At 71.0% G+C, this 55,582-nt stretch carries 50 protein-coding genes and 2 pseudogenes (2 of these 52 cut by a window edge); 31 read left to right on the top strand and 21 right to left on the bottom strand.

Going from position 1 to position 55,582, the window contains the following annotated elements; translation table 11 throughout:
- A protein-coding gene (locus ACP4J3_RS35495; RefSeq protein ID WP_426540425.1) for an acyl-CoA dehydrogenase family protein crosses the window boundary here: on the bottom strand, positions 1–205 show its start. The gene continues 929 nt to the left of window position 1, outside the view; 205 of the gene's 1,134 nt are visible here — the first part of the coding sequence; its start codon is at positions 203–205; its stop codon lies off the left edge, out of view.
- Positions 206–451: 246 nt separating this feature from the next.
- Between ACP4J3_RS35495 and ACP4J3_RS35490 the strand changes: the two genes are divergently transcribed.
- Genes ACP4J3_RS35490 through ACP4J3_RS35480 form a run of 3 tightly spaced genes read left to right on the top strand, consistent with a single transcriptional unit; the run spans position 452 to position 3,248 of the window.
- Positions 452–1,267 (top strand): DUF5819 family protein, encoded by an 816-nt coding sequence (locus ACP4J3_RS35490; RefSeq protein WP_426540424.1) that lies wholly within the window; start codon positions 452–454, stop codon positions 1,265–1,267.
- Positions 1,264–2,490, top strand: coding sequence for an HTTM domain-containing protein (locus ACP4J3_RS35485; protein WP_426540423.1), 1,227 nt, complete (start codon positions 1,264–1,266; stop codon positions 2,488–2,490). The genes ACP4J3_RS35490 and ACP4J3_RS35485 overlap by 4 nt, the downstream gene beginning before the upstream one ends.
- Positions 2,487–3,248, top strand: coding sequence for a TrmH family RNA methyltransferase (locus tag ACP4J3_RS35480; protein ID WP_426540422.1), 762 nt, complete (start codon positions 2,487–2,489; stop codon positions 3,246–3,248). The genes ACP4J3_RS35485 and ACP4J3_RS35480 overlap by 4 nt, the downstream gene beginning before the upstream one ends.
- Here the strand turns inward: ACP4J3_RS35480 and paaN are convergent.
- Positions 3,245–4,939, bottom strand: a complete 1,695-nt coding sequence (gene paaN / locus ACP4J3_RS35475) for a phenylacetic acid degradation protein PaaN (protein ID WP_426540421.1) — start codon at positions 4,937–4,939, stop codon at positions 3,245–3,247. The genes ACP4J3_RS35480 and paaN overlap by 4 nt on opposite strands.
- A 159-nt stretch (positions 4,940–5,098) precedes the next feature.
- On the opposite strand from paaN, the gene ACP4J3_RS35470 reads away from it, so the two are divergent.
- On the top strand, positions 5,099–6,616 hold the full coding sequence (locus tag ACP4J3_RS35470; protein WP_426540420.1) for a 3-hydroxyacyl-CoA dehydrogenase: 1,518 nt from the start codon (positions 5,099–5,101) through the stop codon (positions 6,614–6,616).
- The gene (locus ACP4J3_RS35465) at positions 6,613–7,203 is read left to right on the top strand and encodes a TetR/AcrR family transcriptional regulator (protein ID WP_426540419.1); all 591 of its coding nucleotides are present in this window, start codon (positions 6,613–6,615) and stop codon (positions 7,201–7,203) included. The genes ACP4J3_RS35470 and ACP4J3_RS35465 overlap by 4 nt, the downstream gene beginning before the upstream one ends.
- Positions 7,204–7,210: 7 nt before the next feature.
- Here the strand turns inward: ACP4J3_RS35465 and ACP4J3_RS35460 are convergent, their stop codons facing one another.
- Positions 7,211–7,696 carry an Lrp/AsnC family transcriptional regulator gene (locus ACP4J3_RS35460; protein WP_426540443.1) on the bottom strand — a complete coding sequence of 162 codons (486 nt, stop codon included), beginning with the start codon at positions 7,694–7,696 and terminating at the stop codon, positions 7,211–7,213.
- 190 nt (positions 7,697–7,886) lie between these two features.
- Between ACP4J3_RS35460 and pdhA (ACP4J3_RS35455) the strand changes: the two genes are divergently transcribed.
- The 6 genes from pdhA (ACP4J3_RS35455) (at position 7,887) to ACP4J3_RS35430 (ending at position 14,920) form a co-directional block, all read left to right on the top strand.
- The gene (gene pdhA / locus ACP4J3_RS35455) at positions 7,887–9,032 is read left to right on the top strand and encodes a pyruvate dehydrogenase (acetyl-transferring) E1 component subunit alpha (protein WP_426540418.1); all 1,146 of its coding nucleotides are present in this window, start codon (positions 7,887–7,889) and stop codon (positions 9,030–9,032) included.
- Positions 9,029–10,033: an alpha-ketoacid dehydrogenase subunit beta gene (locus tag ACP4J3_RS35450; protein WP_426540417.1), complete on the top strand. Its 1,005-nt coding sequence runs from the start codon at positions 9,029–9,031 to the stop codon at positions 10,031–10,033. The genes pdhA (ACP4J3_RS35455) and ACP4J3_RS35450 overlap by 4 nt, the downstream gene beginning before the upstream one ends.
- Positions 10,033–11,391 (top strand): dihydrolipoamide acetyltransferase family protein, encoded by a 1,359-nt coding sequence (locus ACP4J3_RS35445; protein ID WP_426540416.1) that lies wholly within the window; start codon positions 10,033–10,035, stop codon positions 11,389–11,391. Before ACP4J3_RS35450 ends, ACP4J3_RS35445 begins: the two co-directional genes overlap by 1 nt.
- Positions 11,392–11,457: 66 nt before the next feature.
- Positions 11,458–12,417 carry an NTP transferase domain-containing protein gene (locus tag ACP4J3_RS35440; protein WP_426540415.1) on the top strand — a complete coding sequence of 320 codons (960 nt, stop codon included), beginning with the start codon at positions 11,458–11,460 and terminating at the stop codon, positions 12,415–12,417.
- Positions 12,414–13,814, top strand: a complete 1,401-nt coding sequence (locus tag ACP4J3_RS35435) for a molybdopterin molybdotransferase MoeA (protein WP_426540414.1) — start codon at positions 12,414–12,416, stop codon at positions 13,812–13,814. Before ACP4J3_RS35440 ends, ACP4J3_RS35435 begins: the two co-directional genes overlap by 4 nt.
- Complete coding sequence (locus tag ACP4J3_RS35430) at positions 13,811–14,920, top strand: potassium channel family protein (RefSeq protein ID WP_426540413.1); 1,110 nt, start codon at positions 13,811–13,813, stop codon at positions 14,918–14,920. The genes ACP4J3_RS35435 and ACP4J3_RS35430 overlap by 4 nt, the downstream gene beginning before the upstream one ends.
- Before the next feature lie 57 nt (positions 14,921–14,977).
- Here ACP4J3_RS35430 and ACP4J3_RS35425 read toward each other — a convergent pair whose 3' ends face one another.
- Together ACP4J3_RS35425 and ACP4J3_RS35420 are read right to left on the bottom strand one after the other, a co-directional pair.
- Positions 14,978–15,826 (bottom strand): ABC transporter permease, encoded by an 849-nt coding sequence (locus tag ACP4J3_RS35425; protein ID WP_426540412.1) that lies wholly within the window; start codon positions 15,824–15,826, stop codon positions 14,978–14,980.
- Positions 15,823–16,845, bottom strand: a complete 1,023-nt coding sequence (locus ACP4J3_RS35420) for an ATP-binding cassette domain-containing protein (RefSeq protein WP_426540411.1) — start codon at positions 16,843–16,845, stop codon at positions 15,823–15,825. The genes ACP4J3_RS35425 and ACP4J3_RS35420 overlap by 4 nt, the downstream gene beginning before the upstream one ends.
- A 270-nt stretch (positions 16,846–17,115) precedes the next feature.
- On the opposite strand from ACP4J3_RS35420, the gene ACP4J3_RS35415 reads away from it, so the two are divergent.
- Entirely contained in the window at positions 17,116–18,096 is a 981-nt protein-coding gene (locus ACP4J3_RS35415; protein ID WP_426540410.1) for an NAD(P)H-quinone oxidoreductase, read from the top strand.
- 327 nt (positions 18,097–18,423) lie between these two features.
- Here ACP4J3_RS35415 and ACP4J3_RS35410 read toward each other — a convergent pair whose 3' ends face one another.
- Positions 18,424–19,326, bottom strand: a complete 903-nt coding sequence (locus tag ACP4J3_RS35410; protein WP_426540409.1) for a hypothetical protein — start codon at positions 19,324–19,326, stop codon at positions 18,424–18,426.
- Between the two features lie 797 nt (positions 19,327–20,123).
- On the opposite strand from ACP4J3_RS35410, the gene ACP4J3_RS35405 reads away from it, so the two are divergent.
- Positions 20,124–20,666, top strand: a complete 543-nt coding sequence (locus ACP4J3_RS35405) for a bacterial proteasome activator family protein (protein WP_426540408.1) — start codon at positions 20,124–20,126, stop codon at positions 20,664–20,666.
- 92 nt (positions 20,667–20,758) lie between these two features.
- Here ACP4J3_RS35405 and ACP4J3_RS35400 read toward each other — a convergent pair whose 3' ends face one another.
- Positions 20,759–22,411, bottom strand: a complete 1,653-nt coding sequence (locus ACP4J3_RS35400; protein ID WP_426540407.1) for a protein kinase domain-containing protein — start codon at positions 22,409–22,411, stop codon at positions 20,759–20,761.
- A gap of 351 nt (positions 22,412–22,762) precedes the next feature.
- Between ACP4J3_RS35400 and ACP4J3_RS35395 the strand changes: the two genes are divergently transcribed.
- From ACP4J3_RS35395 to ACP4J3_RS35380, 4 genes are all read left to right on the top strand, one after another.
- Positions 22,763–24,331, top strand: coding sequence for a protein kinase domain-containing protein (locus ACP4J3_RS35395; RefSeq protein ID WP_426540406.1), 1,569 nt, complete (start codon positions 22,763–22,765; stop codon positions 24,329–24,331).
- Positions 24,332–24,754: 423 nt separating this feature from the next.
- A complete protein-coding gene (pdhA, locus tag ACP4J3_RS35390; RefSeq protein WP_426540405.1) occupies positions 24,755–25,936 on the top strand; it encodes a pyruvate dehydrogenase (acetyl-transferring) E1 component subunit alpha in 1,182 nt (393 codons plus the stop codon).
- A gap of 1 nt (position 25,937) precedes the next feature.
- Positions 25,938–26,915, top strand: coding sequence for an alpha-ketoacid dehydrogenase subunit beta (locus ACP4J3_RS35385; protein WP_426540404.1), 978 nt, complete (start codon positions 25,938–25,940; stop codon positions 26,913–26,915).
- A 10-nt stretch (positions 26,916–26,925) separates the two neighbouring features.
- Entirely contained in the window at positions 26,926–28,320 is a 1,395-nt protein-coding gene (locus tag ACP4J3_RS35380; protein ID WP_426540403.1) for a dihydrolipoamide acetyltransferase family protein, read from the top strand.
- 69 nt (positions 28,321–28,389) lie between these two features.
- On the opposite strand, the gene ACP4J3_RS35375 is transcribed toward ACP4J3_RS35380, so the two are convergent.
- A complete protein-coding gene (locus ACP4J3_RS35375) occupies positions 28,390–29,238 on the bottom strand; it encodes a D-alanyl-D-alanine carboxypeptidase family protein (RefSeq protein WP_426540442.1) in 849 nt (282 codons plus the stop codon).
- Positions 29,239–29,508: 270 nt separating this feature from the next.
- Here ACP4J3_RS35375 and ACP4J3_RS35370 point away from each other — a divergent pair, with 270 nt between their 5' ends.
- Both ACP4J3_RS35370 and ACP4J3_RS35365 read left to right on the top strand, forming a co-directional pair.
- On the top strand, positions 29,509–30,171 hold the full coding sequence (locus ACP4J3_RS35370) for a GntR family transcriptional regulator (RefSeq protein ID WP_426540402.1): 663 nt from the start codon (positions 29,509–29,511) through the stop codon (positions 30,169–30,171).
- A complete protein-coding gene (locus ACP4J3_RS35365; protein WP_426540401.1) occupies positions 30,168–31,463 on the top strand; it encodes an MFS transporter in 1,296 nt (431 codons plus the stop codon). The genes ACP4J3_RS35370 and ACP4J3_RS35365 overlap by 4 nt, the downstream gene beginning before the upstream one ends.
- Before the next feature lie 21 nt (positions 31,464–31,484).
- On the opposite strand, the gene ACP4J3_RS35360 is transcribed toward ACP4J3_RS35365, so the two are convergent.
- The 4 genes from ACP4J3_RS35360 to ACP4J3_RS35345 all read right to left on the bottom strand — a co-directional run bounded on the left by ACP4J3_RS35360 (position 31,485) and on the right by ACP4J3_RS35345 (position 33,941).
- The gene (locus ACP4J3_RS35360) at positions 31,485–32,270 is read right to left on the bottom strand and encodes an SAM-dependent methyltransferase (RefSeq protein ID WP_426540400.1); all 786 of its coding nucleotides are present in this window, start codon (positions 32,268–32,270) and stop codon (positions 31,485–31,487) included.
- Positions 32,271–32,571: 301 nt separating this feature from the next.
- A complete protein-coding gene (locus ACP4J3_RS35355; RefSeq protein ID WP_426540399.1) occupies positions 32,572–33,006 on the bottom strand; it encodes a DUF2267 domain-containing protein in 435 nt (144 codons plus the stop codon).
- 63 nt (positions 33,007–33,069) lie between these two features.
- Positions 33,070–33,465: a DUF2267 domain-containing protein gene (locus ACP4J3_RS35350; RefSeq protein ID WP_426540398.1), complete on the bottom strand. Its 396-nt coding sequence runs from the start codon at positions 33,463–33,465 to the stop codon at positions 33,070–33,072.
- A 41-nt stretch (positions 33,466–33,506) separates the two neighbouring features.
- The gene (locus ACP4J3_RS35345) at positions 33,507–33,941 is read right to left on the bottom strand and encodes an Hsp20/alpha crystallin family protein (protein ID WP_426540397.1); all 435 of its coding nucleotides are present in this window, start codon (positions 33,939–33,941) and stop codon (positions 33,507–33,509) included.
- Between the two features lie 130 nt (positions 33,942–34,071).
- Here ACP4J3_RS35345 and ACP4J3_RS35340 point away from each other — a divergent pair, with 130 nt between their 5' ends.
- Positions 34,072–34,755 carry a type III effector protein gene (locus tag ACP4J3_RS35340; protein WP_426540396.1) on the top strand — a complete coding sequence of 228 codons (684 nt, stop codon included), beginning with the start codon at positions 34,072–34,074 and terminating at the stop codon, positions 34,753–34,755.
- 137 nt (positions 34,756–34,892) lie between these two features.
- Here ACP4J3_RS35340 and ACP4J3_RS35335 read toward each other — a convergent pair whose 3' ends face one another.
- Complete coding sequence (locus tag ACP4J3_RS35335) at positions 34,893–35,717, bottom strand: maleylpyruvate isomerase family mycothiol-dependent enzyme (protein ID WP_426540395.1); 825 nt, start codon at positions 35,715–35,717, stop codon at positions 34,893–34,895.
- A gap of 179 nt (positions 35,718–35,896) precedes the next feature.
- On the opposite strand from ACP4J3_RS35335, the gene ACP4J3_RS35330 reads away from it, so the two are divergent.
- Entirely contained in the window at positions 35,897–36,694 is a 798-nt protein-coding gene (locus tag ACP4J3_RS35330; protein WP_426540394.1) for a carbon-nitrogen family hydrolase, read from the top strand.
- Positions 36,695–36,717: 23 nt separating this feature from the next.
- On the opposite strand, the gene ACP4J3_RS35325 is transcribed toward ACP4J3_RS35330, so the two are convergent.
- The gene (locus tag ACP4J3_RS35325; RefSeq protein WP_426540393.1) at positions 36,718–37,215 is read right to left on the bottom strand and encodes an LURP-one-related/scramblase family protein; all 498 of its coding nucleotides are present in this window, start codon (positions 37,213–37,215) and stop codon (positions 36,718–36,720) included.
- Positions 37,175–38,215 carry a helix-turn-helix domain-containing protein gene (locus ACP4J3_RS35320; RefSeq protein ID WP_426540392.1) on the bottom strand — a complete coding sequence of 347 codons (1,041 nt, stop codon included), beginning with the start codon at positions 38,213–38,215 and terminating at the stop codon, positions 37,175–37,177. Before ACP4J3_RS35320 ends, ACP4J3_RS35325 begins: the two co-directional genes overlap by 41 nt.
- A gap of 52 nt (positions 38,216–38,267) precedes the next feature.
- Between ACP4J3_RS35320 and ACP4J3_RS35315 the strand changes: the two genes are divergently transcribed.
- Both ACP4J3_RS35315 and ACP4J3_RS35310 read left to right on the top strand, forming a co-directional pair.
- Positions 38,268–38,654 carry a cupin domain-containing protein gene (locus ACP4J3_RS35315; protein ID WP_426540391.1) on the top strand — a complete coding sequence of 129 codons (387 nt, stop codon included), beginning with the start codon at positions 38,268–38,270 and terminating at the stop codon, positions 38,652–38,654.
- Between the two features lie 76 nt (positions 38,655–38,730).
- Positions 38,731–39,039, top strand: coding sequence for a hypothetical protein (locus ACP4J3_RS35310; protein ID WP_426540390.1), 309 nt, complete (start codon positions 38,731–38,733; stop codon positions 39,037–39,039).
- 9 nt (positions 39,040–39,048) lie between these two features.
- Here ACP4J3_RS35310 and ACP4J3_RS35305 read toward each other — a convergent pair whose 3' ends face one another.
- From ACP4J3_RS35305 to ACP4J3_RS35295, 3 genes are all read right to left on the bottom strand, one after another.
- Entirely contained in the window at positions 39,049–40,347 is a 1,299-nt protein-coding gene (locus tag ACP4J3_RS35305) for a M18 family aminopeptidase (RefSeq protein WP_426540389.1), read from the bottom strand.
- A gap of 113 nt (positions 40,348–40,460) precedes the next feature.
- Entirely contained in the window at positions 40,461–42,287 is a 1,827-nt protein-coding gene (locus ACP4J3_RS35300; protein ID WP_426540388.1) for an acyl-CoA dehydrogenase, read from the bottom strand.
- Positions 42,288–42,416: 129 nt separating this feature from the next.
- A complete protein-coding gene (locus ACP4J3_RS35295) occupies positions 42,417–43,247 on the bottom strand; it encodes an intradiol ring-cleavage dioxygenase (protein ID WP_426540387.1) in 831 nt (276 codons plus the stop codon).
- Between the two features lie 133 nt (positions 43,248–43,380).
- Between ACP4J3_RS35295 and ACP4J3_RS35290 the strand changes: the two genes are divergently transcribed.
- Both ACP4J3_RS35290 and ACP4J3_RS35285 read left to right on the top strand, forming a co-directional pair.
- Positions 43,381–43,848: an SseB family protein gene (locus ACP4J3_RS35290; RefSeq protein ID WP_426540386.1), complete on the top strand. Its 468-nt coding sequence runs from the start codon at positions 43,381–43,383 to the stop codon at positions 43,846–43,848.
- Between the two features lie 112 nt (positions 43,849–43,960).
- Complete coding sequence (locus tag ACP4J3_RS35285) at positions 43,961–44,932, top strand: pirin family protein (RefSeq protein WP_426540385.1); 972 nt, start codon at positions 43,961–43,963, stop codon at positions 44,930–44,932.
- 504 nt (positions 44,933–45,436) lie between these two features.
- Here the strand turns inward: ACP4J3_RS35285 and ACP4J3_RS35280 are convergent.
- Positions 45,437–46,724, bottom strand: a pseudogene (locus ACP4J3_RS35280) (tetratricopeptide repeat protein); the annotation flags it as partial.
- Positions 46,725–46,949: 225 nt separating this feature from the next.
- Between ACP4J3_RS35280 and ACP4J3_RS35275 the strand changes: the two are divergent.
- The 4 genes and pseudogenes from ACP4J3_RS35275 to ACP4J3_RS35260 form a co-directional block, all read left to right on the top strand.
- On the top strand, positions 46,950–47,624 hold the full coding sequence (locus ACP4J3_RS35275) for a hypothetical protein (protein WP_426540384.1): 675 nt from the start codon (positions 46,950–46,952) through the stop codon (positions 47,622–47,624).
- A gap of 77 nt (positions 47,625–47,701) precedes the next feature.
- On the top strand, positions 47,702–48,613 hold the full coding sequence (locus ACP4J3_RS35270; RefSeq protein ID WP_426540383.1) for a phosphotransferase family protein: 912 nt from the start codon (positions 47,702–47,704) through the stop codon (positions 48,611–48,613).
- Between the two features lie 87 nt (positions 48,614–48,700).
- Positions 48,701–49,309 carry a class I SAM-dependent methyltransferase gene (locus ACP4J3_RS35265; RefSeq protein ID WP_426540382.1) on the top strand — a complete coding sequence of 203 codons (609 nt, stop codon included), beginning with the start codon at positions 48,701–48,703 and terminating at the stop codon, positions 49,307–49,309.
- Positions 49,310–49,339: 30 nt separating this feature from the next.
- Positions 49,340–49,751 (top strand): annotated as a pseudogene (locus ACP4J3_RS35260) (hypothetical protein); the annotation flags it as partial.
- Positions 49,752–49,864: 113 nt separating this feature from the next.
- On the opposite strand, the gene ACP4J3_RS35255 reads toward ACP4J3_RS35260, so the two are convergent.
- Positions 49,865–51,319 (bottom strand): FAD-binding oxidoreductase, encoded by a 1,455-nt coding sequence (locus ACP4J3_RS35255; RefSeq protein ID WP_426540381.1) that lies wholly within the window; start codon positions 51,317–51,319, stop codon positions 49,865–49,867.
- A 149-nt stretch (positions 51,320–51,468) separates the two neighbouring features.
- Here ACP4J3_RS35255 and ACP4J3_RS35250 point away from each other — a divergent pair, with 149 nt between their 5' ends.
- The gene (locus ACP4J3_RS35250; protein WP_426540380.1) at positions 51,469–52,554 is read left to right on the top strand and encodes an AI-2E family transporter; all 1,086 of its coding nucleotides are present in this window, start codon (positions 51,469–51,471) and stop codon (positions 52,552–52,554) included.
- On the opposite strand, the gene ACP4J3_RS35245 is transcribed toward ACP4J3_RS35250, so the two are convergent.
- Positions 52,497–54,656: an ATP-binding SpoIIE family protein phosphatase gene (locus tag ACP4J3_RS35245; protein ID WP_426540379.1), complete on the bottom strand. Its 2,160-nt coding sequence runs from the start codon at positions 54,654–54,656 to the stop codon at positions 52,497–52,499. The genes ACP4J3_RS35250 and ACP4J3_RS35245 overlap by 58 nt on opposite strands.
- A gap of 172 nt (positions 54,657–54,828) precedes the next feature.
- Between ACP4J3_RS35245 and aspS the strand changes: the two genes are divergently transcribed.
- A protein-coding gene (gene aspS, locus ACP4J3_RS35240; RefSeq protein WP_426540378.1) for an aspartate--tRNA ligase crosses the window boundary here: on the top strand, positions 54,829–55,582 show its start. Its footprint extends 1,010 nt past the window's final position; 754 of the gene's 1,764 nt are visible here — the first part of the coding sequence; its start codon is at positions 54,829–54,831; its stop codon lies off the right edge, out of view.

Raw genomic sequence — 55,582 nt, 5'->3', positions numbered from 1 at the left:
GGCCCGCGCCGCCGTACTCCTGGGCGAGCAGCAGGCTCAGCAGGTCCGCGTCCGCGAGGCGGTGCCACAGCGGGCGGTCGAACGTGTCGGCGACGGCGCCCGGGGTGAGCGCGGGAGAGGGCACGGCGTCCGGCGCGACCCCGGCGAACACCCCGCGCGCCGCCTCGGCCGCCGCCTGCTGCTCCTCGGTGAAGGTGAAGTCCACGGTCCTGCCCTTCCACACGCACGGCGATCTGACGGTGCGTCAAGATAGAACAGGTTCTAGAAGAAGGGAATGCCGCGTGTGCGGGTCCCGTGAGGGCCCGCCGCGCGCCGGCCAGGGGTCGGTGGGGCCCCCGTAGGGTGTGGGCAACGGCGGCCCGACAAGGGGCTGTGCCCGGCGGGTGGGCCTGAGTACCGTTCCCGTGCGAGCGACGAGACAGGACGAACCGGAATCGGGGAACGGGACAGGATGGACGCGTACGACGCAGGCTCGGCCGCCCGGCAGGGGGCGCGCGAGGAGTCGCAGCCCGCGCCGCCCGCCGAGCCGCCTCTGCCCGTCGATGCGCCTCTGCCCGCCGACGCGCCCCTGCCCTTCGGCGAGTCTCCCGCCGCCCCGCCGCCGCCCGAACCGGAACCTCGCACGGGCGTCGCCGCCCTCTCCCTGCGCTACCAGATCGGCGCCGCGCTGGCCCTCGCGGTCGTGGCCATCGGCGTCTGTGTCCACATCGGCATGGTCTTTCTGCATGTCGCCCCGCCGAACACGGTCACCAAGCAGCACGGCAAGGCGATCGACGACTGGATATATCCGGAGTTCGAGCAGAACTGGAAGCTGTTCGCCCCCAACCCGCTCCAGCAGAACATCGCGGTGCAGGTGCGCGCCGAGGTCGACACGGCCGGCGGCGGCACCCGCATCACCGGCTGGTACGACCTGTCCGCCCAGGACGGCCGGGCCATCGACGGCAATCTGCTGCCCAGCCACACCCAGCAGAACGAGCTGCGCCGGGCCTGGGACTTCTTCGTCGCCACGCATGACGCCGAGAACCGTCCCGTGGGACTGCGCGGCGCCCTGTCCGAGACCTACCTGCGGCACATAGTGCACTCGCGCCTCGACCGCGCGAACGCGGCCGGGGACGGTGGCGTCGTCGAACGCGTCCAGGTCCGCTCCCGCACCACCAATGTGCCCCCGCCGAAGTGGAGCGACGAGCAGATCTCCGGCAAGGCGACCTACCGGGTGCTGCCCTGGTGGTCGATCCCGGACGACGAGACAGCGGGAGCCGCCCGGTGACCCGCTTCGCCCTCGCGGTCTCCTCCGCCATCGCCCGCGTCACCGAGTCCGCCCTGGGCCCGTACCAGGCGGCCGTGATCCGCATCGGCTTCACCGCGACCTGGCTGCTGTTCCTGCTGCGCGAGCTCCCCCACCGCCATGAGCTGTACGGCCCCGACGGCCCCTGGGACTTCGACCTCGCCCAGCAGCTCATCGGGACGAACGGCTCCTTCACCGCCCTGATCTGGTCGAGCGACGGGCTGTGGTTCGAAGGCGTCTACGTCTTCGCCGTGCTGACCAGCGTCCTGCTGCTGCTCGGCTGGCGCACCCGCACGATGTCCGTGCTGTTCATGGTCGGGGTGCTCTCGCTGCAGAACCGCTCCGTCTTCATGGGCGACGGCGGCGACAACGTGCTGCACCTGATGTGCGTCTACCTCGTCTTCACGCGCTGCGGCCAGGTCTGGTCGCTGGACGAGCGCAGGGCGCGGCGCGGGCGCGAGGCACGCGCGCGTGGCGAGCGGATCGCGCCGGACCGGGTGGGCCCGGCCCTGTGGGGCGTGTTGGGGCTCGCGCTGGTCGCGGTGACCGCGACGGGCCGCCTGGACGGCGATCCGACGGTGCCGGTGATCCTGTGGCTGGTCTGGACGGCACTGGGCGTGTGGTGGATCGTCGGCCGCCGCGCGCGCACCGCGCAGCCGCGCATCCTGCTCGACGTCATCGGCAACATCGTGCACAACGGCGCCCTGCTGGTGATCATGGCTGAGGCGTGCCTGATCTACGCCACCGCCGGCTGGTACAAGATCCAGGGCACGCGCTGGCAGGACGGCACCGCCGTCTACTACCCGCTGCACCTCGACTACTTCTCGCCTTGGCCCGCCCTCGCCGACCTGCTGTCCTCCAGCGGTGCCATGGTGATGCTCATCACCTACGGCACGGTCATCGTGCAGGTCGCCTTCCCGTTCACGCTGTTCAACCGGCGGGTCAAGAACGTCCTCCTCGGCGCGATGATCATCGAGCACGCCGTGATCGCGATAGTCCTCGGCCTGCCGTTCTTCTCCCTGGCCATGATCGCGGCGGACGCGGTCTTCCTGCCGACGACGTTCCTGCGCCGTCTGGGAAGCTGGACGGCACGCGCGCGTGGACGGCTCTCGCGTCTGGTGCGGCGCGGTGAGGACCGTACGGGGCCGCCCGAGCCGCGCACCCCGGAGAACCCCGAGCACGCGCACGTAGGCTTCACGGCATGACCGTGACCACCTGGAACCGGCTCGCCCAGGCGGCCGTACTGCTCGACGGCTTCCACGCCCTCAAGCACGCCGTGCGCTTCGGAGCCGAGGTCCCGGTCGCGGTCACCGTCGACCGGGAGGCCGCGCTCGCCCTCGCCGACGAGCTGGCACCGGACGTACGGGACGCCCTGGACGCGCTGCTGACCGAGGTCCCGGAGGCGACGTATGCCTCCCTCGTCCCGCGCCCGCACCCCACCGCGGTGGCCGCGTTGGCGGTACGTCCGTCCCGCGCGGCCAACCTCGACAAGCTGGCGCGCACCCCGCGCACCGCCCCGGTCGTGGTCCTCGACAACCCCCGCAACCTCGGCAACGCGGGCGCGGTGATCCGCCTGGCCGCCGGTTTCGGCGCGACCGGCGTGGTCACCACCGGCACGCTGGACCCCTGGCATCCGACGGTCGTGCGCGGTGGGGCGGGCCTGCACTTCGCGACCGCGGTGGAGCGGCTGGCGGTGGCCGAGCTGCCGCCCGGCCCGCTCTTCGCGCTCGACCCGGAGGGCGACGACATCCGGGGCACCAAGCTCCCGGACGACGCCGTCCTCGCTTTCGGGTCGGAGCGCAGCGGCCTGTCGGCCGAACTACGCGCGCGTGCCGACCATTTGGTGGCGCTGCCGATGCGCCCCCAGGTCTCCAGCTACAACCTGGCGACGAGCGTGGCGATGACGCTGTACCACTGGAGCCTCGGCAGCGATCAGGGCGGTCAGAGCGGTCAGAGCGTTTAGGCCTCCCGACGCACCTCGATGACCCGGAACCGGTTCGCCACGAACGCGCCGTCACACAGCGCCGAGTTCGCCGCCGGGTTGCCGCCCGACCCGTGGAAGTCGGAGAACGCGGCCGTCTGGTTGACGTACACCCCGCCCGTGAGGTTCAGCGACAACTGGGCCGCCTCCTCCAGGCACGCCTCCTGTACGGCCTGCTCGACCTCGTCGTCGGTGGTGTACGCCCCGACGGTCATCGCGCCCTTCTCCCGCACGGTCCGCCGCAGCAACTCCACCGCGTCCGCCGCCGAGTCGACCGCCACGGCGAACGACACCGGCCCGAAGCACTCGCTCATGTACGCGGCCTCGTCGTCCGGCTTGGCCCCGTCCAGCTTCACGATCACCGGGGTGCGCACCACCGCGTCCGGGAACTCCGGATTGGCGATCTCCCGCGAGGCGAGGGCGACTTCGCCCAGCCCGGCCGCGGCCTCCAGGCGTGCCTTCACATCCGGGTTGACGATCGCGCCGAGCAGCGCGTTCGCGCGGGCGTCGTCGCCGAGGAGGCCGTCGACCGCGCGCGAGAGGTCGGCGACGACCTCGTCGTAGGTCTTGGGGCCCTCGTCGGTGCGGATGCCGTCGCGGGGGACGAGCAGGTTCTGCGGGGTGGTGCACATCTGGCCGCTGTACAGGGAGAGGGAGAAGGCCAGGTTGGACAGCATTCCCTTGTAGTTGTCCGTCGACTCGACGATCACCGTGTTGACGCCGGCCTTCTCCGTGTAGACCTGCGCCTGGCGGGCGTTGGCCTCCAGCCAGTCGCCGAACACGGTCGAGCCGGTGTAGTCGATGATCCGGATCTCCGGGCGGAGGGCCAGGGTCTTCGCGATGCCCTCGCCGGGGCGCTCGGCGGCCAGCGCGACCAGGTTCGGGTCGAAGCCCGCCTCGCCGAGCACCTGCCGGGCGACCTGCACGGTGAGCGCGAGCGGCAGCACCGCGCGCGGGTGGGGCTTGACCAGGACCGCGTTGCCGGTGGCGAGGGAGGCGAACAGGCCCGGGTAGCCGTTCCAGGTCGGGAAGGTGTTGCAGCCGACGAGCAGGGCGATGCCGCGCGGGACCGGCGTGAACTGCTTGTTCAGCGCCAGCGGGTCGCGCTTGCCCTGCGGCTTGGTCCACTCCGCGGTGTCGGGGGTGCGGACCTGCTCGACGTACGCGTACGCCACCGCCTCCAGGCCGCGGTCCTGCGCGTGCGGGCCGCCCGCCTGGAACGCCATCATGAACGCCTGGCCGGAGGTGTGCATGACCGCGTGCGCGAACTCGTGCGTCCGGTCGCTGATCCGCTTGAGGATCTCCAGGCACACCACCGCGCGCATCTCCGCGCCCGCGTCCCGCCACTCGCGCTGTCCGGCCTTCATGGCGGGCAGCAGCAGGTCGATGTCCGGGTGCGGGTACTCGACGCCCAGCTCGATGCCGTAGGGGGAGACCTCGCCGCCCACCCAGTCGTCGGTGCCGGCCTGGCCGAGGTCGAGCCGGTTGCCCAGGAGGGCGTCGAAGGCGGCCTTGCCCGCCGCCGCGTCCAGGCTGCCGTTCTCGCCGTAGGCCTTGGGGTGCTCGGGGTGCGGCGACCAGTACGCGCGCGTGCGGATCGCTTCCAGCGCCTGGTCGAGGGTGGGCCGGTGCTGGGCGATCAGCTCGTGGGCGGTCAGTTCGACGGTGGCCATGCGGGACCAACTCCTCGTTTCCTGAGCTCTCCGTCGAGCTCATGACCTGGGCGGAACATGGGCAGAAACAGCCAGTCAGAGTTAGAGTAACCGAACGATCGGTCGGTTCAAGGGGGTCCGCCGCATCTGTGGAAAACCCCGTGCGGGAGGATCGCGCACATGACAGCACTCGACCTCAGCAGCCCCGTGGCCGTCGTCGGCACGGGCACCATGGGCCAGGGCATCGCCCAGGTCGCGCTGGTGGCGGGCCATCCCGTACGGCTGTACGACGCCGTTCCCGGGCGCGCCAGGGACGCGGCCGACAGGATCGGCGCCCGCCTCGACCGGCTCGTCGAGAAGGACCGGCTCACCGGCGCCGACCGCGACGCGGCCCGCGCCCGGCTGCTGCCGACCGAGGCCCTCACCGACCTCGCGGACTGCGCCCTGGTCGTCGAGGCCGTCGTGGAGCGCCTCGCCGTCAAGCAGAAGCTGCTGCGCGAGCTGGAGGGCATCGTCGGCGAGGACTGCCTGCTCGCCACCAACACCTCATCCCTGTCCGTCACGGCGATCGGCGGTGCCCTGGCCAACCCCGGCCGCTTCGCCGGCCTGCACTTCTTCAACCCGGCGCCGCTCATGCCGCTGGTCGAGGTCGTCTCCGGGTTCGCCACCGACGTCACGTACGCCACGCGCGCGTACGAGACGGCACGCGCCTGGGGCAAGACGCCGGTCGCCTGCGCCGACACCCCCGGCTTCATCGTCAACCGCATCGCGCGGCCCTTCTACGCCGAGGCCTTTGCGGTCTACGAGGCGCAAGGGGCCGACCCCGCCACCATCGACGCGGTGCTGCGCGAGTGCGGCGGGTTCAAGATGGGCGCGTTCGAGCTGACCGACCTCATCGGGCAGGACGTCAACGAGTCCGTCACCCGCTCGGTGTGGGAGTCCTTCTTCCAGGACATGCGCTTCACGCCGTCCCTCGCCCAGCGTCGCCTGGTCGAGTCCGGCCGGCTCGGCCGCAAGAGCGGGCACGGCTGGTACGACTACGGCGAGGCCGCCGAACGGGGCGAGCCGCACACCGCCGAGCAGCAGCCGCAGCCCGCCTACGTCGTCGCCGAGGGCACCCTGGGCCCCGCCGCCGAGCTGCTCGCGCTGATCCGCGAGGCGGGCATCCCGGTGCGCGAGGAGGACGAGGACCACGGCACCCGCCTGGTGCTGCCCAGCGGCGGCCAGCTCGCGCTCGCCGACGGCCAGACGTCGGTGGAGTTCCGGGACGTCGTCTACTTCGACCTCGCCCTCGACTACCGCCGGGCCACCCGCATCGCCCTGTCCGCCTCCCAGGACACCTCGCCGGGGACCCTCGCCGAGGCCACCGGGCTCTTCCAGGCGCTCGGCAAGCAGGTCAGCGTCATCGGCGACGTCCCCGGCATGATCGTCGCCCGCACGGTCGCGAGGATCGTCGACCTGGCGCACGACGCCGTCGCCAAGGGCGTGGCCACCGAGGAGGACATCGACACCGCGATGCGGCTCGGCGTCAACTACCCCGTGGGGCCCTTCGAGTGGAGCCGCAGGCTCGGCCGCGGCTGGGCCTACGACGTCCTGGACGAGCTGCACGTACGCGAGCCGTCCGGTCGATACGCGCCGTCCCTCGCGCTGTACCGCCACGCCTACGCCTCCGACAAGCGGGAGGGCAGCACCTCATGACCACCGCCAAGCGCGACACGTACACCCCTCAGACGCTGCTCTCCGTGGCCGTGCGGGTCTTCAACGAGCGCGGCTACGACGGCACCTCCATGGAGCACCTCTCCAGAGCGGCCGGCATCTCCAAGTCGTCGATCTACCACCACGTCACGGGCAAGGAGGAGCTGCTGCGCCGCGCCGTCAGCCGTGCCCTGGACGGGCTCTTCGGCATCCTCGACGAGGAGCACGCGCGCGTGGGGCACGCCGCCGACCGCCTGGAGTACGTGGTCCGGCGCATGGTGGAGGTGCTCATAACCGAGCTGCCGTACGTCACGTTGCTGCTGCGCGTGCGCGGCAACACCGACACCGAGCGCTGGGCGCTGGAGCGCCGCCGCGACTTCGACCACCAGGTCGCCGCACTGCTCAAGGCGGCCGCCGCGGACGGGGAGGTGCGCGCCGACGTGGAGGTACGGCTCGCCACCCGGCTCGTCTTCGGGATGATCAACTCGATCGTGGAGTGGTACCGCCCGGACGGCCGGGGCATGAGCGAACGCGAGGTGGCCGACACCGTCGTGCGGCTGGTCTTCGGGGGGTTGCGGCAGGAGCACTGACGGGTGTTCACCCCTGCGGCTCCAGGTCCTCCTCCTCGAACACCAGCAGGGTGCGTGTGCTGAGGACCTCGGGGATCGCCTGGAGACGGGTGAGGACCAGTTCGCGCAGGGAGCGGTTGTCGGGGGTGTGCACCAGCAGCAGGACGTCGAAGTCGCCGCCGACCAGGGCGATGTGGGAGGCGCCGGGGAGCTGCCGGAGCTGTTCGCGGACCGCGCGCCAGGTGTTCTGGACGATCTTCAGGGTGATGTACGCCGAGGTGCCCTGGCCGGCGCGTTCGTGGTTGACGCGGGCGCCGAAGCCGCGGATGACGCCGTCCTCGATGAGGCGGTTGATACGGGCGTAGGCGTTGGCGCGCGAGACATGGACCCGTTCGGCGACCGACCGTATGGACGCGCGGCCGTCCGCCTGGAGCATCTGCAGGATGTCCTGATCGATGGCGTCGAGCGGACGGGGCGGCGATTGGGGGACGCCGTCCTGCGGGCTCTCGGCCATTTGTTCAGGCGCCATGTCCCCCTACCTTCCCTCCGTGGACGTACTGCGTTCATTGCAGGCTGTGGAGAACCGTTTGTCCACAGCCTGAGGGGGCCTGTAGCCAAAATGTGCCGACGACCGAACAATCGGTAGGTGAGGCGTGTCACAGGAGCCGCGCCTCCCGTAGCCGCTCCCACGAGGAGGTGCCGTCATGACGGTCATGGAGCAGCGAGGCGCGTACCGGCCATCGCCGCCGCCCGCCTGGCAGCCCCGTATGGACCCCGCGCCGCTGCTGCCCGACGCCGAGCCCCACCGCGTCCTCGGCACCGAGGCCGCCGCGAAGGCCGACCCGGATCTGCTGCGCAAGCTGTACGCCGAGCTGGTGCGAGGGCGCCGGTACAACGCGCAGGCGACCGCGCTCACCAAGCAGGGCCGCCTCGCCGTCTACCCGTCCAGCACCGGTCAGGAGGCCTGCGAGGTCGCCGCCGCGCTGGCCCTGCAGGAGCGCGACTGGCTCTTCCCGAGCTACCGCGACACCCTCGCGGCCGTCGCCCGCGGCGTGGACCCCGTCGAGGCCCTGACCCTGCTGCGCGGCGACTGGCACACCGGCTACGACCCCTACGAGCACCGCGTGGCCCCGCTGTGCACGCCGCTCGCCACCCAGCTCCCGCACGCCGTCGGCCTCGCGCACGCCGCCCGCCTCAAGGGCGACGACGTGGTCGCGCTCGCCATGGTCGGCGACGGCGGCACCAGCGAGGGCGACTTCCACGAGGCGCTGAACTTCGCCGCCGTATGGCAGGCGCCGGTCGTCTTCCTCGTCCAGAACAACGGCTTCGCGATCTCCGTCCCGCTCGCCAAGCAGACCGCGGCCCCGTCGCTGGCCCACAAGGCCGTCGGCTACGGCATGCCCGGCCGCCTGGTCGACGGCAACGACGCGGCCGCCGTGCACGAGGTCGTCGCCGACGCTGTACGGCACGCCCGCGCGGGCGGCGGACCGACGCTGATCGAGGCGATCACCTATCGCATCGACGCCCACACCAACGCCGACGACGCCACCCGCTACCGCGGTGACTCCGAGGTCGAGACCTGGCGCGGGCACGACCCGATCGCCCTCCTGGAGCACGAGCTGACCGAGCGCGGCCTGCTCGACGAGGCCGGCCGGCAGGCCGCCCGGGACGCCGCCGAGGCGATGGCCGCCGATCTGCGCGAGCGCATGAACCAGGACCCGGCGCTGGACCCGATGGACCTGTTCACGCACGTGTACGCCGAGCCCACCCCACAACTGCGCGAGCAGCAGGTCCAGTTGCGCGCCGAGCTCGACGCCGAGCACGGCCATCAGGAAGGTGCGCACCGATGACCACCGTCGCCGTCAAGCCGGCCACCATGGCGCAGGCCCTCACGCGCGCGTTGCGCGACGCCATGGCCGCCGACCCGGCCGTCCACGTCATGGGCGAGGACGTCGGCACCCTCGGCGGCGTCTTCCGCGTCACCGACGGTCTCGCCAAGGAGTTCGGCGAGGACCGGTGCACGGACACCCCGCTGGCCGAGGCGGGCATCCTCGGCACCGCGGTCGGCATGGCCATGTACGGCATGCGCCCGGTCGTGGAGATGCAGTTCGACGCCTTCGCCTACCCGGCGTTCGAGCAGCTCATCTCGCACGTCTCACGCATGCGCAACCGCACCCGCGGCAAGATGCCGCTCCCGATCACCATCCGCGTCCCCTACGGCGGCGGCATCGGCGGCGTCGAGCACCACAGCGACTCCTCCGAGGCGTACTACATGGCGACTCCGGGGCTCCATGTAGTCACGCCCGCGACCGTGGCCGACGCCTACGGCCTGCTGCGCGCCGCCATCGCCTCCGACGACCCGGTCGTCTTCCTGGAGCCCAAGCGGCTGTACTGGTCGAAGGACTCCTGGAACCCGGACGACCCGCAAAGCGTTGAACCGATCGGCCGCGCGGTGGTGCGGCGCTCGGGGAGGAGCGCCACGCTCATCACGTACGGACCGTCCGTGCCGGTCTGCCTCGAAGCCGCCGAGGCGGCCCGGGACGAGGGCTGGGACCTGGAGATCGTCGACCTGCGCTCGCTGGTGCCGTTCGACGACGAGACGGTCGCCGCCTCGGTACGGCGGACCGGACGGGCGGTCGTCGTGCACGAGTCGGGCGGGTTCGGCGGACCGGGAGGGGAGATCGCGGCCCGGGTCACGGAGCGCTGCTTCCACCACCTGGAGGCGCCGGTGCTGCGCGTGGCCGGGTTCGACCTTCCCTACCCGCCGCCGATGCTGGAGCGTCATCACCTGCCCGGCGTGGACCGGATCCTGGACGCCGTGGGGCGTCTGCAGTGGGAGGCGGAGAGCTGATGGCCCAGGTGCTGGAGTTCAGGCTGCCGGATCTCGGCGAGGGCCTGACCGAGGCGGAGATCGTGCGCTGGCTGGTCCAGGTCGGCGATGTCGTCGCCGTCGACCAGCCGGTCGTCGAGGTCGAGACGGCCAAGGCGATGGTCGACGTCCCCTGCCCCTACGCCGGCGTGGTCACGGCCCGCTTCGGCGAGGAGGGCACCGAACTGCCCGTCGGGGCGCCGCTGCTGACCGTGGCGGTGGGCGCGCCGGCCCTCGCCGACGAGACCGAGGGCTCCGGGAACGTGCTGGTGGGATACGGCACCTCGCAGGCCCCGGCGCGGCGGCGCAGGGTGCGGCCGGGGGAGTCGGTGCCCGCGGTTCCCGTGGAACCCGTGCCGGCCAACGGCAAGGCGACCGCCCAGGAGGTGCCCGAGGGACCCGTGCCGGTCATCTCACCCCTCGTCCGCCGGCTCGCCCGGGAGAACGGTCTCGATCTGCGGGAGCTGCACGGCTCCGGACCCGACGGGCTGATCATGCGGGCCGACGTCGAGTACGCCCTGCGTGCGGCCGCAGCACGGGGACGCCCCGCCACGCCGTCGGCCGAACCGCACACCCACGCGGCGCCGGCCCCGGCCCCCTCCGCCGCCGTACCGCCCGCGCACGCCCCCGTCCGCTCCTCCGCGCCCCCCTCCGGCCTCCGCGTCCCCCTCAAGGGCGTCCGCGGTGCCGTGGCCGACAAGCTCTCCCGCAGCCGGCGGGAGATCCCGGACGCCACCTGCTGGGTGGACGCGGACGCGACGGAGCTGATGCGGGCGCGCACCGCGATGAACGCCGCCGGGGGACCGAAGATCTCCCTGCTCGCCCTGCTGGCCCGTATCTGCACCGCCGCGCTGGCCCGGTTCCCCGAGCTGAACTCCACGGTCGACATGGAGGCCCGGGAGGTCGTCCAGCTCGACCATGTGCACCTCGGGTTCGCCGCACAGACCGAGCGGGGACTCGTCGTCCCGGTGGTACGGGACGCCCACGCGCGCGACGCGGAGTCGCTGACCGCGGAGTTCGCCCGGCTGACCGAGGCGGCCCGCGCGGGCACCCTCACACCGGCGGAACTCACCGGCGGGACCTTCACGTTGAACAACTACGGAGTGTTCGGCGTCGACGGCTCCACGCCGATCATCAACCACCCCGAGGCCGCGATGCTCGGCGTCGGCCGCATCATCCCCAAGCCGTGGGTGCACGAGGGCGAGCTGGCCGTGCGCCAGGTCGTCGAGCTCTCGCTCACCTTCGACCACCGGGTCTGCGACGGCGGCACCGCGGGCGGCTTCCTGCGCCATGTGGCGGACTGCGTGGAACAGCCGGCGGTGCTGCTGCGCACGCTGTGACACCTCGGCCGACTCCGCCGCATCCCCCGCGTTCCCTGTGATCGCCGGGGCACGCATACTCGGGGGATGACCGCGTACGAACCGACGGGCGCGCAAGACCCCGGCGACGCACGGCACGACGCCGGGCGGGGCGTCGGGTACGACGCCGTGGTCCTCGCCGGCGGGGCCGCGCGGCGGCTCGGCGGTGTGGACAAGCCCGGTGTGCGCGTCGGCGGGCGGCCGCTGCTCGACCGGGTGCTCGCGGCCTGCGCCGACGCGCGCACCACCGTCGTCGTCGCCGACCCCCGGCCCGCCGCGCGAGCGGTGACCTGGGCGCGCGAGGATCCGCCCGGCGGCGGCCCGCTGGCCGCCCTCGGAGCCGGGCTGCGGCACACCACGGCGGAGTCGGTCGTCGTCCTCTCGGCCGACCTGCCTTTCCTCGACGAGGGCACGGTACGGCGGCTGCTGGCCGCCCTGCGCGCCGGCGATACCGACGGCGTGCTGCTCACCGATGCCGACGGGCGCGACCAGCCCCTCGTCGCCGCCTACCGCGCGTCCGCGCTGCGCCGCGAACTGGCCGCGCTCGCCCGCGGGCACGACGGCCTCACCGGCCTCCCCCTGCGCCGGCTGACCGGCGCTCTCGACCTCACCCGAGTCCCCGACCCCGTCGCGTCCTTCGACTGCGACACCTGGGACGACATCGCCACCGCCAGGGCACGCATCAGGGAGCATGGGCACGTGTTGGATGAATGGATTTCCGCAGTCAAGGACGAACTGGGCCTCGACCTCGACGTCGACACCAAGCTGCTGCTGGACCTCGCCCGCGACGCCGCCCACGGCGTGGCGCGGCCGGCGGCCCCGCTGACCACCTTCCTCGTCGGATACGCGGCCGCGCAGGCCAAGGGGGGCCAGGGAGGCCCGGAAGCCGTCGCGGAGGCGTCCCGCAAGGCCGCCGCGCTCGCCCTGCGCTGGGCGGAGGAGGCCGCGGCGGCCAAGTCCGACCAGGCCCCCGACGCCACGCCCGACACCCGCCCGGACGCCGGATGACCGCCCGCGGCGCCCGCACGGACGAGGACGCCGAGGACCTCGACGTCGAGGAGGTGCTCGCCCTCGTGAACGAGACCAACGGCCACCGCACCCCAGGCGATCACATGCCCGCCGCCACCCCGCACCCCCAGGGCTCCCCCGGGTCCGAGCACCACAAGCCGGACCGCGACAACCCCGACCGCCACCACAAGGCCACCCCATGGCCCGAAGCCCGGGACATCGCCGCCCGCGCCGCCCGCGCCACCACCCGGGCCGCCCGCCGCGCCGCTGTCTCCGTCCCTCTCGACGCCGCCCTCGGCCTCACCCTGGCGGCACCCCTCACCGCCCTGACCGACCTGCCCTCCTTCGACACCTCCGCGATGGACGGCTGGGCGGTCGCGGGACCCGGCCCCTGGGACGTACGGGAGGAAGGCGTGCTGGCCGGGCACGCCGAGCCCGAGCCGCTCACCGACGGCGAGGCCGCCCGTATCGCGACCGGCGCCCGTATCCCCCCGGACACCACCGCCGTCCTGCGCAGCGAGCACGGCCGCACGGACGCCAAGGGCCATCTGCACGCCACCCGGGAGGTCCAGCCCGGCCAGGACATCCGTCCACGCGGCCAGGAGTGCCGCAACGGCGATCAACTGCTCGCCGTCGGCACCCTGGTGACCCCGGCGGTGCTGGGCCTGGCGGCCGCCGCCGGATACGACACCGTCACCGCCGTACCCCGGCCCCGCGTCGAAGTCCTCGTCCTCGGCGACGAATTGCTCACCGAAGGGCGCCCGCACGACGGGCTCATCCGGGACGCCCTCGGCCCGATGCTCCCGCCCTGGCTGCGCGCACTCGGCGCCGATGTCACCGCCGTGCGCCGGCTGGGCGACGACGCCAAGGCCCTGCACAAGGCCCTCACCAAGTCCGATGCCGACCTCATCGTCACCACGGGCGGTACCGCGGCCGGTCCCGTCGACCACGTCCACCCCATCCTGCGACGCATCGGCGCCGAACTCCTCGTGGACGGCGTCAAAGTGCGCCCCGGCCACCCCATGCTGCTGGCCCGCATCAAGGAGGACCAGCACCTCGTCGGGCTGCCCGGCAACCCCCTGGCCGCCGTCTCCGGCCTGCTCACCCTGGCCGAACCCATGCTGCGCACCCTCGCGGCTCGCCCCGCTCCGGAGGCGTACGCGCTGCCCCTGAAGGAGGCGGCGCACGGGCATCCGTACGACACCCGGCTCATCCCCGTCGTGCTGCGCGGCGATCACGCCGTGCCGTTGCACTACCAGGGGCCGGCCATGCTGCGGGGCATGGCGGCGGCCGACGCCATCGCGGTCGTACCGCCGGGCGGAGCGGGTGCGGGTCAGGAGACCGAACTGCTCGATCTGCCCTGGGCGAGTGCCGGCATCGAGGTGTGTTTCACGTGAAACTTCCGGGCCAGGACGCCATAGCGCGCCGGGCGGACGAGCGGGTCGAGACCTATCGGGTGAAGCTCCCGAAGAAGATCGTGGAGCATCCGTTCCGGCACCTCGCCAAGCGGGTCGTGCTGGCCTTGTCGCTGCTCGTTGCCACTGCCTTGATCACCTATGCCGACCGCGACGGTTACACCGACAGCGCCGACGGTTCCGTCGATCTCCTCGACTCGTTCTATTACGCGACCGTCAGCCTCTCCACCACGGGGTACGGCGACATCACCCCGGTCACTGACGCCGCCCGGCTCACCAACATCTTCGTCATCACACCGATGCGTGTGCTGTTCCTGATCATCCTGGTCGGCACCACGCTCGAGGTCCTCACCGAGCGGACCCGGGAGGAATGGCGACTGACCCGCTGGAGGTCCGCCTTGCGCGATCACACCGTCGTCGTCGGCTTCGGCACCAAGGGGCGTTCGGCGATCCAGACCGTCTGTGCGACCGGGTTGAGGAAGGACCAGGTCGTTGTGGTCGACCCGAGTTCCAAGGTGATCGACGCGGCCGTCGCGGACGGATACGCCGGGGTCACGGGGGACGCGACGCGCAGCGAGGTCCTCAGGCGGGCCGAGGTGCACAAGGCGCGGAAGATCATCATCGCGACCCAGCGGGACGACACGGCCGTGCTGGTGACGCTGACGGCCCGGCAGCTCAACCCGGGCGCGAAGATCGTGGCCGCGGTCCGCGAGGAGGAGAACGCCCCGCTGCTGAAGCAGTCCGGCGCCGACGCGGTCATCACCAGCGCCAGCGCGGCCGGGCGACTGCTCGGCCTGTCCGTGCTCAGCCCCGCCGCCGGCATGGTCCTTGAGGACCTCATCCAGCAGGGCAGCGGGCTGGACATCGTCGAGCGGCCGATCATAAAGGCCGAGGCGGGCAAGAGCCCGCGGCAGTTGGACGACCTGGTGGTGAGCGTCGTACGCGGGCACCGCGTGCTCGGATACGACGATCCGGCCGTCGGGACACTGGAGTTGACGGACCGGCTCATCACCATCGTGCGGGCGACGCCGGGCAGTCAGGTGGCACCCGATGAGCGGCGGCTGCCCCCGGGGATGAAACCGATCTGACACCCTCGGCGCCCCCGGGGCAGAACAGCCCCCAAGACCTCCTGACGCCCGGTCCGGCTACTTGCGGTTGTACAGCCGCATCGTGATCGGCCCGAAGACCAGCACGAACAGTCCGGCCCAGCCCACCGACCAGGCGATCTCGTCCGCCGGCCAGTCGCCCGCCATCAACCCGCGTACCGCCGAGGACAGATGGGTGATCGGGCTGTTGTTCACGAACGCCTGGAGCCAGCCCGGCATGGTCTTGGGCTCGACGAAGACGTTGGACAGGAAGGTGAGCGGGAAGATCACCATCATGCTGACGCCCATCACCGACTTCTCGGAGCGCAGCATCAGCCCGAACATCGTCCAGATCCACGAGAACGCGAACGAGAAGGCGACCAGCAGCGCGATCCCGGCGAGCACTCCGCCGACGCCGCCGTCGGGTCGGTAGCCCAGGATGATGCCGACGGTGAGCATCACGACGGACGCGATGGTGTAGCGCAGGGCGTCACCCAGCAGATAGCCGACCATCGTCGACGGCCGCCAGATCGGCAGCGAGCGGAAGCGGTCGAAGACGCCCTTCTCGATGTCGGTGTTCACCGAGACGCCCGTGTACATGGTGATCATCACGACCGACATCACCAGGATGCCCGGCAGCAGGAACTGGATGTACTCCTTCGGGGACCCGGCCAGGGCGCCCCCGAACAGGTACGTGTACATCAGCACCATCATGATCGGGAACGCGGTGACGTCGAAGAGCTGCTCCGGTACGTGCTTGATCTTCAGTATCGCCCGCCAGCCGAACGTCAGGCACGCCGACCAGGCGCTGGGCCGCGGCGGGCGCTCCTTGCTGACGAGCAGCGCGGCGAGCGACTCGGCGCTGACGGGGGCGAGTTCCCTGCTCTCGGTCTGCGTCGCGGTGCTCATGCCGTCACCTCGTCCTTGTCGGCGTCGTGGTCGTGGGCGTCGTGCGTGTCGTGTCCGGTGAGGGCGAGGAACACCTCGTCCAGGCTGGGCTGACCCAGCGAGAAGTTGTCGACGATGATTCCGGTGCGGGCCAGCTCGGCGAGCGCCCGGCCCGCCTGCTCGGCCGCCCCCTGTCCGCCCGCGGCCCCGGAACCGACGCGCGCGGTGAGCGCCACGGGGTCCGGCTCCAACTGCACGTCCGCGTCCAGGGCCAGCCGCAGCACCCGCTCGGCCTCCGGCCGCTGCTCCGGATCGCGCAGCCGCAGATGGACGGACCCGGCGCCGACGGACGCCTTCAGCTCGCCCTTGGTCCCCTCGGCGATCACCTTGCCGCGGTCGATGACGGCGATCCGGGACGCGAGCTGGTCGGCCTCGTCCAGGTACTGCGTGGTCAGCAGCACCGTGGTGCCCTGGGCGACGACCGCGCGCACGATGTCCCACACCTGGTTGCGGCTGCGCGGATCGAGGCCGGTCGTGGGCTCGTCGAGGAAGAGCAGGTCGGGGGTGTTGAGGATCGACGCGGCGATGTCGATACGGCGCCGCATGCCGCCCGAGTAGTTCTTGACCTGCTTCCCGGCCGCGTCCGTCAGCCCGAAGGCCTCCAGAAGCTGTGCGGCGCGCTCGCGCGCGGCCTGCTTGCCGTGTCCGAGGAGGCGGCCCAGCAGGACCAGGTTCTCGGTGCCGGTGAGGTCCTCGTCCACGGAGGCGTACTGGCCGGTCAGGCTGACCCGGCCGCGCACCGCGTCCGCCTCGCGGACGACGTCGTGCCCGAAGACGTGGGCCTCGCCGCCGTCGGGTCGCAGCAGGGTGGCGAGCATCTTCACGGTGGTGGTCTTGCCGGCGCCGTTCGGGCCGAGGACGCCGTAGACCGTGCCGGCCGGAACCGCGAGGTCCACGCCGTCGACGGCCCGCGTCTCGCCGAACGTCTTCACCAGACCGGCGGTCTCGATCGCGAGACCGGACGTCGTCTGCGTGCTCATGCTGTCGGGATCCTTCCGAGTGGTCCTTCCGCGGCTTTGGGCTACGCATGGGGAGACTTTTACGGTCGCGCAAACTCATCGGTTCCGCACAGGGATTTCCGGCAGACCCGTCGAAGGTCCGAGGGACCGGGGAAGAAGGTCCCAGGGACCTGCGGCCGGGGGATGAGGGCCGGGGGATGAGGGCCGGGGGACGAGGGCCGGGGGATGAGAGCCGGGATGAGGGCCGGGGATGAGGGCCAGGGACGAGGGCCGAGGAGTAGCGTCCGTCCCATGCATGCGATCACGATTCCCGAACCTGGTGGGCCCGAGGCGCTGGCGTGGGTCGAGGTCCCCGACCCCGTGGCCGGTGAGGGCGAGGTGCTGGTCGACGTGACGGCCGGGGCCGTCAACCGCGCCGACATCCTGCAGCGCCAGGGCTTCTACAACCCGCCGCCCGGCACCTCCCCCTACCCCGGCCTGGAGTGCTCCGGCCGGATCGCCGAGGTCGGCCCGGGGGTCTCCGGCTGGGCCGTCGGCGACGAGGTGTGCGCGCTGCTGGCGGGCGGCGGCTACGCCGAGAAGGTCGCCGTGCCGGCCGGTCAGCTGCTGCCCGTGCCCAAGGGGCTGAGCCTGACGCGGGCCGCCGCGCTGCCCGAGGTGGTCTGCACGGTCTGGTCCAACGTGTTCATGGTCGCCCATCTCCGCCCCGGCGAGACGCTGCTCGTGCACGGCGGCTCCAGCGGCATCGGCACCATGGCCATCCAGCTCGCCAAGGCGGTCGGCGCCAAGGTGGCCGTCACCGCGGGCAGCAAGGAGAAGCTCGACCGGTGTGCCGAGCTGGGTGCCGACATCCTGATCAACTACCGGGAACAGGACTTCGTCGCCGAGGTCAGGGAGGCCACCGACGGGGCCGGGGCCGACGTCATCCTCGACAACATGGGCGCCAAGTACCTCGACCGCAATGTCCAGGCCCTCGCCGTCAACGGGCGCCTCGCCATCATCGGCATGCAGGGCGGCGTGAAGGGCGAGCTCAACATCGGCGCGCTCCTTGCCAAGCGCGGCGCCATCAGCGCGACCTCGCTGCGGGCCCGTCCGCTCGCCGAGAAGGCGGCCATCGTGGCGGCCGTACGCGAACACGTCTGGCCCCTCCTGGACGCCGGCCACGTACGCCCCGTCGTCGACCGCGAACTGCCGATGAACGAGGCGTCGGAGGCGCACCGGGTGCTCGAGGAGAGCGGGCACGTGGGGAAGGTGCTGCTCGTCGCGCCGTAGGGCATCTGGTGGACGGGGAAGGTGCTCGTCGCGCCGTAGGGCACCTGGGCCGTGTGGTGGGACTGGCGGGCTTGTGAGGACGACGTCGAGACCGAGTCCGCCCTGCGACCGCCGCGGTGGCAAAGGCGTCGTCGGATCTGCTGGTGTGCGCTTGTCGGGGTGGTGGGGCGCTGTCGGATCTGCCGGTGTGCGTCTGCTGCGGTGGCGAAGGTGCCGTCGGCCTGTCGGTGTGCGTCTGTCGGGGTGGCGAGGTGCTGTCGGACCTGCCGGTGCGCACCCGCCCCGGTAGCGAAGGCACCGCCGCGTACCCGTCCCGGACAGCGCCCGCTAGTCCCTTCGCAGCCGAAGCCCCACGAAGGCGAGGCCCAGGCCGAGGCCGATCAGTACCAGGCCGGTGCCGAGGGGCAGTAGTTCGAGCACGGGCTCGGTGGGGCCGCCGGCGTGCGGGGCCGGGTGCCGTGCGGGGTGGGTAGGCGGGGTGGGGTGTGCCGGGTCCTGCGCGGGGGCCTCGGCCGTGTCCGAGCTCTCGGGCATGCCCCAGCCGTCCTCCTCGCCCTCGCCCTCCTCCTCAGGCGTTCCCGAGTCGCGCCCCTCGCCGACACCCTCCTCGCGGCCAGGCCTGTCTCTCCCCTTGTTCCGCCCCGCCTCCTCGTCCTCCAGCGGCCCCCTCACCCGCCCGGGCCGCCCCGGCCGGTCCCGGCCCTCACCCGCCCGGCTCCCGGCCCGGGAGGGCTTGGCGGAGGGCGTGGGAGAGGAGGCGGTGGGCCCGTGGGCGCTGGATGTGGACGGAGCACTCGGCCCCTCCCCGGCTTCTGACTCCTCCCCGGCTTCCGACCCCTCCGCGGTTTCGGACTCCTCCCCGGCTTCCGATGCCTCCTCGGCGGTCTCCCCGCCCCCGTCGGCGGAGGCGGACGGCCTCTCGGGCGCACCCGGAGGGTCGGAGGAAGGACGGGCGTCGCCCTCGACCGCGGAGCCGGACGACATCCCGGAGGGCGCCGTCGGCGAACCCGCGGGTTCGGAGGAGGCCAGGGGCGAGTGCGACACACCCGCGGAACCGGATGGCCGCGCCGCCCGCGGATCATCGGCGCCGTACGACGTCCCGGCCCCCCACAGCCCGACGGCCAGCCCCGTCACCACCACGACCAGCGTCCCCGCCGGCCGCGGCAGGCCGCGCGACCCGCTCGGAGCAGCTCGCGTACGCCCCCGCACCGCCCCCGGCCATGAAGTCATGGAACAACCTTCACAGCGCCCGGCACACCCGGCATTCCGGACTCCGCCACCCGATCCAATCCAGCGCCCACGTACGGCTGGGACCCGCCGCTGAAGACCATGGCGACCAGCCTGGTCCGGCGCCCGTGTGCGGGTGGGACCCGGCGGCAGTGCATCCTGCCGACCGGGCTGCTCCGGCGCCCGCGTGCGGCTGGGACCTGCCGCTGAAGACCATGCCGACCAGGCTGGTCCGGGCCCGTGTGCGGGTGGGACCCGGCCGCAGTGCATCCTGTCGACCAGGCTGCTCCGGCGCCCGTGTGCGGCTGGGACCTGCCGCTGAAGACCATGCCGACCAGCCTGGTCCGGCGCCCGTGTGCGGGTCGGACCTGGCCGCCGTGCATCCTGCCGACCGGGCTGCTCCGGCGCCCGTGTGCGGCTGGGACCCGCCGCTGAAGACCATGGCGACCTGCCCGGTCCGGCGCCCCTGTGCGGCTAGGGCCTGGCCGCCGTGCATCCTGCCGACCAGGAGGCAGGTCCAGCACCCGCGTACAGGTGGACCCCGGCTGCCGTGCATCGTGCCGACCAGGCCGGTCCGGCGCCCGCGTGCAGGTCTGCCCCGGCCGCCGTGCATCGTGCCGACCAGCCCGGTCCGGCTCCCACGTACAGCTGGGACCCGGCCGCAGACCACCATGCCGGCCAGGCCGGACGGCAGTCGGTGTAGTCGGGGTGTGGCGGAAACCGGTTGTGCGTAAACGGTGGATCAGCCCACACGGGGGGCACCACGATGATGAGCTGTACGGGTGCGAGAGAATGGCGGCATGGAGATGCCGAGGAACGAAAGGTCGCCCGAGAACCCCCAGATCCTGGTCGTCGGCCAGGACGGGATGGCGCTCAGCGGTGGCAACGGAGACGAGGACTCCCGCGAGATCCCGGTGACGGAGCAGGTCGAGCAGCCGGCGAAGGTCATGCGGATCGGCAGCATGATCAAGCAGTTGCTCGAAGAAGTGCGCGCCGCTCCTCTGGACGAGGCGAGCCGGGTCCGGCTGAAGGAGATCCACGCCAGCTCGGTGAAGGAGCTGGAGGACGGACTGGCCCCGGAGCTCGTCGAGGAGCTGGAGCGGCTCTCCCTGCCCTTCACGGACGACGGGACTCCGTCCGACGCGGAACTGCGTATCGCGCAGGCCCAGTTGGTCGGCTGGCTGGAGGGCCTCTTCCACGGCATCCAGACCACGCTCTTCGCCCAGCAGATGGCCGCTCGCGCCCAGCTCGAGCAGATGCGCCGCGCCCTTCCGCCGGGCGTCGGTGGCCACGAGGAGGGCGAGCAGCACCCGGGCGGCCGCTCGGGCGGGCCGTACCTGTAACCACCTGCCCATGATCAGCGAAGGGCCCGGCAGCACAGGCTGCCGGGCCCTTCGCGAGCCCGGTGCCGCCGAGCCCTCTCACGCCGCAGACGTCACTCCGGGTTGCCCGTCGACACCTCGAACGTGAGCGTCGGCGGGTCCTCCGGGTCGATGTCCTCACCCGCCTTCGGCGACTGCCGCAGGATGGTGCCCTGGCCGTACGTGTTCTCTTCGACGTCGACCTTCTTGTACTCCCACTCCGCCGCGTCGAGGCACTCGACGACCGACGGCCAGTACTTGTACGTGAAGTCCGGCACCCGCACCTTGTCGGGGTCCCGGTACGACTCCGACGGCTCGGTGCACTCCGACGTCTCGACCGTCCTCGAACTGTCGCCCTCGCGGTAGCCCGCCTTCTTCGTCACCGAGGGCGTCGCGGTCGAGCCGCCCGCGCCCTCGTTGCCCTTGGAGCCGCCGTTGTTCAGCACCAGCGCCACGATCAGGCCGACCACCGCGACGATGGACACCACGATCGAGCCGACGACGACGGGCCTGTTGGATTTGCCCCCGCCCGAAGCGGGCTGCGGCTGGGGCGAGATGGTGTACGGGGGCGGCGTCGGGTGGCCCGGCTGCGGGGAGTAGGCCGCCGGCTGGGGGGTCTGGTAGCCGGGCTGCTGCGGATAGCCGTACGACGGGGAGGGGGCCGATGGCGGCGGGGTGCCGTACGGATTCGGATTCGGACTCGGATTCGGCGCCGGGGTCTGCTGGTACGGCGTCTGGACGGGGCCCCCGGGCGGCGGGGTCTGGCCGACCGGCGGGAACACCGAGGCGCCGACGCCCTGGCCGCTCTGCGTCTGCGCGCCCGGCACGATGCTCGGCGGGGTCGCCTGGAAGGAGGCGGCCACGCGCAGGCACTCGTCGCGCATGGACTCGGCGCTCGGGAAGCGTTCGTTCGGGTTCTTCTTCAGGGCGCGGGACACCAGCGCGTCCACGGCCGGCGGCAGCGCCCGGTTGATCGAGGACGGGGCGACCGGCTCCTCCTGCACATGCGCGTACGCGATCGCCAGCGGCGAGTCGGCGTCGAACGGCAGCCGCCCGGTGACGAGTTGGAACAGCATGATGCCGACCGAGTAGAGGTCGGAGCGGGCGTCCACGGAACGGCCGAGCGCCTGCTCGGGCGAGAGGTACTGCGGGGTGCCGACCACCATGCCGGTCTGTGTCATCGACGTCACACCGGACTGCATGGCGCGCGCGATGCCGAAGTCCATCACCTTGACCACGCCACGCTTGTTCAGCATCACGTTGCCCGGCTTGATGTCCCGGTGGACCAGCCCCATCTCATGGCTGATCTCCAGCGCGGCCAGCACATCCGCGGTGATCTTCAGCGCCTTGTCGGCGGGCATCGCGCCCAACTGCCGTACGTCCTCGTCGAAGACGGAGCTGAGCGGGCGGCCCTCGATGTACTCCATGACGATGTACGGCGTCGTCATGTCGTCGACGGTGTCCTCGCCGGTGTCGAAGACCGAGACGATATTGGTGTGCGTGAGTTTGGCCACGGCCTGGGCCTCGCGGCGGAAGCGCTCGCGGAAGGCCTGCTCGCGGCCGAGCTCGGTGTGCAGCGTCTTGACCGCGACCTGCCGGTCGAGCACGGAGTCGTAGGCGAGGTGCACGGAGGCCATGCCGCCCTGCCCGAGCAAGTCGCGCAACTGATAGCGGCCGCCGGCCAGCGCCCGCCCCCCGGTACCGCCCTGTGCGCCGTCCTGGCTCATGTTCTGCGTCCCCCGTGCCTCTCGGGCGCCTGCGATTGCCCGTGGATCGAGTGATCCCGAGTGATCCAATGTGCTATTCCCGGCCAAGTCTGCCCCACGGCACTGACAGGTCAAGCGCGGTGCCCGTTCCGTGACCGTACGCGAAGGCGGCGTCGCGGAAGCGTTACAGCGGTCGTACCGTCGGTGCACAGAATTTGCACGAGTGGACGGGTGCCGGTTTCATGGCCGGTCCGTCTCCGTCCGATTGGTGCGACCTTCTCGGACCGACGGCTTGCGCGGAGGCTGTAGCGTGGCCGACGGAGACCGTAACAACACCGCGCGCACCGCGGGCAGAAACGACGGCGAGGACTGATGGCACAGCAGCAGCGCGCTCAGGGCCCGTCCGACCCCGAGGCGGCTGGCGGCGGTATGTCAGACGCGCCGGAAATGTGGGGTAATGGCGGACTTGTCGGGGACGGCCGTTACAGGCTGACCCGCAGACTCGGCCGGGGCGGCATGGCCGAGGTGTTCGCGGCCGAGGACGTGCGTCTCGGCCGCACCGTGGCGGTCAAGCTGCTGCGCTCGGACCTCGCCGAGGACCCGGTGTCCAAGGCCCGCTTCACGCGCGAGGCCCAGTCGGTGGCCGGCCTCAACCATCACGCGATCGTCGCCGTGTACGACTCCGGCGAGGACGTCGTGGGCGGCCAGAGCGTGCCGTACATCGTCATGGAGATCGTCGAGGGGCGGACCATCCGCGACCTCCTGATCAACGCCGAGGCACCCGGCCCCGAGCAGGCGCTGATCATCGTCTCCGGCGTCCTGGAGGCGCTCGCCTATTCGCACCAGCACGGCATCGTGCACCGCGACATCAAGCCCGCCAACGTCATCATCACCAACAACGGCGCCGTGAAGGTGATGGACTTCGGCATCGCACGCGCCCTGCACGGCGCGCAGTCGACGATGACGCAGACCGGCATGGTCATGGGCACGCCGCAGTACCTGTCGCCCGAGCAGGCGCTCGGCAAGGCGGTCGACCACCGCTCCGACCTGTACGCGACCGGCTGTCTGCTCTACGAACTCCTCGCGCTGCGGCCGCCGTTCACCGGCGAGACCCCGCTGTCGGTGGTCTACCAGCACGTCCAGGACATCCCGACCCCGCCCTCCGAGGTCTCCGACGCCACGCCGCCCGAGCTCGACGGCCTGGTCATGCGCTCGCTCGCCAAGGAGCCCGACGACCGCTTCCAGACGGCCGAGGAGATGCGCGGGCTCGTCCAGTACGGCCTGCAGATGCTGTACGACCAGGGCGGCCACACCGGCACCTGGAACACCGGCCCGGTGGCCGTGCACGACGGCCGGCACACCCCGGCGGCCGGCTTCGCGCACACGACCGTCATGGGGCACCCCGGCGACTCGGGTGCCGGTACGGCGCAGATCCCGCAGCCGATCCTGCCCAACCGGTACGGGGGCGGTGACGACGGCGGCTTCGAGGGGCACGGCAACAAGGGCGGCGGCGGTCGCGGCAAGCTGTGGATCCTCGCCGTCCTCGCGGTGATCGCCATCGCGGCGGGCGTCGCGCTGGCGATGAACGGCGGCGACAAGAAGGAGCCGGGAGGCGACGTCAAGCCGACGCCGACCGCGTCGCAGAGCAGCGACCAGGAAAAGACGACCGACGAGCCCACGGACGAGCCGACCGAGGAGCCGACGGACGAGGTCACCGAGGACGGCGGCGGCACGGGCGGCGACCCGGACTACACGCCGACCGAGCAGCCCACGTACACGCCCACCGAGCAGCCCACGCAGCAGCCGACCGAGCAGCCGACCAACAGCCAGCAGCCGACGGAGGAGCCCACCGAGGAACCCACCGAGGAGCCGACGGAGGAGCCCACCGCGCCGACGTCCGCCCCGACGGCGCCGACGGACGGCGGCGTCACCGGAGGCTGACCACCCTCGGTTGAAACCGCAAGCACCTCCTTACGCGCGCGTGTGGCCCGGAAACGGGCTCCACGCGCGCGTGTATTTGATCTTCCTTTGATCTTCCTTTCGGTCGATCTCCTCCCGGCGGCTCTTCCCGTGACCTGGGTCACCGATATAACGTGCCGTTGTTCCGGCCCCCTGCAAGGCTGTGACCAGGAGTTGTTCCCGACTTTCGCGATTTACTTGGATATCCAAGCAAAATCGCAGGTCAGGAGGGGTTTCACAGAAATGTGGAGCACTGGGTAACGTGCTTTTTGCAGGGCGCTCGCCGGGGCACCTGTCACGCCTGTCCCCCAACGAGCCGCACCCACCCTGTGCGTCCGTAGGGCTTCAGGTGAGCCGCACTGGCACCCGGCGAACCCGGGTAGCCGGACCGACGGAGGAGCACACGTGACCGTGGAGAGCACTGCCGCGCGAAAGCCGCGACGCAGCGCCGGTACCAAGAGCACGGCCGGCAAGACCACAACCGCAAGGAAATCGCAGGGCGCCGACCCCGAGCTGGTGCAGTTGCTGACGCCCGAGGGCAAGCGCGTCAAGAACGCCGAGTACGACAAGTACGTCGCCGGCATCACCCCCGAAGAGCTCCGCGGCCTCTACCGCGACATGGTGCTCACCCGACGCTTCGACGCCGAGGCGACCTCCCTGCAGCGCCAGGGCGAGCTGGGCCTGTGGGCGTCGCTGCTCGGCCAGGAGGCCGCCCAGATCGGCTCCGGACGGGCCACCCGCGAGGACGACTACGTCTTCCCGACCTACCGCGAGCACGGCGTCGCCTGGTGTCGCGGGGTCGACCCGACGAACCTGCTCGGCATGTTCCGCGGCGTGAACAACGGCGGCTGGGACCCCAACAGCAACAACTTCCAGCTCTACACGATCGTCATCGGCTCCCAGACGCTGCACGCCACGGGCTACGCCATGGGCATCGCCAAGGACGGCGCCGACAGCGCGGTCGTCGCCTACTTCGGCGACGGCGCGAGCAGCCAGGGTGACGTGGCCGAGTCCTTCACGTTCTCCGCGGTCTACAACGCCCCCGTGGTGTTCTTCTGCCAGAACAACCAGTGGGCGATCTCCGAGCCGACCGAGAAGCAGACCCGGGTGCCGCTCTACCAGCGCGCGCAGGGCTTCGGCTTCCCCGGCGTCCGCGTCGACGGCAACGACGTCCTGGCCTGCCTCGCCGTGACGAAGTGGGCGCTGGAGCGTGCCCGCGGCGGCGAGGGGCCGACGCTGGTCGAGGCGTACACGTACCGCATGGGTGCCCACACCACCTCCGACGACCCCACCCGCTACCGGGGCGACGAGGAGCGCCAGGCCTGGGAGGCGAAGGACCCGATCCTGCGCCTTCGCCGCCACCTCGAGGCCTCAAACCACGCGGACGAGGGATTTTTCGCGGAACTGGAAGGCGAGAGCGAGGCGTTGGGCAAACGAGTGCGCGAGGCGGTCCGCGCCATGCCGGACCCGGACCACTTCGCCATCTTCGAGAACGTGTACGCGGACGGGCATGCGCTCGTCGACGAGGAGCGCGCCCAGTTCGCCGCCTACCAGGCGTCGTTCGCGGACGTAGAGGGGGGTCACTGAGATGGCGGAGAAGATGGCTCTCGCCAAGGCGATCAACGAGTCGCTGCGCCGCGCCCTGGACGCGGACCCCAAGGTCGTCATCATGGGCGAGGACGTCGGCAAGCTCGGCGGTGTCTTCCGGGTCACCGACGGCCTGCAGAAGGACTTCGGCGACAGCCGCGTCATCGACACCCCGCTCGCCGAGTCGGGCATCGTCGGCACCGCGATCGGTCTCGCCCTGCGCGGCTACCGCCCGGTCGTGGAGATCCAGTTCGACGGCTTCGTCTTCCCGGCGTACGACCAGATCGTCACGCAGCTCGCGAAGATGCACGCCCGCTCACTGGGCAAGGTCAAGCTCCCGGTCGTCGTCCGCATCCCCTACGGCGGCGGCATCGGCGCGGTCGAGCACCACTCGGAGTCGCCGGAGGCCCTGTTCGCGCACGTGGCGGGCCTGAAGATCGTCTCGCCGTCCAACGCGTCGGACGCGTACTGGATGATGCAGCAGGCCATCCAGAGCGACGACCCGGTGATCTTCTTCGAGCCGAAGCGGCGCTACTGGGACAAGGCCGAGGTGAACACGGAGGCGATCCCGGGCCCGCTGCACAAGGCGCGGGTCGTCCGTGAGGGCGCCGACCTGACGCTGGCCGCGTACGGCCCGATGGTGAAGCTCTGCCAGGAGGCCGCCGCCGCGGCCGCCGAGGAGGGCCGCGGCCTGGAGGTCCTGGACCTGCGCTCGGTCTCCCCGCTCGACTTCGACTCCATCCAGGCCTCCGTCGAGAAGACCCGCCGGCTGGTCGTGGTCCACGAGGCGCCGGTGTTCTTCGGCTCGGGCGCGGAGATCGCCGCCCGGATCACGGAGCGCTGCTTCTACCACCTGGAGGCCCCGGTGCTGCGGGTGGGCGGCTATCACGCCCCGTATCCGCCGGCGCGTCTGGAGGAGGAGTACCTGCCGGGCCTGGACCGGGTGCTGGACGCCGTCGACCGTGCCCTGGCGTACTGAGGAGAGGGTCGTGACGACGATGACTGAAGCGTCCGTGCGTGAGTTCAAGATGCCCGACGTGGGCGAGGGACTCACCGAGGCGGAGATCCTCAAGTGGTACGTCCAGCCGGGCGACACGGTCACCGACGGCCAGGTGGTGTGCGAGGTCGAGACGGCCAAGGCGGCCGTGGAACTGCCCATCCCGTACGACGGGGTGGTCCGTGAGCTGCACTTCGCCGAGGGCACGACGGTGGACGTCGGCACGGCGATCATCGCCGTGGACGTCTCGGGCGCGGCGGTGCCCGCCGCCGAGGCACCCGCCGCACAGCCGCAGGCCCCGGCGGAGGAGCCGGCGCCGGAGGGCTCGGGCCGCCAGCCGGTGCTGGTCGGCTACGGCGTGGCCCAGACCTCGACCAAGCGCCGCCCGCGCAAGGGGGCCGAGGGCGCGCGCCAGGAGCCCGCGGCCCAGGCCCTGCAGTCCGAGCTGAACGGCCATGGTCCCGCGCAGCCGGAGACGCCGCCGCGGCCGCTGGCCAAGCCGCCGGTGCGCAAGCTGGCCAAGGACCTGGGCGTCGACCTGGCCACGGTGACGCCGACCGGCCCCGACGGCATCATCACGCGCGAGGACGTGCACGCGGCGGTGGCCCCGCCGGCCCCGGCCGCCGAGCCGGAACCGCAGGCCGCCCCGGTCGCCGCCCCGGCGCCGGTGGTCACGTACGACACGGCCCGGGAGACCCGTACCCCGGTCAAGGGCGTCCGCAAGGCGACGGCGGCCGCGATGGTCGGCTCGGCGTTCACCGCGCCGCATGTCACGGAGTTCGTGACGGTCGACGTGACGCGCACGATGAAGCTGGTCGAGGAGCTCAAGGAGGACAAGGAGTTCGCGGGCCTGCGCGTGAACCCCCTGCTGCTCATCGCCAAGGCCCTGCTGGTCGCCATCAAGCGCAACCCGGACGTCAACGCGTCCTGGGACGAGGCCAACCAGGAGATCGTGCACAAGCACTACGTCAACCTGGGCATCGCGGCGGCGACCCCGCGCGGCCTGATCGTGCCGAACATCAAGGACGCCCACGCCAAGACCCTCCCGCAACTGGCGGAGGCGCTCGGCGAGCTGGTGTCGACGGCGCGGGAGGGCAGGACCACCCCCGCCGCGATGCAGGGCGGCACGGTCACCATCACCAACGTCGGCGTCTTCGGCGTCGACACCGGCACCCCGATCCTCAACCCCGGCGAGTCCGCGATCCTCGCGGTCGGCGCGATCAAGCTCCAGCCGTGGGTCCACAAGGGCAAGGTGAAGCCACGTCAGGTCACCACGCTGGCGCTCAGCTTCGACCACCGCCTCGTCGACGGGGAACTGGGCTCCAAGGTGCTCGCCGACGTGGCCGCGATCCTGGAGCAGCCGAAGCGGTTGATCACCTGGGCGTGAGCCACGGGTGACGGCGAAAGGGGCGGCCACTGTCGAGTGGCCGCCCCTCGGCTTCGACGCGGACGGGCGTCAGCTGATCCGGGCGTAGCCGTAGTTGACCAGCTTCTTCACGTCGGAGGTGCGGTTCGCCTCCGAGGGGGAGGTGAGGACCGCGCCCATGACCGACTCGCCGTTCTTCGTGGCGGCGAAGACGAGGCAGTACTTGGCCTGGCTGCCGGAGCCGGTCTTGATGCCCAGCGTGCCGTTCCAGCCGAGCAGCGTGTTGGTGTTCTTCCAGGTCGCCATGGTGCGGGTGGCGCCGGTCTTCGTGATGGTCTTGGCCGTGTACGCCTTGGTCTTGACGACGGCCTTGAACGTGCCGCTCTTCATCGCGCTGCGCGCCAGCTTCGTCAGGTCGCGCGGCGTCGAGTAGTTGGAGCCATTGCTTATGCCGTCGAACGAGTCGAAGTGCGTGTTGGTCATGCCCAGGCTCTTGGCCATGGCGTTCATCTTGCCGATGAAGTTCTTGGTGCGGGCCTTGACCGTGGAGCCGGAACCGAACTTGTCGGCGAGGGTCATCGCGGCGTCACAGCCGGACGGCAGCATCATCCCGTAGAGAAGCTGCCGGACGGTGACCTTGTCGCCGACGATGAGCCGGGCCGACGAGGCGCCCTTGGAGACGATGTAGTCGCTGACCTCCTTCCTGATCGTCACCTTGGTGTTCAGGTTCAGGTTCGGCTGCGAGAGCACCACCTTGGCGGTCATGATCTTGGTGGTGGAGGCGGTGAGCCTCTTGGTGTCCGCGGCCTTGGTGAACAGGGTCTTGCCGTTGGCACCGTTCATCAGATACCCGCCCTTGGCGGTGATGCTGGGCGCCGTCACAGCCTGCGCGGGTGCCGCGGTGAGGGCTCCGGTGGCGAACACGGCGCCGGTGGTCATGGCGACGGCGGCTGCCCTGCGGATGCTCAGACCCTTGGTGGCGGTTATCAACTGAAATACCCCGATTACGTCGAAATACCCCGAAAGTGCGGCCGAATTGGAGGGGAAGAAGGTCGGGCCGCACGTGTGTGACACGTAATTAGCACAGAAGGTTGTGCGGCGGCTGGAGTGAATGTCGCTTCTTTGCGTGAGGATTCCGGAGGATCCCGGAGTGGTCCGCATCGTGGACGGATTCCCGGCATGCGTACGTGTTGTATCTATGATGTGCGCATGCCTTCCGCACCACCCGCCCCCGTCAAGCAGCCCCCCGCCGCCGACCGTGTCTACACCCACGTCAAACAGGGTGTCCTGGACCGCCGTTACGAAGGTGGGACGCTGCTCACCGAGGGCGAGCTGGCCGAGGCCGTCGGGGTCTCGCGCACCCCGGTGCGCGAGGCGCTGCTGCGCCTGGAGGTCGAGGGGCTGATCAAGCTCTACCCGAAGAAGGGCGCACTGGTCCTGCCGGTCTCCGCGCAGGAGATCAAGGACGTCGTAGAGACGCGTCTGCTCGTCGAGGAGCACGCGGCGCGCAAGGCCGTACCCGCGCCCCCCGGACTCATCGAGCGCCTTCAGGAATTGCTCGACCGGCAGAAGGCCCAGGCCGCCGCCGGCGACCTCGCCGGGGCCGCCGTCACCGACCGCTGCTTTCACGCCGAGATCGTCCGCAGCGGCGGCAACGAGATCCTCTCGCGGCTCTACGACCAACTGCGCGACCGGCAACTGCGCATGGGCGTCGCCGTCCTGCACTCCCACCCCGACCGCATCGCCAAGACCCTCGCCGAGCACGAGGAGATCCTTGAGGCCCTGCGCTCCGGGGACGCCGACGCGGCCGTCGGCCTTGTCCACCGGCACATCGACTGGTTCTCGCACCTCGCGCGGGGTGAGGAGCGATGAGGTCCGCCGCACTGCCCGGCGACCCCCCGGGCGGCCGCCGCGCCGTCGCCGTCTGGGGCATAGGCGTCTCGGTCTACTTCGTCGCCGTCATCTTCCGTACGTCGCTGGGGGTCGCCGGCCTCGACGCCGCCGACCGCTTCGACGTGGGCGCCTCGGCCCTGTCGACGTTCTCGATCCTCCAACTGCTCGTGTACGCGGGCATGCAGATACCCGTCGGTCTGCTCGTCGACCGGCTCGGCACCAAAACGGTGCTGACCCTGGGCGTGGTGCTGTTCACGATCGGCCAACTCGGCTTCGCCTTCTCGCCGTCGTACGGCACCGCCCTCGCCTCGCGCGCGCTGCTGGGCTGCGGCGACGCGATGACGTTCATCAGCGTGCTGCGGCTGGGCACCCGCTGGTTCCCGGCCCGGCGCGGCCCGCTGATCGCCCAGTTCGCCGGCCTGGTGGGCATGGCGGGCAACCTCGTCTCCACGCTGGTGCTGGCGCGGCTGCTGCACGGGGTGGGCTGGACGGCGGCGTTCGCGGGCAGCGCGGGCGCGGGTGCCGTCGTACTCGTACTGGTGCTGCTGTTCCTGAAGGACCACCCCGAGGGACACGAGCCGGCGCCGCTGCCGCATCAGGGCGCGGCCTACGTACGACGCCAGATCGCCGCGTCCTGGCGGGAGCCCGGCACGCGGCTGGGGCTGTGGGTGCACTTCACGACGCAGTTCCCGGCGATGGTGTTCCTGCTGCTGTGGGGACTGCCGTTCCTGGTCCAGGCGCAGGGGCTGTCGGTGGCGGCGGCCGGTGAACTGCTCACCCTCGTCGTGCTGTCCAACATGGTGGTGGGCCTGGTCTACGGCCAGATCGTCGCCCGGCACCACGAGGCGCGGCTGCCGCTGGCGCTCGGCACCGTCGCGGCCACGGCTGTGCTGTGGGCGACGACGCTGGCCTGGCCCGGTGAGACGGCGCCGATGTGGCTGCTGATCGTGCTGTGCGCGGTGCTCGGGGCGTGCGGGCCGGCCTCGATGCTCGGCTTCGACTTCGCGCGGCCGGCGAACCCGCCGGAGCGTCAGGGGACGGCGTCCGGGATCACCAACATGGGCGGTTTCGTCGCCTCGATGACGACGCTGCTCGCGGTCGGTGTGCTGCTGGACGCGACCGGCGACGACTACACCATCGCCTTCTCGGCGGTGTTCGTCCTCCAGGCGCTCGGGGTCAGCCAGATCCTGCGGCTGCGGAAGCGGGCGGCGCGCAGGGAGCGGGAACGGCTGGTCGCCAGTCGGGTGGAGACGGTGCACGTTCCCGCGTGAGCCGGCGGTGGCTTCGAGGTGCTACAGGGCCGGGACGAGGGTGAGGTACGCCAGGCCCAGCACCCCGCGGTAGCTCATCCACTGGGCGCGGTGGCGGTCGAGGCGTTCGCGGGTCTCGGCGGCGAGGGGGTGAGCGGGGTTCCGGGCCAGCCACACCTCGACGTCCGCCTGGTACGCCGACTCGAACTCCTCCCACTCCTCCAAGGTCGCCGTTTCGGTCCACTCCGGGCGGAAACCGGCGGCGACGGCGAGGTCGAGGAGGGTCGCGAGGTCGTGGTGGTCGGTGGCGGCGGCCTGCGGCCACATGCCGGAGAGTTCGGTGGGGGTCGGGGGGCGTTGCCAGAAGCCCTCGCCGAGCAGGACGCGGCCGTTGTCGGTGACCAGGCGGCGTAGTTCGCTCAGGGCCTCGGCGGTGTGGTCGGGCGTGCCGGTCGCGGCCAGGGCCTGGCTCGCGCCTACGCACAGGACGAGGTCGGCGGGGCCGCGGGAGGTCTTGGTGGCCGACTCCTCGATGAACTCGGCTCTTTCCTTCAGTCCTCGGTCCGCCGCGTTGCGGCGGGCGCGGGTGAGGTCGTCGGCGTTGAGGTCTATTCCGATGCCTGTCGCCTTCGGTGCGGCGGCCAGGATGCGGAGCATCAACTCGCCCCAGCCGCAGCCGATGTCGAGGACGGTGGTGGGGTCGGTGCGGGTGAGGCGCTGGACGAGGGTGGTTGCGCGGGGCTCCGAGAGGGGGCCGTGGAAGGTGAGGCGGGTGAGGCGTGGGGGGTTGTCGGCCGGGGTGTGGGTGTCGGTATCTGTGTCGGTCACGGCGGGACGCTAGCGGTGGGTGGGGGCGGGCGACAGCGGATTTCGCCCCCGCCGCCCCTACCCGTCCCATCCTTCAGGGGCTCCGCCCCTTCAACCCCACTGGGGCTGCCGCCCCAGACCCCGCTCCGGCCCTTAAGGGGCCTTGTCCTCAAACGCCGGACGGGCTGAGTGGTGCGGGCCGGTGCTGAGGAGGGGCTGTTGGGGGATGGCCCCCTTTGGGTGGGTTGGTGGAGGTTAGGGATGGTGTGGGCCGCTGGCTCCTCGGGCGCTGGACGGGCTGAGGTGCACCGTCTGTCTGTGGTCAGGCGGCCCGGGTGAGTTCGGCGCGGCCGAACAGCAGGGCGTAGCCGGCGGGGAGTTGGGCGAGGATGCGGCTGAGGAGTTCCTCGCCGGCGAGGTGGGCCACGACGCGCAGGACGGTGCCCGTGTCCCAGCGGGTGGTGGCCGGGCTGCCGTTGGTGCGGGTCGCCAGGTCCTTCACGAAGCCCCAGCCGGTGAGGGGTTCGGTGGCGGGGATCTGGGAGGAGAAGGTGACGGCGGCCTCGTGTGGCAGCCTGGCGGCAAGCTCCACGCGCTCCTCGCCGGTGAGTTGGCGCCCGAAGGCCGCCAGCACGGCGCGCACGGCCTGCTCGGCCTGGGCGCGGGTGCTGTAGGCGCCTTCGTAGCGCACCTGTTCCAGCATCCGCTCGAACGTCATGCCCGCGGTGGACCGGCACGGCTGCTGCTGGTGAATCATCGCTGAAGCGGTTGCCTTTCTCTGCTGACGGAAAAGATGTGGCTGCTGTGGGCCGGAAGTGCGTCAGACGGGCTGGGTGTGGCCGAACAGCAGGTCGTAGCCCGCCGGGAGCTGGAGCAGGACGCGACGGGTGAGTTCGCCGCCCGCCGCATCCGCGGCCACGCTGAGCACCGCGCCCACGTCCCAGGCCGCGGTCTGTTCGGTGGCTCCCTCGATCCAGGCCGCCGTGGCCCGTACGAAGCGCTCGGGGGACAGCGGCTCGCGCGCCTGGAGCGGATTGAGCAGGACGAGTGCCAGATCCTCCGGCAGCCGGGCGGCCAGTTCCGCCCTCACCTCGCCCACCAGATGAGCGCCCAGCAGCGCCAGTACCGTGCGGGCCGCCCGCTCGGCTTCCTCGGTGGTCTTGTACTCACCGCGTTCCTTGACCTGGTCCAGGAACGCGTCCCATCGCATCACCATCGCTACCCCCGTGCCTGCGTGCGGCGCGGCTGGGAGGGGACTCAGCCGCTGATCTCCTTGCGCGCGGATCCGCCACCGATGGCGATCTTGCGGGGCTTGGCGCGCTCGGCGATCGGGATACGCAGGGTCAGCACACCCGCGTCGTAGTCCGCCTTGATGTGCTCGGTGTCCAGGGTGTCGGCCAGCACGACCTGGCGGGAGAAGGCGCCCAATGGCCGCTCGGACAGCTCCACCTGTGTGTCGTCCGCCTTGGTGACGGGCCGCCGCTCCGCCTTGACGGTCAGCATGTTCCGCTCGACGTCGATGTCGATCGCGTCCGTGGAGACGCCGGGCAGGTCGAAGGCGATGACGTACTCCTCGCCCTCACGGTAGGCGTCCATCGGCATCGGCGACGGCCGCGACCAGGTCCCCGTCGTGCCGAGGAGCTGCTGGGTGAGCCGGTCGAGCTCGCGGAAAGGATCGGTGCGCATCAACATCGTCGAACACCTCCAGCGTTCAGGTCAGGCACTGTGCTGCCAATGCGTTCACCTGCCATCGTTGTAACATGTCATCCAAGTGATGACAAGTTGGAAGTCGTCGATGTGATGACAGAACCATGGAGGCCCGATGACCAGGGACGAGCAGCCGCCCACCTCCCACGCCCGCGGTCTCACGTCGGCGTCCTTCCTCGCCGCCGCCGCGGCGCTGAACACGATCCACGAGGCCCTGCACACCGCCCGGACCACGCCGGACGCCATCCGCCCCGCGGCCGACCAGAGCACCTCCGAGCAGGCACTCGCCGCGCTCCTGCTGCTGCGCGAAGCGCGCGAGCAACTCGCCGAGTGGGAACCGGGCCTGATCGAAGCCGCGCGGGAGGCGGGCGCGAGCTGGGCCGACCTCGCCCACCCCCTCGGCGTCTCAAGCCGCCAGGCCGCCGAGCGCCGCTACCTGCGTGTACGCCCCGGAACCCCGGGATCCACGGGTGAGCAGCGGGTGCGGGCCACCCGCGACCGTCGCGCCGCCGACCGCACCGTCACCGCCTGGGCCCGTGCCAACGCCGTCACTCTGCGCCAGCTCGCCGGCCAGATCACCGCGCTCACCGACCTCCCCGCCGCCGCCGACACCCCACTCGCCGAACTCGCCGCCGCCCTCGCCGACGACGACCCGGCCGCCCTTGTCGCCCCCCTGACGGACACGCACCCGCACCTGGCATCCGACCACCCCGGCCTCGCCGCGCGCGTCGATGACCTCACCCGCCACACCGACCGGCTCCGTCGGCACAGCGGGGACCAGCGCCGAAACCGCGCGTGACCCGACGCCCTGACCGGCATGGATCACTCACGACGCGGTCGCGGCACAGCTTCCGAACCGTGCGGGCACGGCACGCCCTGCCCGCACGGCCGGACCCAGGGCATACGGGAGGCCCGGCGGGAACCGGCCCTCGTCGGCTACTGCGTCACGGTGAAGTTGCGGACGATCGCCGCGGTCAGGGCCGGGTCGCCCTCTGTCTTCAGGCGGTCCGCCACCGATTCCGCTGTGACACGGCCGCAGGCCAGGCGGAAGTAGGTCTCCCAGTCGAGGGTGAGGGTGGCGGCGGGGCCGAGGGCGGGGGCCGTCTCGAGGGTGCCGCGGCCCTGGATGTCGATGCGGATCGTGCGCAGGAACTCGACCGGTCCGTGCACGTCGATGACGATCGCCGAGCTGCGCGGGGCGTCGGCCTTGGTGGCGACGATCTCGGGGAGGGCGGCCAGCAGTACGTCACGGGCCACGTGCGCGCCGGGGGAGTCGAGGTTGCCCGGGCGGCCGAGGGCGGTGCGCAGGTCCTGTTCGTGGACCCAGACGTCGAAGGCGTGAGAGCGCATCGACTCCTCGAGGGTGAGCTCCGCCCCGAGCGGGCCGCGCACCTTCGTGCCGGGGTCGCGGGACTCGTTTCGCAACTGGCGGTTGCGGCGGATGATCGTGTACTCCAGCTCGGACGTCATCTCCGGCGCCGTGTGGTGGCGGCGGACGTCGACCTGCATCTCCATGTAGCGCTGGTGGTCGTTCGTGACGTGGAAGAGGTCGCGCGGGAGGGTGTGGATGGGACGCGGGTCGCCGAGCATCTCGCAGTCCAGGCCGATGACATGAGACACGACGTCGCGGACCGACCAGCCCGGGCACGGCGTCCGCCGGTTCCACTCGCCCTCCACCAGCGGCGTCACCAGCTCGGATATCGCTTCGATGGAGTGGGTCCAGGCGTCGGCGTAGGGCTGGAGGGTGGGATGCAGACTCACGGAACGGGACCCCTCGGCGGTCGGTACACGGGCGGGTTGTGGCGGCGTTGCCAGTGGGAGGTGGCTGTCGGCGGGTGTCTTGGAACGCTAAGTTACGCTGCTGTGAGGCACCCCGGCAGTGCTTTCGTGTGACGATCGTAGGCCCGTATCGACGGCTCGAATGCCAGGACGGTGGTAGTGTGCGCGCCTCTCTGCTCCAGATCGACGTCAATGAGGGCGAATCAGTCGAATCGCGCAGAGCGCGCGTAGCCTCTCTCGTCCGGGAACAGGCCGGGACGGCCGACCTCGTCGTGCTGCCGGAGCTGTGGACCACCGGGGCGTTCGCCTACGAGGGCTTCGGCAGCGAGGCCGAGCCGCTCGAAGGGCCGACGTACGAGGCGATGGCGAAGGCCGCGAGCGACGCGGGCGTCTGGCTGCACGCGGGCTCGATCCCCGAGCGGGACCCTGAAGGGCCGCTCTACAACACCTCTCTCGTCTTCTCCCCCTCCGGTGATCTGGCCGCCGCGTACCGCAAGATCCATCGGTTCGGCTTCGACAAGGGCGAGGCGGTGCTGATGGGCGCGGGCGAGGAACTGGTGACGGTCCGGCTCCCCGAGACCGTCCTGGGCGTGGCCACCTGCTACGACCTCCGTTTCCCCGAGCTGTTCCGCGGCCTCGTCGACGCCGGCGCCGAGACCCTTCTCGTCCCGGCGGGTTGGCCGGAGCGCCGCCGGGCGCACTGGACGCTGCTGGCTCAGGCGCGGGCGGTGGAGAACCAGGCGTTCGTGCTCGCCTGTGGAACGGCCGGGACGCACGCCGGAGTTCCGCAGGCCGGTCACTCGATCGTGGTCGATCCCTGGGGCGAGGTGCTCGCGCAGGCCGGCGCGGGCGAGCAGGTCCTCACGGTGGAGTTCGACCCGGGCAGGGTCGCGGTGACACGGGATCAGTTCCCGGCGCTGAAGGACCGGATGCTGGGGCTGGCGCCACCGCGTCGCTGACGGTCGTACGGACCCCGCAGACCTCAGTCGTCCCCGCGCTCCTTCTCCGCCAGGTGGATCACGCACACCGCCACCGCGATCAGCAGCGCCGGGTCCGCGTCGTCCCGTACGACATCCACGCCGTAGGTCTCCCGGACGTGCAGCCGGCGCCGGGACACCACCGCCAGCAGCTCGCCGTCGTACTCGATGGCGAACTCCCGGTCGAGGATCTTGCCGCTGACGTCGAGTTCCGTGCTGCCGTCCGCCAGGGAGACCCGGTAGTGGTTGCGCAGCAGGGACAGCCGTTTGCGGCGGATCGTGGCGAGCGGCCGGCCGCCCCGCTCGATCACCATCGTGTCGCGCAGGGCGAACATCTTCTGGTGGATGTCGATGACGACATGCCCCTGGGCGTCCTTCAGCTCGAAGGTGTCCCGCAGCCGCATCGCCTTGCCGTCGACGAGGAACACCTTGTTGCCCCGGTCGTCCTCGATCCAGTAGTCGTCACCGAAGCCGAGGAGCCGGTCGCGTACGAGGAATCTCATGCACGAGGGGTTCCCCGCCGCCCGGTCCGAAACGCCGTCTGTAGGCCGACGGGCTGAGCCCGGTCACGTCCCGCACGCGCGCGCGTAGGTTCGCCGCGGTGCCGAGTCCGCTGCGGGCGGCCACCACGTCCAGGCGCTCCTCGCCGCGCTCGATCAGCCGGCACGCGAGCGCCACCCTCTCCCCCGTCAGCCAGGCCCACGGCGTCGTGCCGAGCTGCGCCCGGAAGCGCCGGTGCACAGTGGCCGGCGACACCGCCGCCCGCGCCGCCAGGTCGGCCACCGTCAGCGGCTCCCCCAGCTTCTGCTGCGCCCACGCCAGCAGCGGGGCCAGCGACTCGTCCGGCACCTCGGGCACCGGCCGCTCCACGAACTGCTTCTGCCCGCCGTCCCGGTGCGCGGCGAACACCAGCCGCCGGGAGACGGCATTGGCGACCTCGGCGCCGTGGTCCCGCCGTACGACATGCAGGCACAGGTCGAGCGCGGCGGCGCTGCCCGCGGCGGTCAGGATGTCGCCCTCGTCGACGAACAGCACGTCCGGTTCCAGCAGCACCCTCGGATGCAGCCGGCGGAAGGCGTCCGCCCAGCGCCAGTGGGTCGTGGCCCGGCGGCCGTCCAGCAGCCCGGCCTCGGCGAGCGCGAAGCTTCCGGTGCACAGGCTCATCACGCGGGCTCCACGCGCGTGCGTGCGCCGTATGGCGTCGAGTACGGCGGCCCCGCGCGGGACGACGTTGTCCGGGCGGCCGGGCACGACGAGGGTGTCCGCCGCGTCGACCGCGTCCAGCCCGGGCACGCCGGTCAGCGTGAAGAACCCGTGGTTCATCCGGACCTCGGGCGTGGGCGTGCACAGCGTCACCTCGTACAGCGGCTTGGGCAGGCCGAGCTCCGGCCGCGGCAGCCCGAACAGCTCGGTGGCGACGCCGACCTCGAACGGGTTGGTGCCCTCGTCGACGATCACGGCCACGCGATGGGTTCGCACCGGCTGAGAGGATCCTTGCGCCATATGCGATTCCTAGCACTCGTACGACACCGGGACCACCCCGCACGATGAGCGCATGGAACCCATATCCCTCGCCGCGGCCCTCGCCTCCTTCACGGAGACCTGGAGCCCGCGCATCGTGACCGCCGTCAACGACTACGACGTCCGCGTCGCCAAGGTCGAAGGCGAGCACGTCTGGCACGTCCACGACCACACCGACGAGTTCTTCCTGGTCCTGGACGGCGAACTGCACATCGCCCTGCGGGAGAAGGGGGCCGAGCGCACGGTCGTCCTGCCGAAGGGCTCGGTCTTCACGGTCCCGCGCGGCACGGAGCACAAGCCGTACGCCCCCGCCCCCACCGCCATCCTCGTCATCGAACCGACCGGCACCCTGACCGTCGGCGACCGCCACGACGAGGTGCCGGCCCATGTGGACGCGACCACGGGGCACACGTTGCGTTAGGGCTGCCCCGGGATGGACAGCTGGGGGTGACGATGAAACGACTCTGCGTAATCGCAGGCCAGGTACGCTAGGCCGTATGAGTGAGATCGAGGAACTCCGTCGCCGCCAGGACGCGCTGGAGGCCGAGCTCGACGCGTTGCGCGAGCAGATCACCACGACGCGGGCGGTCGTCGCCATAAACGATCGTGATGTGGCGGAGTTCAAGACGGAGCAGCGGGCGCAGCGGCAGCTGATCATGGCCCTGCGGGAGACGCAGATCGAGCAGGGCCAGAAGATCGGCGCCCTCGAAGCCGAGATGCGCAACGGCTTCGCCACCGTCCTCGCCGCCGTCCAGGCCATCGCCGACCGCCTCCCGGGCGGGCCCGACGACGCGGCCCGCCCCTGAGGTCGCCGCTCACCCCTCCAGGAACGCCACCAGAGAGTTCGCCAGCAGCCAGGGGTCGTCCGCGCCGCACAGCTCCCGCGCGCTGTGCATCGACAGGATCGCCACACCGATGTCGACGGTCTTGATGCCGTGCCGGGCCGCGGTGATGGGACCGATCGTCGTGCCACAGGGCATCGAGTTGTTCGACACGAAGGACTGGAAGGGGACTTCCGCCTTCTCGCAGGCCGCCGCCCACACCGCGCGGCCCGAACCGTCGGTCGCGTAGCGGTTGTTGACGTTGACCTTGAGGATCGGCCCGCCGTTGACGCGCGGGTGGTGCGTCGGGTCGTGGCGCTCGGCGTAGTTGGGGTGGACCGCGTGGCCGGTGTCGGAGGAGAGGCAGACCGTGGCCGCGAAGGCACGTGCCCGGTCCTCGTACGACCCCCCGCGCGCGAACACCGAACGCTCCAGGACACCGCCGAGCAGCGGCCCGTCGGCGCCGGTGTCGCTCTGCGAGCCGTTCTCCTCGTGGTCGAAGGCGGCCAGGACCGGGATGTACGGCAGTGCGGCGCCCGAGCCGGCCACCGCGGCCAGCGCCGCCGTGCCGGCGTGGACCGACAGCAGGTTGTCCATGCGCGGACCGGCGAGCAGCTCGTTGTCCCGGCCCAGGTACGCCGGCGCCTCGACCGGGTGGGTCATCAGGTCCCAGCCGGTGACCTCGCCCGCCGCCAGCCCGGCCGTCTCCTCCAGGAAGGCGATCAGATCGCCGTCGCGCACCTCGCCGCCGAGGCCCCAGACGGGCTGCAGATGGCGCTGCTTGTCGAGCTTGAGCCCCTCCGCCGACACCGAGCGGTCCAGGTGGATGGCGAGCTGGGGGACGCGCAGCAGGGGCCGGTCGACGTTCACCAGGCGCGAGGAGCCGTCCCGCAGCGTCACCCGGCCGGCGAGCCCCAGGTCGCGGTCGAGCCAGGAGTTGAGCAGCGGTCCGCCGTAGATCTCCACGGCCACCTGGCGCCAGCCGTGCCCGCCGAGGTCGGGCTGCGGCTTCACCCGCAGATTGGGCGAGTCGGTGTGCGCGCCGATGATCCGGAACGGCGTGTGGGGCGCCGCGCCCTCGGGGACGTACCAGGCCACGATCGCGCCACCGCGCAGCACGTACTTGCCACCGCTCGTCCCGTCCCAGGCGTCCGTCTCCGCGACCTGCCTGAATCCGGCCTTCTCCAGCTTCTCGGCGGCGTTCGCCACGGCGTGGTACGGCGACGGGCTCGCCGCCAGGAAGGACATGAGGTCGTCGGTGTGGCCGCGGTCGAAGCGGGGGGGTTCGCTCATGGGGTTCACCTTAACGACGTACGAGGGCCCGCTCCCGATGAAGGGGAGCGGGCCCTCGTAAGGGCGATGTGGATTGTCCGTGAGTGACCGGAACGGTTGGCCGAAAGAGGGGTTTAGAAGGCCGCCTCGTCCAGTTCCATCAGGTCCAGGTCGACGCCCTCGGCGAGCTTGCGCGCACCGGTGACGCCCGGCAGGACGTTGGCCGCGAAGAACTTCGCCGCCGCGATCTTGCCCTGGTAGAACGCCTTGTCCTTGCTCGACGCCGTCGCAAGCTTCTCGGCGGCGATCGCGGCGCCCTTGAGCAGCAGGTAGCCGACGACGACGTCACCGGAGGCCAGCAGCAGGCGGGTGGTGTTCAGGCCCACCTTGTAGATGTTCTTGACGTCCTGCTCGGTGGCCGCGAGGTCGGTCAGCATCAGACCGACGATGGCCTCCAGCTCGACCGCGGCCTTCGCGAGGTGCTCGCGGGCGGCGTCCAGCTCCTCGCCGCCCTCACCGAGCGCCAGGAACTTCTTGATGTCCTCGGCGAGGGAGTTCAGGGCCGCGCCCTGGTTGCGGACGATCTTGCGGAAGAAGAAGTCCTGGCCCTGGATCGCGGTGGTGCCCTCGTACAGGGTGTCGATCTTGGCGTCGCGGATGTACTGCTCGATCGGGTACTCCTGCAGGAAGCCGGAGCCGCCGAAGGTCTGCAGCGACTGGGCGAGCTGCTCGTAGCCCTTCTCGGAGCCGTAGCCCTTGACGATGGGCAGGAGCAGGTCGTTGAGCGCGTGCTCGGACTTGGCGTCCTCGCCGGCCGCCTCCTTCACCGCGATCGCGTCCTGCACCGACGCCGTGTACAGCACCAGCGCGCGCATGCCCTCCGCGTACGCCTTCTGCGTCATCAGCGAGCGGCGTACGTCGGGGTGGTGGGTGATGGTGACCTTGGGCGCGGTCTTGTCCATGAAGTTCGCCAGGTCCGGGCCCTGGACGCGCTCCTTGGCGTACTCCAGCGCGTTCAGGTAACCGGTCGACAGGGTCGAGATGGCCTTCGTGCCGACCATCATCCGGGCGAACTCGATGATCCGGAACATCTGGCGGATGCCGTCGTGCTTGTCGCCGATCAGCCAGCCCTTGGCGGGGTGCCGGTCGCCGAAGGTCATCTCGCAGGTGTTGGAGGCCTTCAGGCCCATCTTGTGCTCGACGTTGGTGGCGTAGACGCCGTTGCGCTCGCCCAGCTCGCCGGTCTCGAAGTCGAAGAGGTACTTCGGGACGAGGAAGAGGGACAGCCCCTTGGTGCCCGGACCGGCACCCTCGGGCCTGGCCAGCACGTAGTGAAGGATGTTCTCCTCCATGTCGTGCTCACCGGAGGTGATGAAGCGCTTCACGCCCTCGATGTGCCAGGAGCCGTCCTCCTGCTGGACCGCCTTGGTGCGCCCGGCGCCCACGTCCGAGCCGGCGTCGGGCTCGGTGAGCACCATGGTGGAGCCCCAGGTCTTCTCGACCGCGATCTTCGCGATCTTCTTCTGCTCCTCGTTGCCCTCCTCGAAGAGGATGTTGGCGAACGCCGGGCCGGAGGAGTACATCCACACGGCCGGGTTCGCGCCGAGGATCAGCTCCGCGTACGCCCAGATCAGGGACGGGGGAGCGGTGGTGCCGCCGATCTCCTCGGACAGGCCGAGCCGCCAGTACTCGGAGTCCATGAAGGCCTTGTAGCTCTTCTTGAAGGAGGCCGGGACCGGCGCGGTGTTGGTCTCCGGGTCGAAGACCGGCGGGTTGCGGTCGGCATCGGTGAAGGACTCCGCCAGCTCGTTCTCGGAGAGGCGGGTCAGCTCCTCCAGGATGCTCTTCGCGGTCTCGGTGTCCATCTCCTCGAACGGACCCGTGCCATACAGCTTGTCGCGTCCGAGTACTTCGAAGAGGTTGAACTCGATGTCGCGGAGATTCGACTTGTAGTGCCCCATGGTCACGGCTCCGTAGAGGGATCGGCGAGGCACTTGGATCCTCGCGCTAGTTCACGTACCAACAAGTAGCTACGATGATGCTACCCGCGAGTAATAAGATGCAACCCCGATCCCGACATCTGTGACGGGTCACACCGGAACCGTCAGCGTGGCCGTGTACCCCTGCGCCACGCCACCCTTCAGCGTCGCCATCTGCTGGTCGTGGCCGTCGCTGAAGACCCCGTCGGTCTCCAGGGAGAGGCTGCTCAGGTTGCGCACGCTCGTGGCGTAGCCGTCCGTGGCGTACACCGTCTCGCAGACGTCCTTCGGGAAGGCGAGCTGCGAGGTGCTGGTGATGGACGTCGCCGCGGTGGCGTCGGCGAGGCTGTCGTAGACCTCGAAGTGGATGTGCGGCCAGCGCCCCGCGTAGCAGCCGGGGAAGACGCTGGTGAAGGTCGCCTGGCCCTTGTCGTCGGTCTCCTGGACCCCGCGCAGGTAGTTCTCGTCGGTGACGCCCTCCGAGTACAGGGAGTAGTTGCCCTCCCGGTCGCAGTGCCACACGTACACGGCGGCGCCCTTCTTCGGCGTACCGCAGCCGGAGGCGGCGTCCACGACCGTCAGCGTGACCGTCAGGGGCACGCCCTCGGCGGTGCCGCCCGCAAAGTCGCCGAAGCTGGAGGTGATGTCGCTGCGCACGACACCGCTCTCCTTCAGGACGTTCACGCCGTTCGACCCGTCGCCGGGGAAGGGGCCCGCGGTCTCCTCCGGGATGGTCGCGCACTCGGCGGACGAGGCGGACGAGGTGGCGGTGCCCTGGGGGGAGGCGGCCGCATCGGTGTCGTTGCCCGAGGTGCAGCCCACCAGCGGGATCAGGCCCGCACCGGCCATCAGCCGGATCATGCGGCGGCGGGCCAGGACCGGCAGGTCGTAGGAGAGCCCGCGGTCGTGCTCGTGGACTTCTTCGGTGTGGTCTCGGTGCATGGGAAGGACGCTAGGAGCGGTCGCCGTGCGAAACCAGCGCATGGGACTGTCGAGTCGCTGTCAAGTCGCTGTCGGTTCGGCATGGCCCCGGTACCGGCCCGCCCGCCCGGCCGCGCTCGGTACGCTTGCGCCCATGTACGGCTACGACCAGAACGTCGGTGCACAGCAGCAGTACGCCCCGCCGCAGCAGCCCGGCGGTGTGGGCGGATACGGCCAGCAGGCGCCGGCCTACCCCGAGCCGTCCCCGCCCTCGCTCGCGGACGCGGTGCGGGCCTTCACCACCGGGCAGATGTCCGCCGAGGACTTCCAGCAGGTCTTCGCCACGTCGAAGGTCTACTGCCCGCGCGGCGACAACCCCGGCTTCCTCGCCCTGCACAACACCCAGCAGCCGGTGATCCCGATGTTCACCTCGCTCAAGGAGCTGCGCCGGTACGCGGGCAAGGAGTCCAAGTACTTCGTCATCACCGGCGCCGAGGTGATCGACCTGCTCCCGACCGGCTACGGCTTCGTCCTCGACATGGAGGGCGAGCACCGCATGGTGTTCGACGCGAAGGCCGTGGAGCAGATGGTCGAGTTCGCTATGCGCCGGATGTACGGCTGACAGGTGCCCCTTGATCGAACGGCCCGGAGGGAATGCCCTCCGGGCTTTTCCTGTTGAGGGTGGCAAGAAGTTCAATGCTCAACTAAACTGGCCCGCACAAGGAGGTACCGACATGCCCGCAGTTACCGTCGAGAACCCACTGACGCTGCCCCGTGTTGCAGCGCCCGCGGAGGCGGTGGCCCGTTCCGTGCTCGCCGTCACGACCGCGCCGAGCGGTTTCGAGGGCGAGGGCTTCCCGGTGCGCCGTGCGTTCGCCGGGATCAATTACAAGTACCTCGACCCGTTCATCATGATGGATCAGATGGGCGAGGTGGATTATGGGGCGAATGAGCCAAAAGGGACACCCTGGCATCCGCACAGGGGCTTCGAGACCGTCACGTACATCATCGACGGCACCTTCATCCACCAGGACTCCAACGGTGGTGGTGGCACCATCACCAATGGGGACACCCAATGGATGACGGCCGGGTCGGGTCTTCTGCACATCGAGACCCCGCCCGAGTCGCTGGTGAAGTCCGGTGGGCTGTTCCACGGGCTTCAGCTGTGGGTCAACCTGCCGGCCAAGGACAAGATGAAGGACCCGCGCTACCAGGACATCCGCGGCGGCCAGGTCCAGCTCGTGACCTCGCCGGACGGCGGGGCGCTGCTGCGTGTGATCGCGGGAGAGCTGGGCGGCCACCAGGGTCCGGGCATCACGCACACGCCGATCACGATGATCCACGCGACGCTTGCGCCGGGCGCGGAGATCACGCTCCCGTGGCGTGAGGACTTCAATGCACTGGCGTACGTCCTGGCCGGGCGCGGCGCGGTCGGCACGGACCGACGCCCCGTCCACCTGGGTCAGACGGCGGTCTTCGGCGCGGGCTCGTCCCTGACGGTCCGAGCGGACGAGAAGCAGGACTCCCACACACCCGACCTGGAAGTGGTCCTGCTCGGCGGCCGGCCGATCCGTGAACCCATGGCCCATTACGGCCCGTTCGTCATGAACACCCGGGAGGAACTCCAGCAGGCGTTCGAGGACTTCCAGAAGGGGCGGCTGGGGACGATCCCCGCCGTGCACGGGATGTCGGAGGGCGGCCTGTAAGGGCGCGGAGGTTGGCAGGGTCGGGCAAGGCCCGAAGCCGCAAACTGGGTTTGCGGCTTCGGGCTCTTTCCTGCTTTCTGCGTTGGTGCTACGGCAGTACGTCGAGATCGATGCCGCCTGCCCAAGTGATGCTGACGCGTGACTCGATGGGTACGCCTTGACCCGCGTAGCGGTAGGCCTTACACACCTCCACACGGTCCAGGAACAGGCGGAAGAAGGCGCGCTTGTCGTCTCGGGTGGCTTGATCCCACCATGAGCCGGGGCCGACAGGGTCTGATCCGTCTTGCGGCAGCCAAGTGGAGCAGGGAAGTTCGGCTCGTTCGCTGTTCCCCAGTTCTGCGATACGGGCATCGAGCGCCCTCATGCGTTCTGCGAGCGCGAGTTCGTGTCGCTTGTCGGTGTGATGTTGTTGCCGTGCGTGCCAAAGGTTCGCTCGTTCGGCCAAGAGCCAGTCTCGCTCCTCGGTGACCTTCGGGGTTTCCTGCTGCTCCTGTTCGCGTGCATGAGGGTGGAGCGGAGCGAGGTGATGGCCTTGCGGGTGCGGTCGGAGGTCATGCCCTCCATCAGGGTCAGGGCCTGTGCCCAGGCGGCGACGGCTTGGTCGGCGCGGGCCTGGGCAGCAAGGCTGTCACCGAGGTCGGCGTAGGTGAGGGCGTGGACGCGCTTGTACTTCTCGGGATCCCAGCGCACCAGGGCATCGCGGTGTTGTTGTTCGGTGCCGACGTGGTCGGCCAGGTCGGTCAGCGTGCGGGCGGTGTGGCTGGCGACGGTGCCGGCGGCCGGGCCACTGACTCGGGAGTAGCTGGGCTGGGGGCCATCGTCACGCAGGAGGGCATCCTCAGCGGCGAGCAGGGCACGGGCCGCCGCGGGCCTCTCACCTACGGCAGCGTAGGCGCGGGCGTGAGTGATGTGCAGCAGTGCTTCGGTCTGGCCGTCGACGTGGCCCAGACCGCAGGTGAGGGCCCCTTCGACGAGGTCGACGCAGTGGTGGGGCTGTTTGAGGCTCAGTGCTTGGGTGGGCAAGGGCGCGCATCATCCAGGCGGCGTGACCGCGCGGGTCGGCTTCGCAGGCGAGTTGGTAGCCGACCTGGTAGTAGCGCTGGGCGGCGCCTTCTTGGCCGAGGTCGTGATGCTTCCATCCAGCGAGGTATGCGAGTTCGGCAACGGCGCCGAAGGCGGCCTGCCGTAAGGCTTCGTTCGGGAAGCGTCCGCGGAGCATGGGGGCGGCGGTGTCGGCGAGGTAGGCGGTGACGGTGGTCAGGCCGTGGCCTCCGCCGAGGCGTTCGTCGGCCGCGCTGAAGGCTGCGGTGATCTGCCGTACGACGTCCACGTCCTCGATCCCGACCAGGGAGCTGCCGGTGCGGGCCTGCAGCATGCGTGCCGTGGCCTCGTGGTCGTAGAAGAGAGGCATAGCCACGCCAGCCGTAGTGAAGGCAGCGACGGCAAGGAACCGGCGGCGTTCGACGTCGGCTCGGCCCAGATCGGTAGCGGCCAGAACAGGATCGGGCTCCTCCGACACCGCAGCTTCGGATGCGCGAAGGCCGATCTCGGCCAAGGTGATGGTGCGGGCTGCCCGGCGGGACAGCGCCTCGGCGAGATACTGGCCGGTCCGTCCGGTCGGCTGGCGTGTGCCGTTCGCCCAGTGCGAGACGGCCGACTTGTTGGTCTGGAGTATCTCGCCGTTCTCAGCCGCGATACGCCGGATGTCCTTCGCCAGAGCCTCGTAGGTGCAGCCGATCGCCTCGATGACGTCACGCAGGCGGGAGTTGGGACCTCTCGGCGCTGCTACCACGATCGCCTCCGCTCGGGAGCTGTAAACCGCGTATACCGCTTCAACTGCCTCTCACGGTACCCACTGTGCGTGACGAAGAGTTCACTGATCATCAGCCGCCCGGTCCCGGTCCGACACCGTGACCAGGCTCCCCGCTTCGGCCGGGCGGCTCCCGAAGTTCCGTACGCCTACACCGGGTTCGGGCATTCCTGTGCCCGAACCCGGCCGATCAGAGACGGAGACACGGTGACCACCATCGACACCGCGGCCATCACGGTCGTACTGCCCGAGGCATTCGACGAGCGCTGGAGCCGCCTGCCCGGCATCCAGGTCGACGGCCGGAGCGTCGCCATGCTCCTGGAGGTGCAGGAGACCACTGAAAGCGCCGTCGAGCAGCTCGCACTGGACTTCATCAAGGCCCACGCCGAGTCCACCTCGGACGCCGCCCACGTACTGTCCACCGCCCACGCGGTGTACGCGTACCTGTTCCGCGACGAACACCTCGCCGGCCTCGGCCTGCCGCAGATCACCGCCGAGCACCTCCGGATGCTGCGCCAGGCGGCCACGCTGATGGCGCTGAACAAGGTGGAGCTGGACGGACACATCTCCAACGTCGGCCCGTGCTGGTTCTTCCCCGCCGCCTCCTCCGTCGTCTTCGACATGAGCGACGAGCTGGGCGGCATGCTCGACGAGGTCTACCACGGCGGCTGGTTCAACGAACACCGCCGCATCGAGTCCATCAAGGCCCACGCCGCCCTCGGCGGCCGGCTCGTGCACGGCTGCCAGTCCGTGCCGGACCAGACCGGCGGCGTCGTCGCGCCCTACGGTGCGTCGATGGCCGCCTTCCGTGACGACCTCGCGGCCTTCAAGGCCGGATGGATCGAGCAGGTCTACGCCCACCGCGTGAGCCCAGCCGCGTAACACCGCACACCAGGCTCCGGGGCGGGCCGACACGGCTCGCCCGCCCCGGACGCCCCCAACCTCCTTGGAGCCCCCACGTGACCGCGAACCCCAGCGCCGAACTCCTCGACAACCTGCTCACCATGGCCGGCCGCACCACCGCCGTGCGCGAGGAGGTGCGCGTGTGGTCCATGTCCGGCGTCGAGCGCCTGACCTTCCCCGACTCCACCACCGCGATCTTCAAGTACGCGAAGCAGCCCTTCGACAGCGAGGATCAAGCTCTCCGTCTGGCGCGCACGCTCGGCGTTCCCGTCCCACAGCTCCACGCCTCCGCCGTCCTGGACGGCTGGCTCGGCATGCTCATGGAGGACCTCGCCCCCGCCGTCCGCGACGCCGACGACCTCGATGGCACCGCCGCGGCCGTAGTCCTGCACGGCACCCGCACGGCACCCGCACTGCCCGTCCTCGACCAGGCCCGCCTCCGCACGCTGCCAAACCGGGCCCTGGAGCACCTCGCCCGACTCCGCAAGGCCGACCGGTGGCAGGAGGCGGACGACGTCGAGGACGCGCTCGATCGAATTACCCAGGCCGCGGGGACCCGCTCGGCCGGTGCCACAGTGGCTCCGTTCGGCTGGGTGCACTCCGAGTTCCACCCCACCAGCCTCCACATCGGCCGGCACGGCTGGCGGCTGCTGGACTTCGCCCGCGCCTTCACCGGCCCCGGCCTGCTCGACCTCGCCAGCTGGCACGGCACCCTCGACACCCCCGACCCCGTACGCCTGCGGGTCTTTCTGGAGCAATACGTCACCGCCGGCGGCACCCCCGACGCCCTCACCCAGCGCGGCGGGCTCACCGCCGAGAACTGGGCCCTGGGCTGGCATCGCATGTGGGCCGTCGAGTGGTTCATGGAGCAGTCGATCCGCTGGATCAATGACCCGGCCACCGACCCCGCCTACATCAAGGCCGTACGCCGCCACCTCACCGACGTCCTCCACCTCCTGGAGGTCTAGCAGCTCGCCCATGCTTCCCCCTGGTGTGTCCACGCCCTGCAACGCACCACGGCCAGCCCCGCCGAGCCGCTGTCGGTCCCCGCGCGGATGGAGTGGACGACGCGGCCGGGCACCGGGCCCGGCGCCGAGATCCTCGGCCCGGACCTGCGCCGCAAACGACTGCTGGAACTCGGCTGCGGCCCCGGCCACAACGCCGCCCACCTCGCCACCCGCTACGGCGCCAAGGTCACCGGCGTCGACCTCGTCGGCCTCCAAGTCCGCCGAGCCCGCTCGCACTACGGCCGACTGAACAACCTGACCTTCGTCGCCGGCCATGCCCTGCACTACCTACAAGCCTCCGACGAGCAATTCGACGCGGTCTACTCCGTCTTCGGCGCCATTGGGCTCGTCGCCCCCGAACTCCTGCTCCCGGCCATCGCCCAGCACCTCAAATCCGGCCGCACTCTCGCCTTCTCCGTACCCCACCCGCAGCGCGGGGGCCTCCGCTCGGCCACCGACGACCGACCGCGCCGCGACTACGTCACCCTCCCCGACTGCACCCGACTACCCATCGCCCGCTGGGACTTCGACGCCGACCGCTGGGAGAAACACCTCGACGGCTCCGGTCTCTGGCTCACCTCAGCTCAGGAATTCCACGACGCCCGCCACGGAGGCCATTGGCCCACCACCTTGCTGATCACCGCGCGCAAACTCTGACCCTCACCCCGGCTCCCCTGGGAGAATCCGATGCGCCCGCCCTACCTGCTCCTCGACATCGACGGCGTCCTCGTACCTTTCCCCGACGCGGACGGCTCGACCCCAGCCACCCACGCCCGCCACGACGTCGTCCCCACCGGCCGCAGCGCCGACGACCCGGTCACCATCTGGCTCGACCTTGCCCATGGCCCCATGCTCATGGAAGTGATCCGTACCGGCATGGTCACCCCCGTTTGGTGCACCAGCTGGCGCCAGGACGCCACCACGCTCATCGGCCCGCTCCTCGGCCTCCCACGCCTGCCGCACGTCGATCTCCCACGCCCCAAGATCACAACAAGCCACCCCAACGGCTGGCGCGGCGACCCTCCTGGTACAACCTGATCCCCGTGCCGGGCTGCAGGCTGAACACCTGGCCGAAGCCCGAGCGTGGGCTGGGCGGCTGCTCTTCGTGCGGACCAAGGACGAACGCATGCAGGCCTTCGAGGACTTCCAGAAAGGCCGGCTGGGCACGATCCCGGCCGTGCACGGCATGTCGTCCGAGGGTGAACTGTAAGTTCAGCGCGCGGGGGGCGGTGCGGGTGGCGCCGGCGGTGTGAACTGTGCGGGCTCTCCCGGGGCGATGTTCTGGTTGGAGCGGAAAAGGTTCGTGGGGTCGAACTCACGCTTGAGGGCGCGCAGCCGCCGCAACTTGTCCGCGCCGTACGCCTGCCGGATCCGCTCTTCGCCCTCGTCCATGAGGAAGTTGACGTAGACACCGGAGTGATGGGGTTTCAGCGCCGACCAGGTGTCGCGCACCCACGCGCGTTCCTCGGCGAAGCCCTCGGCCGAGGTGCAGTTGCCGTTGATGTTGAACGTATGGCCTCCGCCGCGGCCACCGAACGCGGTGTCGTCCTCGCCCACGCGGGCCACGGCGCCGCCGAGGTGGAACATCCCGCAGGTCGACAGCGGCGAGGCGACCCGTGTGGCGTGTGCGGTGGTGGAGTCGATGACGTCGTCGGAGAGCCGGTCGACGTCACAGGACCGGAAGTAGTACCACCAGCCGGGGCGGAAGGACGGGTCGAACATGGCCTGGTGTTGCAGGAAGGGCTTGGGCGCGCACAGGTCCAGCAGTGGCCTGCCGAAGGCCCGCAGTGGCCGTACGACCTGCTCGCCGGCCTCGACGTCCCCCGCGTAGCAGCTGATCACGGTGATGATGCGGCGGCCGTGCAGCTCGGGCGGGACGACCGGGAGCGGGGGTGCCTTGCGCAGCACGACGATCGTCATCAGGTCGTCCGGAATGTCGGTGATCCAGTCGCGGTAGAAGCGCAGCACCTCCGGCGCGTCCTCCATGGGCCACAAGATCGGCCCGGCGAGCACCGTCGGCCCCACCGGGTTGAGTCGGAACTCGAACTCGGTAACCACTCCGAAGTTGCCGCCCGCGCCGCGCACGCCCCAGAAGAGTCCGGGCTCGTGCCGCTCGCTCGCCGTCAGGAACGCGCCGTCCGCGGTCACCAGGTCCACGGACAGCATCTGGTCGATCGTGAGTCCGTATCGGCGCATGAGCCAGCCGATACCGCCGCCGAGGGTCAGCCCGGCGAGCCCGGTGTGGGTCACGATCCCGGCGGGCACCGCCATCCCGAAATGCTGCGTCTCCCGGTCGAGCGCGCCGAGCAGCACCCCGGCCTGTGCGCGGGCGGTGCGGGACTCGGGGTCGACACGGATGCCCTTCATCGGCGACAGGTCGATGACCAGCCCGCCGTCGCACACCGACTGACCCGGGAAGCTGTGGCCGCCGCTGCGTACGGCGAGCGGCAGGCCGGTCAGGCGCGCGCAGCGCAGCGCCGCGACGACGTCGGCGACGCCCGTGCAGTACGCGATGAGGGCCGGGAACTTGCTGATGGAGCCGTTCCAGATCTTCCGCGCCTCGTCGTAGGCGGGGTCGTCCGGCCGTACCAGCCGCCCGTGGAAGGAGTTCTCCAGCTCCCGGTATGCCGCCGCGTCCAGCGGTACGGCGGCCGTGGCGGCGTCCATGAGACCCTCACCCCTCACTAGGTCGGCGGGCCCTCTTCCAGCCTGGCACAGCGACGGCCCGAGGGCTTGGCGAGCAGCAGAGCGTCCCCGTCACCCACCCGGTCCGCCCGCACACGACAGCTTCGCCCCGCCCGTGATCCGCTGGAACCGTGCAGGCCCCCACCCCGCTGCTCCCCGGCCCTGTCCGGCGGCTCGCCGCCTGGTGTGTCGTCGTGCTGCTCGTCGCCGGGGTCGTCTACGTCGGCATCCGGCTGGCCGTGGAGTTCCGTACGGCCGTCGTGCCCGTGCTGCTCGCGCTGCTGGGGACGGCGCTGCTCGGGCCGCTGTACCGGCGGCTGGTGAAGGCCAAGGTGAATCGGTCCGTCGCCGCCGGGCTCACCTGCGTCGCTGTCGTGGCTGTTGTCGGCGGGGCCGTGTATATCGTCGTCGCCGCGATCGTGGACAGCGGTGAGGAGATCGTCGCCTCGCTCAGGCGGGCGGGCCAGGATCTCACCGAGCACTTCGGGGCGGCCGGGACCTCACTGGACGACCTCGCCTCCAATGCCAAAGAGCTGCTCACCAGGTTCGGCGGCACGGCCGCCTCCGGGGTCATCAGCGGGGTCAGCGTCGTGGGCGAGACCATCGCCATCGCGGTGCTCGCCCTGTTACTGGTCTTCTTCTTTCTGCGGGACTCCGATCAGGCCGTCGGTGTTCTGCGGTCCGTCGTTCCGGGGCGGAGCGGGGACGTCGTGGAGGCCATGGCCCGGCGGGCGTTCCAGGCCGTGGAGGGGTTCATGCGGGGGACCACCGTCATCGCCCTCATCGACGCCCTCTTCATCACCGTCGGCCTGCTCGTCCTCGACGTCCCGGGTGCGGCGGGGCTCGGTGCGCTCGTCTTCGTCGGGGCCTACATCCCCTATCTCGGCGCCTTCATCTCGGGGGCGGTCGCCGTGCTGGTGGCGCTCGCCGACCGGGGGTTCGTCATCGCGCTGTGGGTGCTGGGGGTGGTGCTCGCCGTGCAGATGCTGGAGGGGCATGTGCTGCAGCCCGTGGTCCAGAGCCGGACCGTGCAGATGCATCCCGCCGTCGTCATGGTGGCGATCACCGCGGGGGCCTCCGTGGCCGGGATCCTCGGCATGCTGCTCGCGGTACCGCTCACCGCCGCCGTCTTCGGCGTCGTACGCGAACTGCGGGAGCGCTACGGCAGCGCCACGCCCGCCGCGCCGGCCGAACCGGCGGCGCCCTCGGACTCGTAGAGCTCGAACCAGATGCTCTTGCCCTCGCCGCGAGGGTCCACCCCCCACGCCTGGGCCAGCAGCTCGATCAGCATTAGGCCCCGCCCGGACGACGCCAGCTCCCCGGGGCTGCGCTTGTGCGGCAGGTCGTCGCTGTTGTCGGTGACCTCGACCCGCATCCGGCGATCACCCGGCTCGCCGCGCACCTCGGCGAGGAGCAGGGCGTCGGCGTCGGTGTGGACGAGGACGTTCGTCAGCGTCTCGGACAGCAGCAGCACCGCCGAGTCGACCTGGTCCTCCCAGGCCCAGTCGTGCAGCAGCTCCCGCAGTTGCTGCCGGGCCACCGCGACCCGCTCCGGCTCGGCCTGCGCGACCGACATCACGGTGCGCCGGATCGGCGGCCGCACGGCCACCGTCTCGCCACAGCCGCAGCCGTCGTCCTGCCGGGTCAGCAGCAGCACCGCTATGTCGTCCTCGCGCCGGTCGGCGAGCGGGCCGGTGGTGTGGTGCGAGGAGGGGCCGTGGACGGCCTGGACCAGGGCGTCGGCGAGCGCCTCCAGGTTGCCGTCGTGTTCCTCCAGGATCGAGCGGATGCGCTTCCAGCCGGTCTCCAGGTCGTGGCCGCCGGTCTCGATCAGGCCGTCCGTGCAGATCAGCATGGTCTCGCCGGGTTCCAGGGTGATCCTGGTCGTCGGGTAGTCGGCGTCCGGGTCGATGCCGAGGGGGAGACCGCCGGCCGTCGGGCGGGCCAGCACCGTGCCGTCGACCATGCGGATCGCCGGGTCCGGGTGGCCGGCGCGGGCGATGTCCAGCAGGCCGGTCGTGGGGTCGACCTCGACATACAGACAGGTCGCGAAGCGCAGGTCGGAGGGGTCCTCGTCGAGGGCGCCGAACGTCATCCCGTGCAGGAAGCGCGAGGCGCGGGAGAGCACGGCGTCGGGGCGGTGGCCCTCGGAGGCGTAGGCGCGCAGGGCGATACGGAGCTGGCCCATCAGGCCCGCCGCCCGTACGTCATGGCCCTGGACGTCGCCGATGACCAGGGCGAAGCGGCCGTTGGGCAGCGGGATCATGTCGTACCAGTCGCCGCCGACCTGGAGCCCGCCGCCGGTCGGGACATAGCGCGCGGCGACGCCCATGCCCGGTATCTCGGGGCCGAGCTGGGGCAGCATCGAGCGCTGGAGGCCGTCCGTCAGCTCCCGCGCGGACTCGGCGGCCTCGGCGCGCGAGAGGGCCTGGGCGAGCATGCGGGCCACCGTCGTCAGCACGGAGCGCTCGTCCGGGGTGAAGGCGACCGGATAGGTGAACGCCGCCATCCAGGCGCCCATCGTGCGGCCGGCCACGGTCAGCGGCAGAAACGCCCACGACTGCCGGTTGAAGTGCGCGGCGAGCGGCCAGGTGAGCGGGTAGCGGTCCTTGTACTTGTCGGGCGAGGAGAGATAGACGGCACGGCCGGTGCGGACCACCTCGGCCGCCGGGTAGTCCGTGTCCAGGGCCATATGTGTGAAGGGGTCCTCGTCGCCGGGCTGATGGCCGTGGTGGCCGATGATCGTCAGGCGGTCGCCCGTGACGCCGAACACCGCCAGCCCGTCCGGGGAGAAGCCGGGCATCGACAGTCCGGCCGCGACCCGCAGCACCTCCTCGGTCGACCGCGCCTCGGCCAGCGCCCGGCCCGCGTCCAGCAGGAACGCCTCCCGTGAGCGCCGCCAGTCGCCGGTGACCGCCGTGCGCCCCGCGGAGGTGCCCGGCACCGGCTCGGTGACCTCCTGGAGGGAGCCGGTGACCTCGTACGCCCGCTTCTTGCGGTCGAAGGAGGCGTGGAAGCGGCTGCGGCCGACCCGGACGACCCGGCCCCGCCCGTCCATGATCCGGACCCGTACCTCGCCGAGCGTGCCCTCGGCGACGGCCAGCTGGATGACCCCGCTGATCTCGTTCCAGTCCACCGGATGCAGTCGGGAGCGCACCTGGGCCTGGCTGAGCGTGGCCTGCTCGGCGGGCAGCCCGAGCAGCCGTGCCGCCTCCGCGTCGACCGTGACCAGTCCCGTGGCGGTGTTCCAGTGCCACAGTCCGGTCGCGAGGGCGGCGAGAACCTCCCCCACGGCGGGCAGGGGCTCACCAGTGCGCATGCGCTCCACTTTAGGAAGAGGTGTTCGGACCCTGCCACCGAAGCTGTACGGGGCACCTGGTCAATAATGGTGGGGAGGCGATCTTGGGGTGCCCGGTAGGCTTGGGGGAGTTTCACGTGAAACACCGGCCGTGAGACACAGACCCCGATCCGCGAAGGCTGGATGAACGACGATGCATCGGTACAGGTCCCACACCTGCGGCGAGCTCCGCTCCTCTGACGTCGGTACCGACGTCCGGCTGAGTGGCTGGCTGCACAATCGGCGCGACCTGGGCGGCATCCTCTTCATCGATCTGCGCGACCACTACGGCATCACGCAGCTCGTCGCCCGTCCCGGCACGCCCGCCTACGAGGCCCTGGACAAGCTCTCCAAGGAGTCCACGGTCCGGATCGACGGCAAGGTCGTCTCCCGCGGCACCGAGAACATCAACCCCGACCTGCCCACCGGCGAGGTCGAGGTCGAGGTCGGCGAGGTCGAGCTGCTCGGCGCGGCCGCCCCGCTGCCGTTCACGATCAACACCGAGGACGGGGTCAACGAGGAGCGGCGCCTTGAGTACCGCTTCCTGGACCTGCGGCGCGAGCGCATGCACCGCAACATCCTGCTGCGTACGTCGGTGATCAGCGCCATTCGTCACAAGATGACGGCGCTCGGCTTCAACGAGATGGCGACGCCGATCCTGTCCGCGACCTCCCCCGAGGGCGCCCGCGACTTCGTCGTCCCCTCCCGTCTGCACCCGGGCAAGTTCTACGCCCTGCCGCAGGCGCCGCAGCAGTTCAAGCAGCTGCTGATGATCTCCGGCTTCGACCGCTACTTCCAGATCGCGCCCTGCTTCCGTGACGAGGACGCGCGCGCGGACCGCTCGCCGGGCGAGTTCTACCAGCTCGACATCGAGATGAGCTTCGTCGAGCAGGAGGACGTCTTCCAGC

This window comes from Streptomyces sp. UG1 (genome assembly GCF_049974585.1).
Classification (GTDB): domain Bacteria; phylum Actinomycetota; class Actinomycetes; order Streptomycetales; family Streptomycetaceae; genus Streptomyces.
Note: the sequence above shows the minus strand (reverse complement) of the source record. Positions and strands in the feature narration are given on the sequence as shown.

Coding starts and splice junctions, on each gene's coding strand:
- ACP4J3_RS35300 (WP_426540388.1), bottom strand. CDS start 42,287: ATGGGGCACTACAAGTCGAATCTCCGCGACATCGAGTTCAACCTCTTC.
- ACP4J3_RS35355 (WP_426540399.1), bottom strand. CDS start 33,006: ATGATTCACCAGCAGCAGCCGTGCCGGTCCACCGCGGGCATGACGTTC.
- ACP4J3_RS35385 (WP_426540404.1), top strand. CDS start 25,938: ATGGCGGAGAAGATGGCTCTCGCCAAGGCGATCAACGAGTCGCTGCGC.
- ACP4J3_RS35350 (WP_426540398.1), bottom strand. CDS start 33,465: ATGGTGATGCGATGGGACGCGTTCCTGGACCAGGTCAAGGAACGCGGT.
- ACP4J3_RS35285 (WP_426540385.1), top strand. CDS start 43,961: ATGCCCGCAGTTACCGTCGAGAACCCACTGACGCTGCCCCGTGTTGCA.
- ACP4J3_RS35470 (WP_426540420.1), top strand. CDS start 5,099: ATGACAGCACTCGACCTCAGCAGCCCCGTGGCCGTCGTCGGCACGGGC.
- ACP4J3_RS35415 (WP_426540410.1), top strand. CDS start 17,116: ATGCATGCGATCACGATTCCCGAACCTGGTGGGCCCGAGGCGCTGGCG.
- ACP4J3_RS35465 (WP_426540419.1), top strand. CDS start 6,613: ATGACCACCGCCAAGCGCGACACGTACACCCCTCAGACGCTGCTCTCC.
- ACP4J3_RS35245 (WP_426540379.1), bottom strand. CDS start 54,656: ATGCGCACTGGTGAGCCCCTGCCCGCCGTGGGGGAGGTTCTCGCCGCC.
- pdhA (WP_426540418.1), top strand. CDS start 7,887: ATGACGGTCATGGAGCAGCGAGGCGCGTACCGGCCATCGCCGCCGCCC.
- ACP4J3_RS35340 (WP_426540396.1), top strand. CDS start 34,072: ATGACCAGGGACGAGCAGCCGCCCACCTCCCACGCCCGCGGTCTCACG.
- ACP4J3_RS35310 (WP_426540390.1), top strand. CDS start 38,731: ATGAGTGAGATCGAGGAACTCCGTCGCCGCCAGGACGCGCTGGAGGCC.
- ACP4J3_RS35315 (WP_426540391.1), top strand. CDS start 38,268: ATGGAACCCATATCCCTCGCCGCGGCCCTCGCCTCCTTCACGGAGACC.
- ACP4J3_RS35490 (WP_426540424.1), top strand. CDS start 452: ATGGACGCGTACGACGCAGGCTCGGCCGCCCGGCAGGGGGCGCGCGAG.
- ACP4J3_RS35290 (WP_426540386.1), top strand. CDS start 43,381: ATGTACGGCTACGACCAGAACGTCGGTGCACAGCAGCAGTACGCCCCG.
- ACP4J3_RS35435 (WP_426540414.1), top strand. CDS start 12,414: ATGACCGCCCGCGGCGCCCGCACGGACGAGGACGCCGAGGACCTCGAC.
- ACP4J3_RS35420 (WP_426540411.1), bottom strand. CDS start 16,845: ATGAGCACGCAGACGACGTCCGGTCTCGCGATCGAGACCGCCGGTCTG.
- ACP4J3_RS35370 (WP_426540402.1), top strand. CDS start 29,509: ATGCCTTCCGCACCACCCGCCCCCGTCAAGCAGCCCCCCGCCGCCGAC.
- ACP4J3_RS35450 (WP_426540417.1), top strand. CDS start 9,029: ATGACCACCGTCGCCGTCAAGCCGGCCACCATGGCGCAGGCCCTCACG.
- ACP4J3_RS35405 (WP_426540408.1), top strand. CDS start 20,124: ATGGAGATGCCGAGGAACGAAAGGTCGCCCGAGAACCCCCAGATCCTG.
- ACP4J3_RS35265 (WP_426540382.1), top strand. CDS start 48,701: ATGGAGTGGACGACGCGGCCGGGCACCGGGCCCGGCGCCGAGATCCTC.
- ACP4J3_RS35345 (WP_426540397.1), bottom strand. CDS start 33,941: ATGTTGATGCGCACCGATCCTTTCCGCGAGCTCGACCGGCTCACCCAG.
- ACP4J3_RS35295 (WP_426540387.1), bottom strand. CDS start 43,247: ATGCACCGAGACCACACCGAAGAAGTCCACGAGCACGACCGCGGGCTC.
- ACP4J3_RS35425 (WP_426540412.1), bottom strand. CDS start 15,826: ATGAGCACCGCGACGCAGACCGAGAGCAGGGAACTCGCCCCCGTCAGC.
- ACP4J3_RS35460 (WP_426540443.1), bottom strand. CDS start 7,696: ATGGCCGAGAGCCCGCAGGACGGCGTCCCCCAATCGCCGCCCCGTCCG.
- ACP4J3_RS35480 (WP_426540422.1), top strand. CDS start 2,487: ATGACCGTGACCACCTGGAACCGGCTCGCCCAGGCGGCCGTACTGCTC.
- ACP4J3_RS35395 (WP_426540406.1), top strand. CDS start 22,763: ATGGCACAGCAGCAGCGCGCTCAGGGCCCGTCCGACCCCGAGGCGGCT.
- ACP4J3_RS35400 (WP_426540407.1), bottom strand. CDS start 22,411: ATGAGCCAGGACGGCGCACAGGGCGGTACCGGGGGGCGGGCGCTGGCC.
- ACP4J3_RS35445 (WP_426540416.1), top strand. CDS start 10,033: ATGGCCCAGGTGCTGGAGTTCAGGCTGCCGGATCTCGGCGAGGGCCTG.
- ACP4J3_RS35410 (WP_426540409.1), bottom strand. CDS start 19,326: ATGACTTCATGGCCGGGGGCGGTGCGGGGGCGTACGCGAGCTGCTCCG.
- ACP4J3_RS35375 (WP_426540442.1), bottom strand. CDS start 29,238: ATGACCACCGGCGCCGTGTTCGCCACCGGAGCCCTCACCGCGGCACCC.
- ACP4J3_RS35320 (WP_426540392.1), bottom strand. CDS start 38,215: ATGGCGCAAGGATCCTCTCAGCCGGTGCGAACCCATCGCGTGGCCGTG.
- ACP4J3_RS35255 (WP_426540381.1), bottom strand. CDS start 51,319: ATGGACGCCGCCACGGCCGCCGTACCGCTGGACGCGGCGGCATACCGG.
- ACP4J3_RS35440 (WP_426540415.1), top strand. CDS start 11,458: ATGACCGCGTACGAACCGACGGGCGCGCAAGACCCCGGCGACGCACGG.
- paaN (WP_426540421.1), bottom strand. CDS start 4,939: ATGGCCACCGTCGAACTGACCGCCCACGAGCTGATCGCCCAGCACCGG.
- ACP4J3_RS35325 (WP_426540393.1), bottom strand. CDS start 37,215: ATGAGATTCCTCGTACGCGACCGGCTCCTCGGCTTCGGTGACGACTAC.
- ACP4J3_RS35305 (WP_426540389.1), bottom strand. CDS start 40,347: ATGAGCGAACCCCCCCGCTTCGACCGCGGCCACACCGACGACCTCATG.
- ACP4J3_RS35365 (WP_426540401.1), top strand. CDS start 30,168: ATGAGGTCCGCCGCACTGCCCGGCGACCCCCCGGGCGGCCGCCGCGCC.